This is a genomic window from Eikenella sp., assembly GCF_057315495.1.
Map to the genome: position 1 here is coordinate 57,106 of NZ_DBHKXY010000028.1, position 56,440 is coordinate 113,545.

Sequence of the window (56,440 nt, forward strand, 5' to 3'; positions counted from 1 at the left end):
AATGCATACAGCAAAGCAAGCCAATACCGTATTCAAAAATTAAACTGCACCCAACCCATAATAAAACCCAACTGCCACACCACCATGTCCACCGCCAGCCAAATCGAAGCCCTCCTGCCGCAAACCCAATGCCGCCAATGCGGCTACGACGGCTGCGCCCCCTATGCCCAAGCCATCGCCCAAGGCCAAGCCCCCATCAACCTCTGTCCGCCCGGCGGTGACATCGTGCTGCACGAACTCGCCGAGCTGCTGCACACCCCGCCGCTGCCCCTAGCCCAGCCCGAAAAAGCCGCTGTAAAAGCCCTAGCCTATATCGACGAAGCCGCCTGCATCGGCTGCACCGCCTGCATCAAAGCCTGCCCCGTCGATGCCATCCTCGGTGCCTCCAAACTCATGCACACCGTGCTGACCGACGAATGCACCGGCTGCAGCCTTTGCCTGCCGCCCTGCCCCGTAGACTGCATCGAAATGCAGCCCGTACCCGATACCGTATTGCCCCGCGCCGGCGCCCAAGCCCAACCGGAACAAGCCCGCCGCGCCGCTGCCGCACACGCCAAACAACGCTTCCAACACCGCGAGCAGCGCCAACAGCGTGCTGCTGCCGAACGCCAAGCCCACCTTGCCCAACGAGCCGCCGCCGTGCAAGCAGCCGCCCAAACTCCCCTGCCTACCCAGCCGGCAGCAACCCCTGCCAAACCAAATAATCCCACCACACCCGCCTTCAACCCGGCCGACCTCATCGCCCGCGCCATGGCCGGCGCCCAAGCCCGGCAAAACCAGCGCACCGTGCCCAGCAATCACGACAGCTTCCGCCAGCAACAAATTGCCGCCGCCCAACAACAAGCCGCCCACCGCCGCGCCCTGAAACACATCCGCTACGGCAACGAAGCCGAACAAGCCGCCGCCAAAGACTACCTCCGCCAACTCAAAGCCGAAGAAGAAGCCCAATCTCAAAACTGATCCATTGCAGCCATCAAACAAAAAGGCTACCTGAAAATCTTCAACCGCAATTTTCAGGTAGCCTTTTGTTGCTTTTCAACGCCGGCTTAAGCCGGCCAATTCAGCCGTTTATTTGCCGGCCATCCGATTGATAATCTTCTCGCCGCGCAGCTGGTGCAGCACCGCCATGGCGATGTGCCCGAAGGCCAGCACAAACAGCAGATACGCCAGTTTGCCGTGCGCCGCATTGCCCAGCTGCGTCATCCACTCGATAGGCTGCTCGATTTTATGCATCACCGTGATGCCGAACACTTCCAAATCGCCGCGTGCAGAGCCGTATTGGCGAATCATCGCCACTGTCGGCACCGCCGTCATCAGCACATACAGCGCGGCATGCCCCAGCTTCACCGCCAAGCTGCCGTGCGGGCGATTATGCCAATTAGCCAGTGCCCAAACCAGGCGCAAAGCCACCAAAACCAGCAGCAGGAAGCCCACTGATTTGTGGTAGCCCATCAGGCTGTAGTATTTTTCGTTGATATTCCACATGGCCGCCGTGCACAGCATAAAGGCAAACATGGCCGCCATCAGCCAATGGAAAAAACGGCTGAGGGTGCCGTAGTATTGTGGTGTGTCTTTCATTGTTATTTCCTTTTTTAAAAACCGAAAAGCGGCGGATTATAACGGATTAGATTAACTTTCGATACCAAGCGGCAAGCTGCAGGCAATACACGGCAATTTAACGCACACTGAGCTCTACTTGCTGCACCAAAAAGGCTACCTGAAAGATTTCAGGTAGCCTTTTGATGGTTACAACACCACGCAGCTTACTTACCAAACAACGCCGCCACCATCTCGGCCTGCTCTTCGGTAAACGCGGGTTCGCCGAGGCGGGCGGCTACGGTGTATTCGTTGGCAAACTGCTGTCGGGCGGATACCGCCTGCCATTCTTTCAGGCGGGCGGTTTTGCCCTGTTTGATTTTGGCGGCAACTTGCAGGGCTGCTTGTTTGCGGGTAGGCATAGTGGCAAATATTAGTTTGAATAGCAGGATGGATTGTTCAGGTAGCCTTGATTATGTTTGAGGCTACCTGAAAAGCGGATTACTTGGTGAGCAATTCCAAAGCCTCACGGTATTTGGCCAAGGTTTTTTCAATAACTTCGGCAGGTACGGCAGGGGCGGGAGGCTGTTTGTTCCAGCCGCTTTGTTCGAGCCAGTCGCGGATGAATTGCTTGTCGAACGAAGGCGGGTTGCTGCCGGCTTGGTATTGGTCGGCCGGCCAAAAGCGGCTGGAATCGGGAGTGAGCACTTCGTCCATCAGGGTGAGCGTGCCGTTTTCATCCAGGCCGAATTCGAATTTGGTGTCGCAGATGATGATGCCGCGTGTGCGGGCGTATTCGGCGGCTTCGCTATAGAGGGCAATGGCTTTGCGGCGCACTTCTTCGGCCAGCTCCCGGCCGATGAGGCGGGCGCACTCGTCAAAGCCGATGTTGATATCGTGGTTGCCCACTGCGGCTTTGGTGGACGGGGTGAAGATGATTTCGGGCAGCTGCTCGGCTTCGCGCAGGTTTTCAGGTAGCCTGATGCCGCACACGGCGCCGGTTTGGCGGTATTCTTTCCAGCCGCTGCCGGCCAAATAACCGCGCACGATGGCTTCGATTTTCAGCGGTTCGAGCCGTTTGGCCACCACGGCGCGTTTTTCCAGCGCAGCGGCCACATCATGCGGCAAAACGTCGTATACGGTTTGGCCGGTGAAGTGGTTGGGCATGATGTGCGAGAGCTTGCCAAACCAGAAATTGGAAATCTGAGTGAGGATTTCGCCTTTGCCGGGAATGGGCTCGTTCAAGATCACATCGAAAGCGGAGAGACGGTCGGAGGCAACGATGAGCATGCTGCGGCTGTCGATTTCATACAAATCGCGCACTTTGCCGGAATAGATTTTTTTCAACGGAATGGTGGTCATGATGGATTATTGGGCGGGTGGTTGGAAAGTTGGTATTCTAGTCCAATTGCCGCGCGGAAAAAACGGCAGCGTGGAAATATCATGCGGCAAGGCGGCAAAACAGTTGCCGAACTGCATTTTATGCTTGAGAATGCTGCCCGCATCAGCAGGCTACCTGAAAGCCTAAGCCTCAATGCAGTTAGAGTGAAACCGAAGCGCTTATGTTTCAGGTAGCCTCTCCCTCCATCCCCTCACTTAAGGAAACATCATGAGCAATCTGATTATTGAAGACATCGAAACCGGCAGCGGCAAAACCGCCGAAAAAGGCAAACGGATTTCCGTACACTACAGCGGCTACCTCACCAACGGCAGCAAATTCGACTCCAGCCTCGACCGCGGCCAACCGCTCACCATCATCCTGGGCGTAGGCCAAGTCATCCGAGGCTGGGACGAAGGCTTCGGCGGCATGCGCGAAGGCGGCAAACGCAAGCTCACCATTCCACCGGAAATGGGCTACGGTGCACGCGGCGCCGGCGGCGTGATTCCGCCGAACGCCACTTTGATTTTTGAAGTGGAATTGCTGAAGGTACACGATTAAGCGGCGTCTTTCTGTATAAAGTAAAGGCTACCTGAAAACTGTAATCCAAGTTTTCAGGTAGCCTTTTCCAATTTCTTTGCTGATCGATTTTCAGGTAGCCTCTTACACACAAAAGGCTACCTGAAAATTTCTGCCTCCTACGTCTGCGTTACAGCAAATGCGCCACCGCCGCGCGTTCGTCTTCCAATTCTTTTAGTGTGATGCCGATACGTTCACGGCTGAAGTCGTCGATTGGCAAGTCTTTAATCACGCGGTATTCACCATTTTCGCACACCACGGGCAGGCCGAAGATAAGGCCTTCGGGGATACCGTAGGCACCGTCTGACGGCACGCCCATGGTGACCCAGCGGCCGTTGCTGCCGAGCACCCAGTCGCGGATGTGTTCGATGGCGGCGTTGGCGGCGGAAGCAGCGGAAGAGAGGCCGCGTGCTTCAATGATAGCGGCGCCGCGTTGGGCCACGGTGGGCAGGAAGTGTTCGGGGTTCCATTGTGCATCGTTAATCAGCTCTTGTACGCTTTGGCCGTTTACGGTGGCAAAGCGGTAGTCGGCATACATGCTGGGGCTGTGGTTACCCCATACGCATAATTGGTTGATGTTGTTAACAGAATGGCCGATTTTGAGGGCGATTTGGTTGAGGGCGCGGTTGTGGTCGAGGCGCAGCATGGCGGTGAAATTGCGCGCGGGCAGGTCGGGCGCGGATTTCATGGCGATATAGGCGTTGGTGTTGGCGGGGTTGCCCACCACAAGCACTTTCACGTTGCAGCTGGCCACCTTATTCAACGCGGCGCCTTGCGCGGTGAAGATATTGGCATTGGCATGCAGCAGGTCGGCGCGTTCCATACCTTTGCTGCGCGGGCGGGCGCCAACCAAAATGGCGATTTCCGCATCTTGAAACGCGGCTTCAGGATCGCTGGTGGCAAATGCATCGGCCAACAGCGGGAAGGCGCAGTCGTGCAGTTCCATAATCACGCCCTGCACAGCCTGCTGCGCCTGCGGCAAATCGAGCAGCTGCAAGATAACGGGCTGGTCTGCGCCGAGCATATCGCCGGCGGCAATGCGGAATAATAATGAGTAGGCAATCTGGCCGGCAGCGCCGGTTACGGCTACACGGATGGGGGCTTTAGCTGTGTTGGTGTGGGTCATGGCTTGATGTAGTGGAGAGAGGATGAATATTAAAGTGTGCAATGCTGCCACAGATTTTTCAGGTAGCCTGAGGCAGCGCATAAAAGCACGTTATGATACATTAAAGTTGGCATATTTGTGGCGCTTTTCCGTTATTTTATATTAAGAACAAGGGCAAACGCGCTATCAAACAACCTGATTATTTATCTGACAATTAACTAAAATCCTTTTAGCACACAATCACCCTTTTTGATGTTCGCTATGTTAAGTTGATTTAAAGCAAAGGCTGCTATATGATTTATGGCTGGGTAAGCGCGGCCGGCTTTCGGTTGCCGCGCCCTGCCCGATAAAGGCTACCTGAAAATGTTTTCAAGCATACGCAGGCGGCTTTTGGTTTTGAGTGCCGGCTACGGCCGGCTTGGGATATTGCCAATCTGAGGAAGTTTCGCCATGCGAACGACTAACAGACCGATATTCCTGGACATCATCAGCATCCGGCTGCCGATTCCGGGGATTGTTTCCATTCTGCACCGCATCAGCGGCGTGCTGTTGTTTATCAGCCTGCCGCTTCTGTTGTGGCTGCTTGCCGGCACGCTGGATAATGCCGCCGCCTTTAAATCTTATCGCGCCTTCGTGACCCATCCGCTGGTGAAAATCGGCCTAATCGGGCTGCTGTGGGCTTATCTGCACCACTTCTTTGCCGGTATCCGCTTCCTGTTTTTGGATGCGCACAAAGGCCTGGCGCTGAACACTGCCCGCACCACCGCCAAAACCGTGATGGCGCTGGCTTTGATCTGCACCGCAATTTTGGGAGTATGGCTATGGTAGACCGCAAACTTACCGGCGCGCACTACGGCCTGCGCGATTGGATTATGCAGCGCGCCACCGCTGTACTGATGCTGATTTACACCGTCGCGCTGATTGTATTCCTACTCGCGCTGCCGGGCGATTACGCCGCATGGCAGGCATTTTTTGGCCAAACTTGGGTGAAAGTGTTTACCCAAATCAGCTTCATCGCGCTGTTCCTGCATGCCTGGGTGGGCATCCGCGATTTGTGGATGGACTACATCAAGCCGTTCGGCCTGCGCCTGTTCCTTCAGGTAGCCACCATCGTTTGGCTGGCAGGCTGCATGGTTTACTCGGTTAAAGTGATTTGGGGTTGAACAAGATGACTTATCCTATCCGAAAATTTGATGCCGTTATCGTTGGCGGCGGCGGTGCCGGCCTGCGTGCGGCGCTGCAACTCTCCAAAGCCGGCCTCAACACTGCCGTGCTCTCCAAAGTATTCCCCACCCGCTCCCACACCGTGGCCGCGCAGGGCGGCATTTCCGCCTCGCTGGGCAACGTGCAGGAAGACCGCTGGGATTGGCATATGTACGACACCGTGAAAGGCTCCGACTGGCTCGGCGACCAAGACGCCATCGAATTCATGTGTCGCCGCGCGCCTGAAGCCGTGATTGAGCTGGAACACATGGGTATGCCGTTCGACCGTGTGGAAAGCGGCAAAATCTACCAGCGCCCCTTCGGCGGCCATACTGCCGAGTTCGGCAAACGCGCCGTAGAACGCGCCTGTGCCGTGGCCGACCGCACCGGCCATGCTATGCTGCACACGCTCTATCAGCAAAACGTGCGCGCCAATACCCAATTCTTCGTGGAATGGACCGCGCTCGACCTTATCCGCAATGAGGAAGGCGATGCCGTAGGCATCACGGCCATGGAAATGGAAAGCGGCGATGTGTATATCTTCCACGCAAAAACCATCCTGTTTGCCACCGGCGGCGCCGGCCGCATCTATGCCTCCTCCACCAACGCTTTCATGAATACCGGCGACGGCCTGGGCATCTGCGCCCGTGCCGGTATCCCCCTGGAAGACATGGAATTTTGGCAGTTCCACCCCACCGGCGTAGCCGGTGCGGGCGTGCTGATTACCGAAGGCGTGCGCGGTGAAGGTGGTATTCTGCTCAATGCCGACGGCGAACGCTTCATGGAGCGCTACGCCCCCACCGTGAAAGACCTCGCTTCGCGTGACGTCGTATCCCGCGCCATGTCGCTGGAAATTCTGGAAGGGCGAGGCTGCGGCAAAAACAAAGACCACGTTTTGTTGAAAATCGACCATATCGGTGCAGAAAAAATCATGTCCAAACTGCCCGGTATCCGCGAAATTTCCATCAACTTTGCCGGTGTCGATCCGATTAAAGACCCGATTCCCGTGGTGCCCACCGTGCACTACATGATGGGCGGCATTCCCACCAACTACTTAGGCGAAGTGGTTGCACCGAAAGACGGCAACCCTGAAGCCGTGGTGCCCGGCCTGTATGCTGCCGGCGAATGCGCCTGCGCCTCGGTGCACGGTGCCAACCGCCTCGGTACCAACTCCCTGCTCGACTTGGTGGTGTTCGGCAAATCTGCCGGCGACAGCATGATTGAGTTCATCAAGCAGCACCCCGACATCAAACCGCTGCCCGAAAACGCCGGTGCGCTCACCGAGCAACGCCTGGCACGGCTGAACAGCCAAACCGGCGGTGAAAATGTGGACGTGCTACGCGGCGAACTGCAACGCACGCTGCAGCGCCACGCCGGCGTATTCCGCACCGACGCCATTCTGAAAGAAGGCGTGGATAAAGTACTTGCCCTGGTGGAACGCAACAAACACACCGAAATCGGCGACAAGAGCATGGTGTGGAACACTGCCCGCATCGAAGCGCTGGAGCTCGACAACATGATGGAAGTGGCCAAAGCCACCATGATTGCTGCCGAAGCCCGCAAAGAATCGCGCGGCGCCCACGCCTCCGACGACCACCCCGAGCGCGACGACGAAAACTGGATGAAGCACAGCCTGTTCTACTCCGCCGACAACAGCCTGGCCTACAAGCCCGTGCACACCCAGCCGCTCAGTGTGGAATACATCAAGCCCGCCAAGCGAGTTTACTAGAATAAAAACAACTATCTGGAATTTTCAGGTAGCCCTCCCATGCCGCATTGAGGCTACCTGAAAATACTGCCGCACCCAACCGAAGGAACACCCATGGAAACTATCCGCCTCAAAGTGTACCGCTACAACCCCGATACCGATGCCAAGCCCTATATGCAGGACTACGAGCTCGAAATCGAACCCACCGACGTGAAGCTGCTCGACGCCATCATGAAGCTCAAAGCCAAAGACGACAGCCTCTCTTTCCGCCGCTCCTGCCGCGAAGGCATCTGCGGCTCGGACGGCATGAACATCAACGGCAAAAACGGCCTCGCCTGCCTCACCGATATCCGCAGCCTCAAGCAGCCCATCGTATTGCGCCCCCTGCCCGGCCTGCCCGTCATCCGCGACCTCATCGTGGACATGACTCAATTCTTCAAGCAATATCACTCCATCAAACCCTATGTGGTCAACGACAACCCTGTCGACCCGCAACAGGAGCGCCTGCAAAGCCAGGCCGAGCGTGCCGAGCTGGACGGCCTGTATGAATGCATCCTCTGCGCCTGCTGTTCCACCGCTTGCCCCTCCTTCTGGTGGAACCCCGACAAATTCGTTGGTCCCTCCGGCCTCTTGAATGCCTACCGCTTCATCGCCGACACCCGTGACACCATTACCAACGAACGTTTGGACAACCTCAACGATCCCTACCGCCTGTTCCGCTGCCATACCATCATGAACTGCGTAGACGTTTGCCCCAAACACCTCAACCCTACCCGCGCCATCGGCAAGATCAAAGAAATCATGCTCAAACGTGTGGTATAGCGGATGATCTGCAGCCAGTACGGGCTTGCCTGCCTAGCCGTACTGGCTGTATTGTCTGCAGCCAGTCTCCTTGTCCCCAGTTAAATAATCCGACAGATAAGCCATGCCCACCTTTGACGACACCGCCAAACGCCGCCTGCGCTTCCAAACCCGGCGCGGCCTGCTGGAGCTCGATATTCTGCTGAAGCAGTTTATGGCCGCCGAATTCGACCGCCTAAGCGATGCCGAGCTGGCCGTATTTACCAAGCTGCTCGCCCTGCCCGACCCTGAATTATTCGCCCAACTCAACGGCCAAAACCCTGTTGCCGATGCCGAGAGTGCAGCCTTATTGGATAAAATCCGCAGCAGCCGACGTACTGATTGAACCGCATTCCCTTGAGGCCATCTGAAAGCATAGCTTCAATGAAGTTCAAGCACATAAGGCTACCTGAAAGTACCGCAGAGTTTCTGTGAAGTCAAAGTTTCAGGTAGCCTGTTTCTTTACCACTCGCAGCTGGCACTCAAACACGCCGCAAGCAACTTTAACATTCCGGTTTTCAGGTAGACTCTTCCTTCCATCTTTCCTGTTTTATCAACAGCTCACTATCCCTCCAGCACCCACCTTCTGCCGCCAGCCCACACCCATCCCGCCGAGCCTGCCGCAAAAGGGATTTTTCTTATTGACGTTCCCCATATCGGGTCGTATTATTCAGCGTTATACCGGCGTTTGGCAAACTTCCAGCAACATTTCTGCCGCTGCCTGGTAAACCCCTGAAACTCAACGAAAGGCCGGGCTGATTCCAGAATCTTAGCGACAAAAAGAACAACCTTTTTAGGTAGCGGGCTTCGAGTTTTTAGCATATTCTCCTCCCCGGCCATTCCACCGCGTCAGATTCTCCATTCTCCCCATTTCCAAACAAACAATTTCCTGCGCCAAGCGCAATCAGGCTGCTGGCAAAAGGCTACCTGAAAATGCTTATTCCGAATCGCCATACTCATTTTTAGCCGCCCGTCGTGTGGCGATTCGGAATCGGCATTCGCTGCAGATAGGATAAAGGCTGTCTGCTTAGGCAGGCAGCCCGATAAGCAAGCGTGCTGCTCTTCAAACCTTCACCTTAAATAAGGATCTTGCCATGATGAAAGAACAAAGTAGTTTGTCCTACCTATACGGTACCAACGTCCCGTATATTGAAGATTTGTACGAAGCCTATCTGAGCTCCCCTGATTCCGTGGATAGCCAATGGCGGCAGTATTTCGACCAAGTGGCCGCCATGCCCGGCAACACTCCGAAAGATGTGGCGCACCGCCCGATTCAGGAAGCCTTTGCCAACTTGGCACAGCAACGCGGCGGCGCAGCCGCAGGCGGCGTGGATTTTGCCGCCATACAGAAGCAAGTGGCCGTGTTGAGCCTGATTTCCGCCTACCGCTCCTTGGGCAACCGCGCCGCCGACCTCAACCCGCTCGACCGCACCCATCTCAGACAACTGCCCGAGCTCGATCCCAAAACCTACGGCCTCACTGATGCCGACATGAACACGCCTTTCCATGTCGGCACCGATCTTTCAGGTAGCCCCAAGCTGCCCCTGGCCGAAATCATCCGCCATCTGAAACAAATCTACTGCGGCCCCTTGGCATTGGAATACATGCACATTCCCGACACCGCCGAACGCGAATGGCTGCAGGCACGTTTGGAAGCCAACGGCGCCCGCCCGCAATTTAATGCCGACACCAAACGCCTCATCCTGAAAGAAATCACTGCCGCCGAAACCATGGAGCGCTATCTGCACACCCGCTATGTGGGCCAGAAACGCTTCTCGCTCGAAGGCGGCGAAAGCACCGTGCCCGCACTAAACCACCTAATTCGCGCCTCCACCGCAAAAGGCGTGCAGGAAATCGTAATCGGCATGGCACACCGCGGCCGCTTGAACGTGTTGGTAAACACCATGGGCAAAGCCCCGCAAGCTATTTTCGACGAGTTCGAAGGCAAAGTGGACGCCAAATTCCCCAGCGGCGACGTGAAATATCACATGGGCTTCAGCTCCGACGTGCCCACCCCGCACGGCCCGGTGCATCTGTCTTTGGCCTACAACCCTTCACACTTGGAAATCACTAATCCTGTGATTGAAGGCTCCGTACGCGCCCGCCAAGACCACCGCGGTGCCGAAGGCCGCAAACAGGTGCTGCCCATCCTTACCCACGGCGACTCTGCCTTCATCGGTTTGGGCGTAAACCAAGCCACCTTCAATATGTCGCAAACCCGCGGCTACAGCACCGGCGGCACCATCCACTTCGTGATCAACAACCAAGTGGGCTTCACCACTTCCGACCCGCGCGACACCCGCTCCACCCTGTATTGCACCGACATCGCCAAGATGGTGAGCGCGCCGATTCTGCACGTGAACGGCGACGACCCGGAAGCCGTGTGCCACGCCGCCCAAATCGCGCTGGACTACCGCACCACCTTCCAGAAAGACATCGTGATCGATTTGGTGTGCTACCGCAAACTCGGCCACAACGAAGGCGACGATCCTACGCTGACCCAGCCCCTGATGTACAAACAGGTGGCCGCACACCCCGGCTCCCGCGCCGTGTATGCCGAGCAGCTGATTAAAGAAGGCGTGGTCACCAAGGAAGAAGCCGAAAAACTCATCAGCGACTACCGCGCCGCGATGGATAAAGGCGACCGCATCCAGGAAATCCTGCCCGAACAGAAACGCGAACACGCTGTGGATTGGAGCAAATACCAGCCCATCAGCTGGCGCACTCCGGTGAAAACTGCTCTGCCTGCTGCCGAAATCAAACGCCTGGCCGAGAAATTCACTAATATCCCGGCCGATGTGAAGCTGCACAACACCGTGAGAAAAATCATCGACAACCGCAAAGCCATGGCGGTCGGCGAACAAGCTATCGACTGGGGTATGGCCGAAACCATCGCCTATGCCAGCCTGCTCGAAGCCGGCCACGATATCCGCATTTCCGGCGAAGACTCCGGCCGCGGCACCTTCTCGCACCGCCACGCCGTGCTGCACGACCAAAACCGTGCCGAACGCACCGGCGGCGTGTATATCCCGCTACAACACATCGGTGAAAAACAAGGCCGCTTCAACGTAATCGATTCCATCCTGAACGAAGAAGCCGTAATGGCCTACGAATATGGCTACGCCTCCTCCGCACCGGAAGACCTAGTGATTTGGGAAGCCCAGTTCGGCGACTTCGCCAACGGTGCGCAAATCGCCATCGACCAATTCATCACCTCCGGCGAAACCAAATGGGGACGCTGGTGCGGCCTCACCGTTATTCTGCCGCACGGCTATGACGGCCAAGGCCCGGAACACTCTTCCGCCCGCGTAGAACGCTGGCTGCAACTGTGTGCCGAAGAAAACATCCAAGTGCTGATGATGTCTGAAGCATCGCAGATGTTCCATGCCCTGCGCCGCCAGATTCTGCGCCCCTACCGCAAACCGATGGTGATTTTCATGTCCAAACGCCTGCTGCGCCTCAAAGACGCCTGCAGCCCGCTGGCCAACTTCACCGACGGCGAATTCCGCCTCGTTATCGGCGACACCATACAGGGTCGCGACCAAGATGTGAAACGCGTGATTCTGTGTGCCGGCCAGGTGTACTACGATTTGGCCAAAGCCCGTGCCGACAAAGGCTTGGAAAAAGACATCGCCATCGTTCGCGTTGAGCAGCTCTACCCCTTCCCCTACGAAGAAGTGGCCGCCGAGCTCAAACGCTTCCCGAACGCCACCGAAATCATGTGGGCGCAGGAAGAGCCGAAAAACCAAGGCGCTTGGTACCAAATCCGCCACCGTCTGGAAAAAGTGCTCGGCACCAACCAGCGCCTCACTACTGCCAGCCGCCCGGCCAGCGCCTCACCCGCCGTCGGCTATGCCGTAAAACACAAAGCCGGTTTGGATGGCCTGCTTGAAGACGCGATGAAACTCTAAAGCGCCAACAGGCTACCTGAAACATGCCCAACCGTTTTTAGGTAGCCTCCCCAGAACACGATTTACCTATTTTTCAATTCATTAAAGGATAAAACCATGATTATCGAAATCACCGTACCCCCGCTGCCGGAAAGCGTTACCGAAGCCACCCTGATGAGCTGGCACAAGAAGGTGGGCGACTATGTGAACCGCGACGAAAACCTAATCGACCTCGAAACCGATAAAGTTGTGCTCGAACTGCCCGCCCAGCAGGCCGGTGTGATTGTGGAAATCATCGAACAAGACGGCGCCACCGTTACTGCCGGCCAGCTGTTGGCTAAAATCGACACCGAAGCCAAAGCAGCAGAAGCAGCCCCGGCTGCCGCCCAAGCCCCCGCTGCCGAACCCGCAGGCCACGTGGCAGCTGCAGGCGCACAAGCAGGCGTGGCCATGCCCGCCGCAGCCAAACTGGCTGCCGAAAAAGGCGTGGACGTATCCGGCGTGCAAGGTTCCGGCCGCGACGGCCGTGTGCTGAAAGAAGACGTGGCCGCTATGCCTGCCGCCGCGCCCAAAGCTGCTGCCGCCCCTGCCGTGGCCGTACCGCTGGGCGACCGTGTGGAACAGCGCGTACCGATGAGCCGCCTGCGCCAGCGCGTGGCCGAACGCCTGCTGCAATCTCAGTCGCAAAACGCCATCCTCACCACGTTCAACGAGGTGAATATGAAGCCGATTATGGATTTGCGCGCCAAATACAAAGATAAGTTCGAGAAACAATATGGCGTGAAACTGGGCTTCATGTCCTTCTTCGTGAAAGCCGCCGTGGCTGCGCTGAAGAAATTCCCCGCCGTGAACGCTTCGATTGACGGCAACGACATCGTTTACCACGGCTACTTCGACATTGGTATCGCCGTGGGCAGCCCGCGCGGCCTGGTGGTGCCGATCCTGCGCAACGTGGATCAGATGAGCATTGCCGACATCGAATTGGCCATTGTGGACTACGCCAACAAAGCCAAGAGCGGCAAAATCGCCATCGAAGACCTCACCGGCGGTACCTTCTCCATCACCAATGGCGGTACCTTCGGCTCGATGATGTCCACCCCCATCATCAACCCGCCGCAATCCGCCATCTTGGGCATGCACGCCACCAAAGAGCGCGCCGTGGTGGAAAACGGCCAAGTCGTGGTGCGCCCGATGATGTATCTGGCCCTCTCCTACGACCACCGCATTATCGACGGCCGCGAAGCCGTGCTCACTTTGGTTACCATCAAAGAAGCCCTCGAAGACCCGGCCCGCCTGATTTTGGAAATCTAACGGTTTCTAAAATCTAAACCCTTAGCAACATCAGGCTACCTGAAAAGTTTTTTTTCAGGTAGCCTTACTCTTTTGCCACATCAAACACACCAAAGGCTACCTGAAACTTTCAGGTATAGTGGATTAAATTTAAATCAGGACAAGGCGGCGAGCCGCAGACAGTACAAATAGTACGGCAAGGCGAGCCAACGCTGTACTGGTTTAAATTTAATTCACTATAGCCCCAAGCCAAACACCATGACCAATACCACAACCGTCCACCTCTACACCGACGGCGCCTGCAAAGGCAATCCCGGCCCCGGCGGCTGGGGCGTGCTGCTGCGCTACGGCCGCCATGAAAAAGAACTCTACGGCGGCGAAGCCGATACCACCAACAACCGCATGGAGCTCACCGCCGTTATCCGCGGCCTAGAAGCTCTCAACCGCCCCTGCCAAGTAACCATCCACACCGACTCCCAATACGTGAAAAACGGCATGGAAAGCTGGATACACGGCTGGAAGAAAAACGGCTGGAAAACTTCCGCCAAACAACCCGTGAAAAACGCCGAGCTGTGGCAGCAGCTCGACCAGCAAGTCGCCCGCCACCAAGTATCCTGGCAATGGGTGAAAGGCCATGCCGGCCACCCCGAAAACGAGCGTGCCGACCAACTGGCCAACCAAGGTGCCGCCAAGGTATCCGATGAGCAACAATAAACGCCAATAATCAAATTATTGGCACAACCTTCCCCACCGCCAGCCGTCCTTTCCGGAAGTTGGCGTTCCGCCCGCCATCTGATAGAATGGCAACCCATACAGTCAATCAAAACGCAGCTTCCAACTCTGCGTTTGATTGACTAAAAATTTGAGTTCACAAGCCGCCGGCACCAGGCGGCTTGCATTTTTATGTAAAAACGGCTGCCCCGCAGCCCTTGTGGAGAAAATCATGCAAAAGATTCCATTAACCGTACGCGGCGCCGAACTGCTCAAGCAAGAATTGCAGCATCTTAAAAGCGTTGAACGCCCTGCCATTATCGAAGCAATCGCCGAAGCAAGAACCCACGGCGATTTATCTGAAAATGCCGAATACGAAGCCGCCAAAGAAAAACAAGGCTTCATCGAAGGCCGTATTTCCGAATTGGAAAACAAACTTTCCGTAGCCCACATCATCGACCCCACCGAAATCCATGCCGAAGGCAAAATCGTATTCGGCTGCACCGTCGTGCTGGAAGACTTAGAAAACGAAACCCAAGTACGCTACCAAATCGTTGGCGACGACGAGGCCGATATTAAAGACAACAAAATCTCCATTAGCTCGCCTATTTCCCGCGCCCTTATCGGCAAAGAAGAAGGCGACGTGGCCGAAGTGCAGGCACCTGGCGGCATCAGAGAGTACGAAGTTATCGAAGTGCTGTATATCTAACAGGTAGGGGCAAAATGAACCCGGATTTCAATCCCTACCAGGCTCCGCAAAGCCAAGACTACCTGCCGCAAAGCACTACTGAATGTTGGCGCGAAGGCAAACGCGTCTTCCTACCCGAAGGCGCTGATCTGCCCCACCGCTGCATCCGCTGCGGCGAAGCAGCCGAACCGCAGCGACGGCCGCGCAAATTGTATTGGTATCATCCCGCTTGGAATCTGTTGCTTATCCCACTTTTGTTCGTTTCCTGGCCCATTGCACTAATCATTGCCCTGGTTGTTCGCAAAGCCATTCCTGTCCACCCCGCCTTTTGCCCACAGCACCAAAAGCAGATGCGCTGGCTGTTTCAGGGCATGCCCGCCATCGTGCTAGTATTGCTGTTGCTGCCACTCACTGCACTGTTCATTCCTTCCTTAAGCAACTATTTTTCCTCAACTTTCATAGCTATGTGGTATTTCAGCATCATCTCCTTCTGTCTAATCTTCGCCCTCGCCACTTCGCCCCTGCGCCCGCGAGTGGTGAAAATTACCGAAGAATACAGCATCCTCAAAGGCTTCGGCCGGGGCTTTCTCGACACCCTGCCGGAAGAATATGAACTGAACAGCCGCCGTTAAAACATAATAACCTTTTGGCAACGTATAGCCAATTTTTAGGTAGCCTTTCTCCAGCAGAAGGCTACCTGACATCTAAAAGGCTACCTGAAACTTCAGGTAGCCTTTTCTTCATTCACACCATCAACTCTTATTCAGCCTCGCCTTCCACTTGTGCTTGCGGCTGTGGCTGATTGGCAGAGGCAGCAGGATTGAGGCTTTGCGTGAGGCCGTTGATGTCGCCGCCGCTCAAGCCCAGCTCTTTGAGCAAACCATCCACCAGCGGAGCTTGGGCGCGGTAGCGCAGGGCGCTGTTTACCACTTGGTCGGACAAAGCCGCATTACCTTGGGCGCCAGAGCTAGCTGAAACACCGTCTGCGGCAGCGCCGCTGAATCCGCCCAAGCCGTTCACCTGCAAAATCTTGATATCGTCGATGTTTTCCATCGGGCGCACGGATTCACGGATGATGTCGGGTAGGTGTTTCAACAGGGCGAGGCGCACTTGCATTTCAACTTGCTCCACGCTCAACACGTTAGCGGCTTCGTTCACGGCACGGGTACCTTCGGCATCAACTTTATATTGCTGCTCTTGCGCTTGCGCCAGCAGCACTTTGGCATCGGCTTCACCTTTGGCTTGCAGGCGTTGTTTCTCAGCTTCGGCTTCAGCGGCGATGCGTACGGCTTCGGCGCGGTCTTGCGCGGCCTGTTTCTCGGCTTCGGCGGCGACGGTAAGCGAAATCGCGTCTTTTTGCGCAGCCTCTTCGGCGGCAATCAGCTCAACCGCTTTGGCACGTTCGGCGCGTTCGGTTTCGCGCACGGTAATCACGCTCTCTTCTTCACGCACGGCGGCGGCGCGGGCTTTGTCGGCCTCGGCTTTGGCTTCGGATTCGGCACGCGATTTTTCGGCAACGGCGATGGCGCGGTCTTGCTCGGCCAATTCGATGGCTTTGCGGCGTTCAACCTCTGCCTGCTCAACGGCTTGTGCTTTTCTAATGTCTTCGTTTTTAATGTCGCGTTCGGCGGCGATGCGTTTCAAATCCACTTCGCGTTCAGCGGCAATTTTGGCTTCTTCCGCTTCACGTTTTTTCTGAGATTCTTGTTCGGCAATGCTGGCCTCCTGTTCGGCGCGGCGCACGGCGATTTCGCGTTCTTGTTCGAGTTTGGCGTATTCTTCTTCGCGCGAGATTTTCAGGCGTTGCTGCTCGGCTTCGAGGTTTTTGGTTTTAATCGCCAAATCGGTGTCTTGTTCGATTTCATTGCGTTTTTTGCGGCGGCCTTCGATGGTTTCGGTCAGTTTGGTCAAGCCTTCCGCGTCAAACGCGTTTTGCGGGTTGAAAAATTCGAAGCTGGTCTGGTCCAGGCCGGTCAGGGAAACGGTTTCGAGTTCGAGGCCGTTTTTAAACAAATCTTCGCTCACGACTTGTTGCACTTTCTGAACGAAATCAACACGTTTTTCGTGCAGCTCTTCCATCGCCATTTCGGCGGCCACGGCGCGCAAGGCATCGACGAATTTACCTTCGACGAGGTCTTTCAATTCGTCGGGCGACATGGTTTTCATACCCAGCGTTTGCGCGGCGGTGGCGATGCTCTCGGCGCTGGGTTTGACGCGGACGTAAAATTCCGCCATCACATCCACGCGCATCCGGTCGCGGGTAATCAACGCCTGCTGCGCCGCGCGGCGCACTTCGAGGCGCAATGTGTTCATGTTGACGGGGATGATTTCGTGCAGCACGGGCAGCACCATCGCTCCGCCGTTCATGATGACTTTTTCGCCGCCGAAACCGGTACGGACGAAGGAGACTTCTTTGCTGGCGCGGCGGTACAGGCGGGTGAGGATGAGGCCGAGTACAAACAGCGCGACGAGTATGATGCCAGCGATGATGCCGATGGAAACTAAGTTCATGGGTTTTCCTTTCTTGGAGAAGGTTTTTTTCAGACGGCTTCCTGCTGCCTGAAACAGGTTTGGAGAAAATCAAACAAATACAGTGGATTAAAATAGAAATACCTGCATTGTCATTCCCGCGCAAGTGGGAATCCAGACTTCGGGATTCCAAGGCAATATTCAAAGATTACCACAATTCTAAACCTCTGGATTCCTGCCTGCGCGGGAATGACGGTATGGGTATTTTTATTTGGATTTACATTAAGGCGGCCTATATTTTCAGACGGCCTAAGGACGGCTGAAACGCAGTTCGCGGGCAAACAGGCTGCGGCGTACATAGACCGTTTCGCCGTCGGGCGTTTCAAAACTGCCTTCGCACCAACTGCCGTCAAAATCGCGATGACTTTCGGGCAGGCAGACGGCAAGCTGCCGCCGGCGGCCATAGCGTCCGCAGCGTCCTTCAACGGTCATTTCCACCGCCACACGCTCGAACGGTTTACCCCACAGGCTGGCCGCGCCCGACAGCGAAGCCAACGACCACACGCACAACGCGCCTATGGCCAGCCAGAACAGGGCGGTTTTGCCACCCGTGGTTAAAAAAACCCTGATGCGGCCGATTGCCGTTTGCCGCAGATAATGGTTGGACGGCAGGCCGAATACGGTTTCTCCGACCAGCACCTTGCGGCTCATCCAAGCCAAAGGCAGCAGCCATGCGGCGGTCAGCGCGGCGGCGGCCTGCCAGGCAAGGGGCGACAAGAGCATGTTGCCGAATATTTGCCGCACGCACGCCAACAGCACCGTTGCCGACACCAGCCCTATCAGTATCCGCCAGCCGCGCCTTTTTCTTTTGTCCAAATTGTCGAACAACTCCATAAAGCCGTTTTGCATCGCAACCGACATTTCCCAGCCCCGATCTACCGCGCCCAACTCTGCAATCAAAGCGGCGGTATTGCGGCACAAGGAGGTGGAAAAGCAGCGGCTATGTCCGTCGGGCGAGATGGTGCGAAAAGAGAAGATGCGGCACCGCACACTGCACAGATAATCGAACCGCCAATCGGTCGGACAGCGGAAACGCGTGCGGCCGAATGCACCGTACAGCACCAATTCCCCGCCGCCGATGGAGGCAAAACGGCGGCAGGTCAGGCCGAACCACCAGCCTTCCGAGCGTTTCAGGCCGTAGAGCAAAAACACACACGCCGCCGCTTTTGCCGCCCAATCGTGCACCGTCGGCAAAAATCCGCTGACGGCAAGGAAAACCAACAATGCGATAAAGACCAATAGCAACCCTGTTACCAAAGGCATAAACAGCGTGCCCCAAAAAGAGGTGGCAAATACCGTCCGTCTGCCTTCGCGCCGCACTCCTGCCTGCGGTTGCCTGCCGAGGCCGGCCCAAGATACCGAATCGAATCGCTGTCTGTTGCGGTTTTGGCGGTAGCGCGATTTTTTACGTTGTTTGCCCATTATTGTTTGCCTTTTGTTTTTCAGACGGCCTTTTCGGATGGTTCGATATATTCCAGCAGCGGCAGCCCCGTGGCACGGCTGATTTGTTTAGCCGTTATCTCCGCCGCCTGCCGGTTGTTGCGCAACAGAAAATTAGCCTCCAGCAGCCGCACGTTTTTGCCGCCCGCCTTGCCCGCCAGCCAGATTTCGCTCAAGTCCACGCCCACGCCGTTGCACCGCACGCGGCTGTAAATACCGCAAAACTCCGATAGCGCATAGCGTTTTTCAGGTAGCCACTTGAAACTGTGCAGGCGGTACACAATCAATTCGTCTCCCAGCACGCTGTAACGTACTTTGCGCAAGGTATGCCAACGGTGCGCCAGCCGCCCGGCGATAAACAGCAGCGCCACCAGCCAAAACAGCCGCCAGCCGACCCCTCCCTCAATCCACACCATCCCAAATGCAAACAGCAGGAACATTAGGCGCGAGAGCAAAGTGCCGACCGAATACACAGCAAATTCCGCCCCATCCGCAAGCTTCGGCGCGGCACGTTCCGGCAGCTTCGGCTGCGGCTCATGTTCCGCCTGCCGTGCTGCCGCCAGCGCGGCTTTAATTTCTGAGGGCTGCCGCCAAGCAGTTTGTGTTTGCGCCGTTTTCCGGCCGCGCCACGCACGAAACACCCCGCGCACTTCCGACACCACTACCGCCAGCAACCCGAGCGCCAACAGCCCCGCGCCGAAATACAGCGGCTTGGGCAGGCTGCCGCTTTGCCAATCCGCCGCGAAACGCAGCAACCGGACCGCCAGCCAAGTCCACAACCCGGCCGCTGCCAGATTCACCGCCTGCCGCCACGCAGGAAGCGTTTTCGCTTGCAAAGGCTGCAACTGTGCCGGATTGGCCGCCGTCTCCTCCGCCGCACGGATTATTGTGTTGATTACCGGCCGTTTGGCCAAACCCGTTGCCTGCGCGATATGGTTCTGAATTCTGTCTAATTCGTTCAGCGAACCCTTATGCGGCAGGAAATTTTCCTCCAGCACCAAATCGTTCCGCCCATCCGCCGATTCCAGCCACAAGCGCCCGTAGTAGCCACGGTAATCATTCTGCACCTTCTCCGCCACCACTGCCACAAACATCGAGAGCGGGTATTCCCGCTGCACCTGCCAGCCCCAGCGCCAGCGACCGTGCAGCAGTATCCCTCGCACTGTGTCCAGCCGCAGGAAGTTTTTGCCAATTAGTTTATGCCACCAGTCATACAGCAGCTCGCCAGCCAGTATCATGATTAAGCCAACCACCAGCACCCGCAACACCACTAACACAAATTCAAACCAAAATCCGTTACCCAACCAGCCGCCAGTCGTATCTATCAGCACATACATTGTCCACAATAAGAACCCCCACACAAAAGCCGTCTGCCAGGCCAGCATTTGTCCAGAATACGGATACAGCATCACGATTTTGCTTTTATTCTGTTGCATGGTTTCCTCTTTAGATACGGCAGGCTACCTGAAAATGTTGTGACATCTGTTTTGGGCACTGCAGAAATTCGGCTGCTATTTTCAGGTAGCCTCACCGGATTCCAACACAGGCAGCCCGGTGGCTTGGCTCAAATCTGCCAAACCGGCCGCAAAGCGTTTCTGCAGCGCGCCCGTGCCTAAAAATATCCTGTCTAGCAGCACATCCTGCCCGCCATTTTTGCCTGCCAACCACACTTCGGCAATCGAGCCCTTGCCGCCGCGATACAACCCGGCAAATCCGTCCAACGGATAACGAGCTACCAACCGCCAACCGCTCAGCGACACGGCATATACCAGCAGGCAATCCTCCGCTGCGCGATAACGGATTTTGCGCTGCCGCTGCCAAAACCGGCTCAAGAAAAAACCGCTCAGCAGCAAACTGCTAATCTGTTGCAGCCGCAGCGCGGTATCCGCCGATCCCGTCAGACAAGACAGGGCAATCAGCAGCCACACCAACGATGCCGCCGTCAGCAATCCCAACTGCCGGAACACCAGCTCCGTATTGTGCCGGCTGGAAGGCTCGGCTCTGGGCAGCAATTTTTTGATTTCATTTGACATAGTTTTCTCTCCATCCAGCTATAGCCCAACTTCTTCTATCCGATGTGACCAACTGTTTTGTCTTATCCCAAATATTTTCAGGTAGCCCCTATCGCTCCAATATCGGCAAACCCGTTGCTTTGCCAAACTCATCCATCATTTGCAAAAGCTGCTGCTTCAGCTGTTTGGAATTGCCGCTCCAGCCAATCATCACATTCCCTCTGTCATCTTTCCCCTTCAGCCACACTTCCCCGCCGCTCAATCCGCCGCTCGCATATATCCCGCAAAAATTCGCCACAGCATACACACCCACCGCCTGCCAACCGAAACGCCACCTATACACCGCCAGCCGCTGCTTCTCCTCGCTATAGCGAACCTTGCGCAAACCGCACCAGCCGCTCCACAAACGGTGCAGTCCACACACCGTGGGAATCATCCATAGTAATCCATCTCTCAATGAACCATATTCCGAAAACAAATTCATTACTGCCAGCCCACTAAACGGCAACCAAACCGCACTCAACAGCAGCCACTCCCCCGGCTTCTCCAACACAAATTCCCACCCTTCCAAGCCATCCGCTTCCTCCTGTAAGCGCAATCGGCTTCCTGCATCCATCCATTTCATCTCTATTCCCACTTTCAGGCAATCTAATCCACCAGGCTCCCGCTCGGATTCAAAATCGCCTTAAACGTGTTCCCCTCCAGCGACACCAAAAGCACCGCCTCGCCCTGTTTCAGCACGCCTTCGCCGTCGGGCTCGGCCATCACATAATGCTGCTGGCCGTAGCCGTCTTTCACCCGCACCTGCGCCGAGCTGCCAGGCCGCGCCTCGCCCAGCACCACCGTCCCCACGCGCCCGATCAGGCTGGCTTGCGAAACGGCGGTGGTTTCGTCTTTGGGCATGATTTTGTAGAGCCCGACCGCTGTGAGGCGCACCAGGGGCAGCGTGAGAAACAGCACCGCAGCAGCCGCCAACCAAGCATTCAGGTAGCCGCCAAACAGCCCGGCGCACACGGATTGCAGCATATAGCCCGCAAGCCCGAACACGGCGAGGAACACCACCAGCAACATCATCAGCGGCACGCGCCCCACATACAGCCAATCCAAAAAGCGCACCAATGCGCCCGCCCCTTCGATGCCGCCGTGCAAATCACCATCCAAATCCGCCTCCACCAGGCTGTCGGGCAACAGATTATCGAGCCAGTCGGTGAAGCCGCCGGCCAAAAGTGAGAGCAGCTCGAGCAGGCCGAGCATCAGCATCAGGGCGATGGCGATGCCGAAAATTTCGGTTTCGGGGGCGTTGATTAAATTCCACATGGTGGGGTCTTTCGCGGGTTGTCGGTTAATCGGATGTTTAGCTTCGCAGGAACTCGCTTTGCGGGTTTCTGCGAAGCCAATGCGTAGCTCAAAGATAGGCATAAGCGCAAAGGAACAGCCACAGGCCGAGCGCGGGCAGCAGGATTTTCGGCCACGACGGGCTGGGCTTGCCGAGCAGGGTTTGCACAAACGACACCAACGAATACACGGCAGCGAGAATCGTCCAGAAGACGGTGAACATGGCCACGCGGGCGATGCCGTAAGACATGGTGCCGCCGGCGTTGCCCATGGCCGTCCACAGCGCGGGAATCAGCAGCCAGGTGGCGGCGAGGATGCCGATGTATTTGAGTTTGGCTTGAGGATCCAACTTATCGTATGCCTGCTTCATCTTGTTTCCTTTATGGTTTCGGGCTACCTGAAAACTGTGTTCGCCCATTAGCTGAAGTTGGCATAAACCAGCACACCAACCAGCCCACTGATACCCAGCCACAGCGCGAGTTTGGTTTCCGCCCAATTGTCTTCCCAAAATTTGCCCAGCAACAGGCTGATGATGTCGGGGGTGAAATAGAATTTCACGCATTCGGCAAATTCTTCCCAGTCTTCAAACAGCAGGGTGTAAAGCAGCGCGGCGGTAACGAGCGCGGAGGCGATGGCGTATATCATGAGCTCTCCTTGGTGGGAATAAGCGGTGTTTTTCAAACAGCCTGCTTAGCAGGAAATTTCTCTTTCAGGTAGCCTTCTCGAGGCATTAGGAAGGCTACCTGAAATTTATGCTCACTCTTTGCTGTTGGCCTTTAGCGCTGCCAGCCTTTCGGCAATGCGGTTGTTGCGGCTCAAATCTTCCAATTCTTTTAGTTTGGCCAGCTGGGCGGCATCGGTGCTGCTGTGGATAGCGTTTTGCCGCCCCATCACTCGGTCGAAGGCGTTGCCGCTTTTTTCGGCATCACGGGCGATGCGGCTCATGTCGCTGCCGCCGGCTGCTTTGCCTGCGCCTGCGTTTTGCTGTGCGGTGCGCCAGTCTTGCAACTGCTGCTGCATCTCGCGTTTTTTCGCCTGCAGGGCGGCGATAAAGCCTTCCAGTTCTTTTTCCTGTGCGGCGCAGTCGGCGATGGTGTTTTCCAACACGGGCAATCGCGCTTCGATATCCATCTGCTCGGCAATGCCCGCCTCGGCCAAGTCGTCACGCCCGGCTGCCACCGCAGCTTGCAGGTTGGCGTCGATGGCTTCGTGGCGGTTGCTCTCATCGGCCATTTTCTTAGAAGCAAGATGCTTCTGCGCCAGCACTTTGCCCAGCTCGGCACGCACTTCGTCCACCGCGCGTTCGATTTCGCGGATGCTCTCGTTCATCACCGCCTCGGGCGCCAGGTTTTCCGCTGCATCAATCAAGGCATGAAAACCGCCGCTCACCAAACGGCCTACTCTACGGGATAGGGTTTCGCTCATTTTTTATTTCCTTTCCATAAAATGGGTTTAAGCCAAGTTCGTATGGGATAGATGTCAAACATCACCCGCCTGCTGCACAATCTTCGCCAGTTTCAAAGTATTTTCAAGCTGTTGCAATACAGTATCGTCGTAGGCTGCGCCTTTTCCGGTAACAGCCAACTGCAGGATGCTGTCGGTAAGGCGCACGATGCGACGCATCAGTTCGCACTCGTATCGTTTCAAATCGGCTGCCTGCGCGTTTTCCGGCAGGTCAGCGGCCAACGTGGCGGCGAAATCGGGTAGCTGCTCAAACAGCCGCGCCACAATGTGCGAATGGATACCCCATTCTTTCTCGGCGTGCAGCACGTCGCGGCGGGCTACCTGAAAAAACTGCTCCTGTGCAGCCAGCGCGGTGCTGTAATCATGGGTTTGACTGTGGGCAAGCCGCGCCTGTGTAAGCAGCTCGCGGATTTTTTCCGAAGGCGTATTCGCACCTTCTATTTTTAATTCAGCAATAAAATCTGCATCTTCCTGCGATATTCGCACGCTAATCGGAATTCGGTTGGCAGCGGCCATATGCAATTACCTCTTTTTGTATTCATTTGCATTCAAATATAACCAAGATGGATTATACGTGCAATATATTTCGTACAAACATACAATAAAATCCAATCAATATGCTGATTATATGTAGAAAAATATTCAGCATACATTCGCATACACACAACATTCAAACCCAGTCGCTTCCATTAGCCGCCTTCCCGGCCTTTGGTATAAAATAGCCGCTTAAACACGGAGGCAACCATGGCAGGCAAAAATTCACACAACGAACACCACATGCGGCTCGACAAATGGTTGTGGGCAGCACGTTTCTTCAAAACGCGCGGCATGGCGCAGAAACATATCGAGCTCGGGCGCGTGCTGGTGAACGGCGCGAAAGTGAAGAACAGCAAAAATATCGAGCCGGGCGACACCATCGACCTCACGCTCAACTCCCTGCCCTACAAAATCACCGTGCTCGCGCTCAACCATCAGCGCCGCCCCGCCCCCGAAGCACGCGCCCTCTACGCCGAAGACAGCGCCACCGCTGCCAAACGCGAAGCGCAAAAAGCACTCGACCAGGCCAGTCGCATCAGCGCCGCCTACCCCGACGGCCGCCCCACCAAACGCGACCGCCGGGAGCTGGACAAACTCAAACGCGGCTGGCAGGAATAGCATCAAAGGCTACCTGAAAATCCGTCTATCCCTTTTCAGGTAGCCTCCGCCGGCTCTCTTCCACCAAGCGCAAAGGAAAGCATCATGTCCACAGAAAAAGCCCTCTCCGGCAGCGTTAAAGCCCTCGGTGCACTGCTCGCCATCGGCCTCGTGGCCGCCGCCTTCGTGTTGGGCGGCCAGTTTAAAAATTTCCGCCAGCCCGGCACAATCACCGTAAAAGGCCTGGCCGAACAAACCTTCCAGTCTGACCATGCCCGCTGGAACACCGCCGTGAGCGTACACGGTGCCAGTTATCAGGAAGTGCTCGACCGCCTGAACCAGCAACGCCCCAAACTCGAACAATTCCTACGCAGCCAAGGCTTTGATGCAGCCGAGATCCAAACCGCCGCTCCCGAAATCAGCCCGGCCTTCTTGGTGGAACACGATGCCCACGGCAACGAAATCCGTACCCCCAACGGCTACGACGGCAAGCAGCAGCTCACCGTGGCCAGCAGCAAGCTCGACCGCATCCAAAGCGCCCACCAAAACATCCTCGCTCTGCGCGCCGGCAACGACGCCATCGATTTCGAAGCCCCGCAATACCTACTCGGCAACCTCGAAACCATCAAACACAGCCTGATTAAACAGGCCACCGAAGACGCCCGCCGCCGCGCCAACGAATTCGCCTCCACCAGCGGCGGCAAAGTCGGCGCCATGCGCTCTGCTTCGCAAGGCTCGTTCAACATCTACGCCGATAGCGGCAGCAGCGGCGACGATGAATACGGCGGCAGCTACGACAAAACCACCGTCGGCAAACAAGTGCGATTAGTCGTAACCATCGAATACGACATCGAATAAACCCCTGCCGCACACGCCAAGGCTACCTGAAAGCACCGGCTTCAACGAAGCTAAAACCAGCGAAGTAAGTTTCGGCCAAGCCAAAATCTCCGCATGCTTTTCAGGTAGCCTGTTATATAATCCGCCCAACCACACCAACCCAAGGAATTCCAATATGAAACTCGACAATCAACGCAGCAGCAGCAACATCGAAGACCGCCGCAGCCTTGGCGGAGGCAGAGGTGGCGGAGGCGGCGGCAAAATGGGCCTTGCCGGCCTGATTATCGTGCTCATCGGCGCCTATTACGGCGTGGATTTAAGCGGCCTCACCGGCGGCGGCATGCAGATGCCGCAGATGCAACAGCAGCAGCAACGCACCATCAGCCCCGAAGAAGAGCAGTTGGCGCAGTTCTCTTCGCAAATCCTCGCCACCACCGAAGACGCTTGGGGCGAGTATTTCCGCAGCCAAGGCCGGCAATATGTGCAGCCGAAAATGGTGCTCTACCGCGGCAGCACCCCCACCGCCTGCGGCACCGGCCAATCCGCGATGGGCCCGTTCTACTGCCCGGCCGACCAAAAGGTTTACCTCGATCTCTCGTTCTACGACGACATGAAAAACCAGCTCGGCGCAGCGGGCGATGCGGCTTTTGCCTATGTGATTGCCCACGAAGTCGGCCACCACGTGCAAAACCTCGACGGCACCATGGAGCGCGTAAACCGTGCCCGCGCCCGCATGAGCGAGCGCGATGCCAACCGCCTCTCAGTTATGGTGGAACTGCAGGCCGACTGCCTGGCCGGCGTGTGGGCCAACCGTGCGCAAGCACGCCAGCTGTTTGAACAGGGCGACTTGGAAGAAGCCTTCAACGCCGCCGAAGCCGTGGGCGACGACCGCCTGCAACAGCGCAGCCGCGGCTACGCCGTGCCCGACAGCTTCACCCACGGCACCTCCGCCCAACGCCTGCAATGGTTCCGCCGCGGCCTGCAAAGCGGCGACCCGGCACAATGCGACACCTTCTCCTCCCTGTAAGCGCCAGTCTGATACCAAAAGGCTACCTGAAACGGTGTATTCCGATTTTCAGGTAGCCTTTTGCATCAAGGGTGATGCGCTGAATACCGAAGCTTCTGGCGCTGCTTTCCATTGAGTGCTTATCCCTTACCAAGCCTTCTCCTAAGCATTCATCAGAGCAATCCACCCCGCTTAACGCAATTTGCTATTTAATTCCAAACCTACGCCCCAATCCCGCAAGCAGGCTACCTGAAAACCCGTCTGCGGGGCGTAAGCGCCTTGATGGCGGGTTTGCTTTTCGCAGAAACCGTTTTTCAGGTAGCCTGATTGGATGCAATTTTTGACACAAAAGGCTTGTCAAATGCTTTGCTTCAAGAGTATCTTTGACACCTTAGCACAAATCACAAGGAAATATCATGGCAAAAGCAGTTCCTGCCGTTTTCGGCAGCGTTTTCCACCGCGAGATGCCGGTGCTGGTTTTTTCCGATGGCGCATGGCAGCCGGTGCGCTGGCAGTCTTCCGATTCGCTCTCCCTGCCGCCGGGCGCGCACAGCCTGCATTACGGCAGTGAGTGTTTTGAAGGGCTGAAGGCCTTCCGCCAGCAAAACGGACGCATCGTCATCTTCCGCCCCCAAGCAAACATCGCCCGTATGCAGCAGAGCGCAAAACTGTTGGAGCTGCCCGTGCCGGATGCGCAGGTTTTCCTTTCCACCATGCTGGAATTGGTGGCGCGCGCGGCCGACGAAGTGCCGGATGCGCCCGCCGCCATGTATCTGCGCCCCACCCTTATCGGCACCGACCCGGTAATCGGCAAGGCCGGCGTAGGTTCATCCACAGCCATGCTGTATATTTTGGCTTCGCCGGTGGGCGACTACTTCAAAGTGGGTTCGCCGATGAAGCTGTTGGTGGAAACCGAACACATCCGCTGTGCGCCGCACATGGGCCGGGTGAAATGCGGCGGCAACTACGCCTCCGCCCTGCAAACCGTGGTGCGCGCCCGCGAGCAATACGGCGCCAACCAGGTGCTGTTCTGCCCGAACGGCGACGTGCAGGAAACCGGCGCTTCCAACTTCGCGCTGATTAACGGCAACGAAATCATTACCAAGCCGCTCACCGAAGAATTCCTGCACGGCGTAACCCGCGATTCCGTATTGCGCGTGGCCGCCGATTTGGGCTATAAAGTGAGCGAGCGCAATTTCACCGTGGCCGAATTGCAGGCTGCAGCAGAAAATGACGCGGAAGCCATCCTCACCGGCACGGCGGCCGTGGTGTCGCCGGTGACTTCTTTGGTAATCAACGGCCAGGAAATCGTGCTGCAAAGCCAAGAGCGCGGCACAGCCATCCGCAAGGCGATTACCGACATCCAATACGGCCTGGCCGAAGACCGCTACGGTTGGCTGGTGCCGGTGCCCGAGCGCTGATTGGCCGTTTGTTTCACCCGCTGCCGCATGGTTAGGCGGAGCAAAATATGTTTTCAGGTAGCCTTATCTTTTTTATGGTTCAAAGAGTTTGAGGCTACCTGAAAATTTTTCAGATTAGCCACGGTGGAAATAACGATTCCTTCCTACCAGGCGGCGAGCCGCAGGCAGTGCAAGTCGAGCCAACGCAGCAGAAAGGAATCAGTATTTCAGCCATCAAGCCATTACCCCCATTGCGCCGGTAATGGCTTCGGCTATCGGGGCGGACGTTTCAGGTAGCCTGACGCCCCTTTTGAGCCGCAGCCGCTTTGCCGGCTGCTTCCCACTAACCGTCCTTTGTTTTTCCCGCAGTTTCGCGGCGTTTGCGCCAGATGGCCGGCAAACGCGCAGGCTGCCAGTTTCCAACCCCCTTCTCTTGCGAGGTTCCGACTATGGAAAAAATATTGTCCGACCTGGTAAGCACGATTAATTTCGTGCTGTGGGACTACCTGCTGATCTACTCCCTGCTCGGCATCGGCCTCTTTTTCAGCATCTACTTGGGCGTGCCGCAGCTTACCAAGCTCGGCGCAGCGTTCAAATCGGTATTCGGCGGGCTCTTTGCCAAGAAAGATGCCGCCGACAAAGACCACAAATCGCTGTCGCAATTTCAAGCGCTGGCGGTGGCCGTGTCCGCCCAAATCGGCACCGGCAACGTGGCCGGCGTGGCCACGGCGATTACTGCCGGCGGGCCGGGCGCAATCTTCTGGATGTGGTTTTCTGCCATTTTGGGCATGTCCACCATCTTCGCCGAAGCCCTGCTGGCGCAGAAATACCGCGTGGTCAGCCACGGCAAATACATCGGCGGCCCGGCGTTTTACATCACGCACGGGCTCACGCCGAAAATCGGCCGCAGTGCGGCGCGTTTCCTCTCCGGCAGCTTTTCGATTGCGCTGATTATCGCGCTGGGCCTCATCGGCAATGCCACCCAATCCAACTCCATCTCTTCGGCGGTAACCGTGGCCTTCAACATACCGCCTTTGGCAGTGGGCTTCGGCTTGGCGGTACTGGCCGGGCTGATTATCGTGGGCGGAGTGGACCGTATTGCCAAAATCACGCAGTTTGTGGTGCCGTTTATGGCCATCATCTACATCATCTGCGCGATTGTGATCCTGTTCAAATTCTCCAGCCACATTGCGCCGATGTTCGACCACATCTTCACCGCGGCGTTTAACCCGCAGGCGGTGTTGGGCGGCGCGGCCGGCATCGGTATGCGAGAAGCAGTACGCTTCGGCGTGGCACGCGGCCTGTTTTCCAACGAGGCCGGCATGGGCTCCACCCCGCACGCCCACGCTACGGCAGACGTGCAGCACCCCGTGCAGCAAGGCATGGCGGCGTTTGTGGGCGTGTTTATCGACACGCTGCTGGTGTGCACCGCCACCGCGCTGATCATCCTGCTCACCGATGCCGACAAATTGGGTTTGCAGGGCGCGGCGGTAACGCAGCAGGCCTTCGTGATTGCCTTCGGCAGCGGCGGCGCGCAGCTGTTGGCGGTGTGCCTCACCTTCTTCGCCTTCACCACCATCATCGGCTGGTACTACTTCGGCGAATCCAATATCCGCTTCCTGTTCCATGGCCGCCATTTGGCCATCTACCGCACGCTGGTGCTGCTGGCCATCGTGCTGGGCACGCTGGGCAAAGTGGACGTGGTGTGGAGCTTGTCGGACATGTTCAACGGCTTTATGGTGATTCCCAACTTAATCGCCCTCTTCCTGCTGCGCAAGGAAATCCGCGCGGTGTACGACGATTACCTAGCGCAGAAAAAAGCCGGCGGCGCGCTGTCGTATCACTACGAATTTCATGAGTATCACGAGCAGCAGTAAGCGCGGCAAATGGGCTACCTGAAAACAGAAAGGCTACCTGAAACTATTTTTCAGGTAGCCTTTTTATCGTTAAGCCGCCGTTTCCACCTGCCCCACCACTTCTCTATGCCGATACACCGGATCGGCAGCGGCGGTAAACACCACATCAGTGGAAGAATTAAGCAGCGTACCGCATGGGTCTTGTACCACGCTGATAATCAGCCCGATGGTAACCATCTGCATCGCCACATCGTTGCTGATATTAAACAAGCTGCATGCCATCGGCACCAACGGCAGCGCCCCGCCAGGAATGCCGGAAGCCCCGCATGCGCCGATAACGGCAATAATCACCAGTAAAAAAGCCGTGATGAAATCCACATGGATGCCCAATGTATGCACTGCTGCCAGCGTCAGGATAGTGATGGTAATCGATGCGCCTTCCATATTCATGGTGGCACCCAGCGGGATGGTTACCGCATAGGTTTCCTCATCCAGCCCCAGCTTTTTGCACAAATTCAGGTTGACCGGAATATTGGCCACCGAGCTGCGGATAACGAAAGCAATCAGCCCGCTCTCTTTCAGGCAAGTCCACACCAGCGGATACGGATTTTTGCGGATTGCAAAAAACACAATCAGCGGATTCAGCACCAGCGCCATAAACGCCATCGCGCCCACAATCGCCAGCAGCACATGCAGATAGGCCGCCAGATTTTCCAAGCCGGTGCTCACAAACGCATGCAGCGTCAGCCCGAAAATGCCGATGGGGGCAAGGCGGATAATCCAATACATCACCTTGTTTACCGCATCGGAAATGTTTTGCAGAAAATTGCGCGTAGGCTCGTCGGCAGCGCGCAAAGCCAAGCCCAACACCAAGGCCCAAGCCAAAATGCCGATGTAGTTGGCATCTGCCAAGGCTTGTACCGGATTGATAACGATTTTGAGCAGCAGGTTTTGCAGCACCTCGCCAAACCCGTTCGGAATCGGCTTATCCGCCACATCCACCCCGTTGAGCGGCACAAAAGACGGAAATGCAAAGCTTACCGCCACCGCCAGCAATGCCGCCACCGCCATGCCCACCACATACAGCACAATCACCGGCCGGATATTCGAATTTATGCCCTTGCGGTGTCGCGCCACGGCCGACACCACCAGCGTGAACACCAGCAGCGGCGCAATCGCCTTGAGCGCACCCACAAACAGCGAGCCCAACAGATTGCCTGCCGACGCCACCACACTGCTGCCGCCGGCAAAACGCACCAGCAAACCCAGCGCAACGGCGCCGAAAAAAGCAAAGGTAATTTGCGAAGCCAAGCCCCATTTGGGCAAAAGCCGTTTCAGTTCTAAAGACATTTTTCTCTCCTTCCATTTGCGTAAGGGCAGTGAGCCCTAAATTTCTTTCGTATGATAGAAGAAGAGGAAAGCTGCCAGAAATACTTTTTGTTACTGTTTATATAATCAAAAATTCTATGGTTAGGAATAAGCAGGCTACCTGAAAACAGTTTCAGGTAGCCTTTCTCCGCTTGCAGCGTGCAGCATCAACTTTCCGCCTGCGCCGCCACAATATTGTGTTCAAAACCCTTCAAGCGCTTGTAAATCGACATCAGCTCCACAATCGTCGACCATGAGCGCACCAGAAACTGGAACGCCTCCAGCACCTGCCCGAACGCCCGCACGATCTGCTGCATCACGCCCAACGCCACCACCCCTGCCACCAAGGCCGGCCCCATGGCCAAATAAGGCAGCGCCACCGAAAACTGCAAATACGAATAGCGCGCCACATCGAAATAAAGATAATGCCAATACAGGCGGAAATAATTACGGCGCACGTTTTTGAACAGCTCGGTTAAAGTGAGCGCATCCGCCCGCGCCGCATCATCCTCGCCCAGCACCAATTCCTTGCGGTAGGCCGCCTCCACCTTTTGGTTGTCGAACTCCAGCCCCGGCAGCTTGCAGCCCACCCCCATCAGCACCACCGTGCCCAAGAGCGCCGCCAAAATAGCCACATACACCAGCGAATGGCCCACATGCCCCACCAGCGGCAATTCCGTAATCGGCTCGCTCAGCTTCCACAAAATCGGCAGAAACGCCACCAGCGTGAGCACCGCCCGCAGGCCGCTTTCGCCCAGCGACTCCATAATCGTGGCAAAGCGCATGGTGTCTTCCTGAATCCGCTGCGCCGCGCCCTCAATCCCGCGCAAAAGCGGCCAGTGGCGCATGTAGTATTCCGTCATCGCCGAGCGCCAGCGGAACACATAATGCTTATTAACGAAGCCGCTAATCACCACCACCAGAATATACACCGCCGCAATGCGGGCAAACGTGAACACCTGGCGGTTGAACTCATCCAGGCTCACCGAGCCCGGCTTTTCCAGCATTTTTTGCACCGAATCGTAAAATGTGCCGAACCAATCGTTAATCTGCACATTCAGCTGTACCCGATACCAAGTGGCCGCCAAAATCAGTAGCGAACCGGCCAAAGACCAGCGCAGCCAGCGCCGGTTGAGGAAAAAACTGCGGAACATCGCCCGCCTCCCTTTATTCGCAAACAAAGCCGCGATTATATAGTGGATTAAAATAAAAATGAGACAAGGCGGCAACGCCTGCCGTGTACGGGTAGTACATAAGGGCGTTGGCAACGCCGTATCATTGCAATTTTAATCCACTATAGCCTTGTTTGGATGATAATGAAGCGATTTTAGGTAGCCTGAGTTGCTGGGATAAAGGCTACCTGAAAGCGAGGGCGGCGACCAAGTTCAAGATCCCGATCCATTTTTCAGGTAGCCCAAACCCCAGCCATCAAAACGCGTATAATCCGCCCGTTCATATCTTGCCTATTCCAGTCATGCCCTATTTCGCCCTGTTTGACGATGCCGTGAGCGGCCGCGCAAAACTCTATCAAAATCATGTGGAAAGCCGCCTTTTCCATCATAACGAACTGGATTCGCTGGACGATACGCTGCAAAAGGGCTGGCAAAAAGGGCTGCATGCTGTGTTGTTTGCAGACTACGAATTCGGTTTGCCGCTGATGGGGATTGAGTCCGAACGCGGCGGCAATCTTGCCCTGCACTGGTTTGCCGACTGCGCCGACATCGATGCCGAAAGCTGGCTTGCCCAAAATTCAGACGACCTCCCCGCCGGCATTTCCACGCCGCAATCCTCCGTATCCGAAGCCGATTACCTCGACCACATCCGCCAAATCCACGAAGCCATCCGGCGCGGCGACACCTATCAAATCAATTACACCACCCGCCTGCACCTGCAAGCCTACGGCAATCCCGTCAGCCTCTACCGCCGCCTGCGCCAGCCCGTCCCCTATGCCGTCTTGTCCCACCTGCCCGATGCGGAAGGGCAATCCGCGTGGACGCTGTGTTTCTCGCCCGAACTCTTCCTCAAAATCGGTTCGGACGGCACCATCAGTACCGAACCGATGAAAGGCACCGCGCCGATTTTGGGCGACGGGCAAGACGAACGCCGCGCCGCCGAGTTGCAAAACGACCCGAAAAACCGCGCCGAAAACGTGATGATTGTCGATTTGCTGCGCAACGACCTCGGCAAAATCGCCCAAACCGGTAAAGTATGCGTGCCAGAGCCGTTTAAAGTATCGCGTTTCGGCAGCGTCTGGCAGATGACCAGCACCATCCAAGCCCAAGCCCTGCCGCACATTACCGCCGCCGACATCCTCCGCGCCGCCTTCCCCTGCGGCAGCATCACCGGCGCACCCAAACGCATGAGCATGCAGATTATCGAATCGCTCGAAGCCGAACCGCGCGGCCTGTACACCGGCAGCATCGGCTACCTGAAACCCTGCGCGGGCGGGCTGGGGTTTGAAGGCATATTCAACGTCGTCATCCGCACCCTGTCGCTCAAACCCGTTTCTAACTCAGTTTCAGACGACCTAGATAGTGGATTAACAAATCAGGACAAGGCGACGAAGCCGCAGACAGTACAGATAGTACGGCAAGGCGAGGCAACGCCGTACTGGTTTAAAGTTAATCCACTATATCAAGGGGTGTACGGCGTCGGTTCCGGCATCGTCATCGACAGCGACCACGCCGCCGAATATCGGGAATGCGGCTGGAAAGCCCGTTTCCTCAACGAATTGCGCCCCACCTTCGGCATCTTCGAAACTATACGCGTGAAAAACAGGCAATGCAGCCTGCTCGACCTGCATTTAGGCCGTCTGAAAACCTCCGCCCAAGCCCTCAACCTGCCCCTGTCCGACGATGGCGAAACCCGAATCCGGCAATACATCGCCGACTTGCCAGAAGGCCTCTTCCGCCTGAAAGCCGAGCTCGTTTCAGACGACCTCATCCTCAGCCATGCCGCCACCGCCGAGCTGTCCGCCCCGCAGCGCGTCATCCCCGCCCCGCAACCCCTCCCGCGCCGCGACTACCTGCGCCGCTTCAAAACCACCCGCCGCACCCTGTACGACCAAGCATGGCAAACCGCCGAAACACAAGGCGCGTTCGACAGCCTGTTTTTCAATTCAGACGACCTCCTGCTCGAAGGCGGCAGAAGCAACGTATTCATCAAATACCAAGGGCAATGGCTTACCCCGTCTCTGGATTTGGACATCCTCAACGGCGTCATGCGCCAAGCCGTGTTGCAGCAGCCGCAAACCTACTTGGGCGCAGACGCAGTCATCGAAACGCACATCACCCGCGACATGCTGGAACACGCCGAAGAAATCCGCCTCTCCAACGCCTTAAGGGGCGTGTTTGAGGCGGATTTGGCACAATAAACAAACGGCTTGGAATCTTGCTCCAAGCCGTTTGTTTTAGCACATCGAGTTTCAGTTAGCCTTTCAGTCATATAGGCAAAGGCTACCTGAAACATCGATTTCAACCAAGCCAAAGCTTTTCAGGTAGCCTGTTGCACACAGCCAAGCTGTCTGCTTACTTCCCACACTCTGCGCGCATCGCCCAATGGTTTACCGGCCCGTGGCCGTGGCCGATATTGATGGGCTGAGAGATGGCGGCGGTGATGCACTGTTTGGCGGTGCGGATGGCCGCTTCTACCGCTGCGCCTTTGGCCAGCTCGGCGGTGAGGCAGGCGGAGAAGGTGCAGCCGGTGCCGTGAGTGTGCGGCGTGGGGAAGCGCGGGCTTTCCAGCGTAAACTGCCCATCCAGCATAAACACCCAATCGCGGCAGATTTCGCTTTGCGATTCGCCGCTGTGGCCGCCTTTAATCACCACGGTTTGCACACCGGCTTCCTGCAAGATGCGGGCGGCGCGTTCGGCGTCGGCATCGGTTTGGATGTCGATGCCGGTGAGCGCTTCGGCTTCGGGCAGATTGGGCGTGAGCACATCGGCCAGCGGCAGCAAATGCCGTTTGAGCGCGGAGACGGCGTTTTGCTGCAACAGCGGCGCGCCGCCCTTGGCCACCATCACCGGATCGAGCACCAGCCGGCCAAACGGTTTGCCTGCCAGTTTTTCCGCTACGCATTCAATCACTTCAGCTGTACCAAGCATACCGATTTTAAAAGCGGCTACCTGAAAATCGGCGGCGATGGAATCGATTTGTGCGCGGATAATATCGAGCGGCACGCCGTGGATGGCCTGCACGCCGAGCGTGTTTTGCGCGGTTACCGCTGCCAGCACGCTCATGCCGTACACGCCGCGCATTTGAAAGGTTTTCAAATCGGCCTGAATGCCTGCACCGCCGCCGCTGTCGGAGCCGGCGATGGTGAGGGCTTGTGCAATTTGCGTCATCTGTTTTCTCCTGATTTAAGCTGTTAAATCCATTCCACTTTCGCGCGTGCCGCCACTTCCTGCGCCGATATGGCGGCCAGGCTGTCGATCAGTTTCCATGCGAACGAGCCGCTCTGCGCAGGCTGCAAGCCCTGCGCCGCCAATTCACCGGCCACGGCATACACTGTGCAGGCTTCGGCCACGGCGTGCAGATAGTCTTCCGGCGCGGCCACAGCGGCAAATGCACCCACTACCGTGCTCAACAGGCAGCCGGACGCGGTTACTTTGGGGAACAGCGGCGTGCCGTTATTCAGCTTGGCAGTGCGGCTGCCGTTGGAAACATAGTCGGTTTCGCCGCTGATGGCGGCAACGCAGCCGTATTGCTGCGCAATGCGTTGGGCGATGCTGTGCAAATCGGCCGCGCCGCTGCCCGCATCCACACCTTTAGCATGCCATTCCACCCCTGCAATGTGCGCCATTTCGCCCGCATTACCGCGCACGGCGGAGAAGCGGATTTCTGCCAGCAGCTGCGCCGTGGTTTCGCGCCGCAGCCCGGTAAAACCTGCACCCACCGGATCAAGCACCACCGGCACGCCCGCGCGGTTGGCCGATTTGCCCGCTACCAGCATGGCTTCCACCTTTTGCTTGTTCAACGTGCCGATGTTCAATACCACTGCCGAGCTAACTGCCGCCAGCTCCGCCATTTCGTCCACGCTGTCGGCCATAATCGGCGAGGCGCCGATAGCCAGCAGGCCGTTGGCCGAGAAATTGGCCGCCACGATATTGGTGATGTTGTGCACCAGCGGGTTACGGGCGCGGACTTGATCCAGATATTTGATTTCCATATTGCTTTATTCCTAGTGGTTGGCGGAACGGGCAAGAAAAACGCCCGCTGTTGGATCGGGCGAGAAGTGGTGTTGTATCAAGAGAATATGGCGGGCTCTTCAGCTGTGCTTTCAGGTAGCCTCAACTGTAGTGTTTGATGCCTAGCCGCCTACATAGTTTCCTACGCCAGTATTGGGGCTGTTGGCAATTACTTTTCCAAGCGGATTTTTTGTTCCCAAGGCGGTAGATTCAAGGTGGAAACCGCAGCAAGGTAGACCCCTTGCGAGGATTGCCAACGCGGAAGATGCTACTTTGGGAGCGAAAAGATGCGGAAATAGTAATTGCCGGCAGCCCCTAGCTGTATCAGGTACAACGGGTATTTTCTCAGCCGCCTCTGCGGCACCCCGACTAATGGCGGCAGATTATAGCCTGCAACATGGTGAAAGGCTACCTGAAACTATCCCTTCATTCCGTTGCAGGCCGCCTGCTAAATTCCAGCTAGCCTGTAACCTTGTAGGAATGAGTTTTATACCTGTCGGCACGCCATCCAAGCATGGCCGTCATCTCTGCACCAAGCCGGCTAAAACGGATATTGTTTAAGCATGGCAACACCGCTTTTCGGCAATATAAGGCTACCTGAAAATTTTCAGGTAGCCTTATATATTTCGCGCCGTCGGGGGCTAGTCCTGACGGTATCTTTGCCAAACAGGCATTATCTACATTGTAAGGCTGGACTAGCTCTCTTTGATTAAGCTAATTCAAAGGGGCTTTTTTCATGTCTTATCAACTTCCTACCTATCCAAATATTACCGCAAGCATAGGCCGTCCGGAAGAAGGCTTGTTCTGTGAACTTACGGTTTCTTTAAATATAACGCCTGATCGGAGTTATATCCTCTTTGCCGAAATTATCAATCAAGATGAGCCGGCAGATCGCCTGCAAAAGCTTTTAGATATTTACGGACAATTTATTTTTGATTCCGTGGAACTTGAAGTTCCATTCTTTCCCCATACGATATATCTGCCCCCTACTCTATCTTCACATAAGCTACAGACAAAACTTCGATTTCTTCCCTGCCTTCCGGCCCGTGGAACACAATTTCATCGCCTTCGCGGGCTTTGAGCAAGGCGCGGGCGAGCGGGGAGGTCCAGGAAATTTTGCGGCGGGCGGTGTCGATTTCGTCCACGCCCACGATGCGCACGGTTTGCTCTTCGCCGTTGCCGCGCAGCAGTTCCACGGTGGCGCCGAAGAAGATTTGGTCGGTGGCTTCGCGGGTTTCGGGATCGACCACTTGCGCCGCTTCCAGCCGTTTGGTGAGGAAGCGGATGCAGCGGTCGATTTCGCGCATGCGGCGCTTGCCGTAGAGATAGTCGCCGTTTTCGCTGCGGTCGCCGTTGGAGGCGGCCCAGTTGACGATTTGCACGATTTCGGGGCGCTCTTTGTTCACCAGCCGGTAGAGCTCGTCTTTCAATGCCTGCCAGCCGACTGGGGTAATGTAGTTGGGGGTGGTGTTGCTCATGATGGCTTTCAAATCTGTTCAAATGTGCGGATGAAGGTTTCAGGTAGCCTTGCGGTTTAAATGCCCGCCGTCGCCGGCATGCAGTTTGGCCAGCAGCCACAGCAGCACCAGGCCGAAGGCGGCCAGCGATAGGTAGGTGTAGCTGAAGGCCTGTTCCAGCAGTGAGCCGGTTTCGCCCACGGCGGCGCGGTATGCGCCCAAAATCACGGCGGCCACGGCAATGCCGATGCCGATACCCACCTGCTGCACCACGCTGAGCATGGTCGAACCCGCGCTGGCTTCTTCGTTCGACAAATCACCGATAGTAAGGGTGTTGATGGCAGTAAACATCAGGGATTGGCACAGGCCGAAGCAGGTGGCCAGCAGCATATAAAACGTTATCGAGCTGCGCGAATCGAGCAGCGACAGCGCGGCCACCACGGCCGACATGGCCACGGCCACGCCCAAGAGCGTGCCTTTATAGCCGAAGCGCACCAGAATCGGCGCAGTAAACGGTTTCATCAAAATCGAGCTCAACGCCACCGGCGCGAGCATCCAACCCGCCATTTCGGCATTGTAACCAAAGGCTACCTGAAGCATCAGCGGCACCAGGAAGGGAATGCCGGAAGAGAGCACGCGGAACATCAGGTTCGCTGCCAGCCCGATGCTAAAAGTATGCACCCGGAACAGAGAAAGCGGCAGCAGTGGATTTTTAGCACGCCGTGCATATGCGGCATACAACCACATGGCCGCCGCGCCCAGCCCGATTATCAATAAGGAGCGGCTGCCGTTGCGCAGGTTTTCCGCTGCCAGCTCCAGCCCGTAGGTAATCCCCACTAGGCCGCCGGCAAACAGCAAGAATCCTTGCCAATCTAATGGTTGCGTATCGGTGCGCACATTGGGCATATAGCGGCCGGCAACAGCAATGCCAAGCAGGCCGATGGGGATATTGATAAAGAAAATCCAGTGCCAAGACAGGTTTACCGCCATCCAACCACCCAAAATCGGCCCAACGATGGGGCCGATGAGGCCAGTCATCGACATCAAATTCCATGCCGCTACCAATTCCGATTTGGGCACGGTGCGGATAATCGCCAACCGCGCCACCGGCATCATCAGCGCGCCACCCACACCCTGCAAAATCCGCGCCAGCACCAGCCAGTTTAAAGTGGGAGAAGCGGCGCAGGCCACCGAACCGAGCACAAACACCGCTACCGCCAGCCGGAACACGTTGAGCGTACCCAGCCGGTCGGCCAGCCAGCCCGAGAGTGGAATCAGCGCGGCCACAGTGAGCGCATAGCTGATGATGGCCAGCTCCATTTGCAGCGGCGATTCGTGCAGGCTTACCGACATCACCGGCAGCGCGGTATTCAAAATGGTGGCGTCCAGCGACTGCATAAACAGCGCCATCGCTGCCGTCCAGGCCAGGCCTTTTTGTTGCGGGGTCATCATGATAAGAAAGGGTGTTTGGAATGGCGTTTGATTGGCCGGTAGATTGCAGGAGGCTACCTGAAAAATAAACGGAATGGATTTTCAGGTAGCCTCTGGCTGACTGGGCATCATCCCGGCGAATAGCCAGAAACATGCCAAAACCCTGTATCCTGTTTCAGATAACCGCCAATTTTACATGAAAATACAAGTTTTCCTTTATTTATCCCGCCATCTGTATTTACAATGAACTGTTTTTAGCAAAACTGCAAAAAAATTTACTGAAAAGGGAGTTTCAAACGCCATGCAGATTACCGACCTACTCGCGTTCAGCGTGAAAAACAAAGCATCCGACTTGCACCTCTCTGCCGGCCTGCCGCCGATGATCCGCGTGCACGGCGACGTGCGCCGCATCAACCTGCCGGAAATGAGCGCCGAAGAAGTGGGCAACATGATCGCTTCCATCATGAATGACCACCAGCGTAAAGACTACCAACAACGGCTGGAAACCGACTTTTCCTTCGAATTGCCCAACATCGCCCGTTTCCGTGTGAACGCATTCAACACCGAACGCGGCCCGGCTGCCGTGTTCCGTACCATTCCCAGCAAAGTGCTCACGCTGGAAGAGTTGAACGCGCCCAAAGTGTTCCAAAAAATTTCCGACCAACCGCGCGGCCTGGTGCTGGTAACCGGCCCTACCGGTTCCGGTAAATCCACCACCCTGGCGGCAATGATCAACTACATCAACGAAAACCATCATCACCACATCCTCACCATCGAAGACCCGATCGAGTTTGTGCACGAAAGTAAGCAGTGTCTGGTAAACCAACGCGAACTGCACCAACACACCCACAGCTTCGCCAACGCCCTGCGCTCCGCATTGCGTGAAGACCCGGATATCATCCTGGTGGGTGAGATGCGTGACCCGGAAACCATCGGCTTGGCGCTCACCGCCGCCGAAACCGGCCACTTGGTATTCGCCACCTTGCATACCACCGGTGCCGCCAAAACCGTGGACCGTATTATCGACGTGTTCCCCGCCGGCGAAAAAGAGATGGTGCGCTCCATGCTTTCCGAATCACTGCGCGCCGTGATTTCACAAACCCTGCTCAAAACCAAAGACGGTAAAGGCCGCGTGGCCGCGCACGAAATCCTGATTTCTACCGCCGCCGTGCGTAACCTGATCCGCGAAAACAAAATCGCCCAAATCGGTTCTGCCCTGCAAACTGGTCAGGCGCATGGTATGCAGACGCTCGACCAATCCCTGCAGGCACTACTCAAACGTGGCATCATCAGCATCGATGCCGCCCGTGCCAAAGCTCAGAACCCCGACCAACTCGTCTAAACCGACAATCGTACAAGGGAAAACATCATGTCAAACGATCAGCACAAACAAAACTTGGCCGAGCTGCTCTCCGAAATGGCCAACCAGGGTGGCGATATGCCGCCTGAGCCTACCCCCGTTTCCTCTGCCATGATGCCGAATGGCGATTTAGCCGCCGTGGAAAGCCAGCTGGCTGCCGGCACGCTCGAGATTCCGCCGCTGCCCGATTTGCCCAAAAGCGTATTCGGCGAACCAGAATTGATTGAGCCTGGTTTCGTGGCGCAGCCCATTACGCCGCCTGCCCAGCCCGCTCAACCGGTGCAACAACAAGCAGCACAGCCGCAGCCGCAACTCAAATCCAAATACGCCGCGGCTCTCGCACCCAATGCTGCCCAGCCGATGCAGGCTCCGGCCAAACCGGCTCAGCCTGCCCCGCAGCAAACCGCACCGGCACAAGCGCAACCCCAACCGCAGCCCGCTCCACAACCCCAAGCAGACCCGCAACAGCCTGCTGCCAGACCCGCACCAGCTACGCCTAATCATCCGCCGCTGCATGCCGCGCCGGCACAGCCTGTCGGCCATGGGCCGAACCAGCACTTAACCCGTGAGCGTGCCAAACTGCACCCGCTGCTGGAAAAAATGGCTGATGAATCGCTCAAACGCAACGCTTCCGATATCTTCATCAGCAGCAATTTCCCGCCTTCGTTCAAAATCGACGGCACGCTGGTGCCGATTCCGGTAAAACCGCTCACCGAAGACGAAGCCGCACAAATCGTTTACTCCACCTTCAACGACGAACAAAAAGCCAAATTCCCGATAGAGTGGGAGCTGAACTACTCCCTGCAATCGCAAAACGGCATCCGTTTCCGTGTGAACGCCTATCACGAGCAAGGCCGTATTGGCTTGGTAATGCGCCGCATTACCACCAACATCCTCACCGTCGACGATTTGCGCCTGCCGCAAGTACTCAAAGAGCTCTCCATGCGCAAGCGCGGCCTGATTATTCTGGCCGGCCCCACTGGTTCCGGTAAATCCACTTCGCAGGCCGCGATGCTCGACTGGCGTAACAAACACTCTGCCGGCCACATCGTAACCATCGAAGACCCGATCGAGTATATCCACAGTCCGATCAAGAGCATCATCACCCAACGCGAAGTCGGCCTTGATACCCACAGCTGGGGTGCGGCCGTACAAAGCGCCATGCGTCAGGCGCCAGACGTAGTCTGCGTGGGTGAGGTTCGTAACGAACACTCCATGGAATATGCCCTGCAACTGGCGCAAACCGGTCACTTGTGCTTCTTCACCATCCACGCCACCAACGCCAGCCAAACCGTTGAGCGTATTATGAACTTGTATCCGGAAGAGCGGCATCCGCAGATTCTGATGGACTTGGCATTGAACTTGGTGGCCATTATCGGCCAGCGTTTGGTGCTGAAAAAAGGCGGCAAAGGCCGAAACGCCATCATCGACTTGCTGATCAACACTCCCGCTATGCAGGACCACGTGTTCAAAAACCAGCTGCTTGAAGCTCGCGAGCTGATGGAACGCGCCGAAGACGACGGCATGCAAACCTTCGACCAAGACTTGTTCCGCCTCTACATCAACGGCGAAATCGACTACGACGAAGCCCTGCGCCAGGCCGAATCTGCCAACGACTTGCGTCTGCGCATCAAGCTCTACGAAGAAGGCCGCGAAAGCACGCATATCTTCGAACGCGTAAACGATTTGAACCTGATGTAAGCAGCCCAAACCAAAGGCTGATAGAGGCTACCTGAAAAACACCCGATGGATTTTCAGGTAGCCTCTACCGTTTTCATATCAACAGGCAGACTGTCTTAATACCTTGCATTTTCTCGCTAAATACCTACTATTTCATACCAGATGGCGAGTTGATGAGTACAAATAGCACAGCAGCGTGCACCCATACTGAAAAAATACAATCATTTAACTACGCCCACCCTTTTAACGAAAACTTTCAGGTAGCCCCTACACCATCCGCCAACACATCATGAATACCACCCACTCCACCGAATACCGCCGCGGCCTCTACTGCGTCATCGGCTGCTACCTGATTTGGGGCTTTTTTCCGCTCTACTGGCTGCCCCTGGTCGGTCAGCCCATCAGCGCTGGGCAACTGATGGCACACCGTATCGTATGGGCATCGCTGCTCGCTATCGGCACGGTAGCCTGCTCACCTTCCGCCCGCACCCAGCTCGTACAAGCCGTCAAAAGCCGCCAAATCCTTACCGCCTTCGCCATCTGTTCCACCTTATTGGCAACAAACTGGCTGCTCTATTTGGCCGCCATCACCCAACGGCAGGTATTGCAAGCCAGCCTAGGCTACTTCATCGCACCACTCGCCAGTATCTTCTGCGGCCGCCTGTTTCTGCGTGAAGCCCTGCGCCCGCTGCAAATCGGCGCGATTCTTTTGGCCATCGTGGGCGTGGTATGGCTTTCCGCATGGGGCGGGCAGATGCCTTGGATTGCACTGGGCCTCGGCGTGAGCTGGAGCATCTACGGCCTGTTGCGCAAGCTCGCCCCACTACCCGCCCTGCCCGGCTTCACGCTGGAAACCCTGATGCTGCTGCCCTTTGCCCTCCTGTATCTGGGCTGGCACTATCGGCACGGCAGCCTGGTGTTCGCCCAACTGCCACCCCTGCCCCTGGCTATCGTCATCGGCAGCGGTGCCGCCACCATGATTCCGCTGTTGCTGTTTGCCGCCGCCGCACAACGCATCCGCCTCACCACCATCGGCATATTGCAATACCTCTCACCCAGTCTGCAATTCCTACTCGGACTCACCGCCTTCCACGAGCCGTTCAGCCGTATGCAGTTTGCCGGTTATCTGTGGGTATGGGCAGGCGTGGCGCTATTTGTGTGGGGCGCACGCAGAAAGCAGGCTACCTGAAAGCTGATCAATACGGTAAGGCAAGCCAACACTGGCTTGCTTTGATATCCACCCACTATAAAAAGGCTACCTGAAATCTTTCAGGTAGCCTTTCAGCTTAACCAATTATCCTCACTCTGCCTTACTTTCCTCCAAACAATCCGCCCTGGCTGCCGCTGTGCCGTTTTTGCAGGCATCTTGAGCCGAAGTAGTCAAGCCTTCTTGTACCCCTGATTCTAACCCCGCTTCTTTCGACAAGGCAGCCAGCACCCAGGCATATTCGGGCGATTGGCGCATCAGCACGCGGGCGGCTTCTTTCAGATTGTTGATGTCTTCACGCGGCAGGTAAAAGCTGGTGGAAATATTGAGCACGTTTTTGCGCAGGGTAGAATCGGGCAAATCGCGCAGGCTGAGGCTCACGAAATGCAGGCTGATAGGTCGGCCTTGTCGGCTGTTGGCCTGGCTATTCCATTGGTCGGCCACAGCGCGGATGCGGCGTAGCGACTCTTGCGAATTTTGGTCGATGGGCACGTTGATGATGGCGCCCAACACATCGTAGAGGCCGGGCACTTTGGCGCTCTGATCGATGGTGCTGTCGAGCTGGTTTTGCGCGTTCACGCTAATCACAATGATTTTGCGCACGTTTTGGTTGGCCAGCTGGCGGTGCAGAATTTGGCTGGGATAGATTTCAGTGGCTTCCAATAGGCCGCGTAAGCCGAGGTTGTCGGTGAGTCCGCCATCGAGCAAATGGACATAAGGACGGTTTTTGCTGTCTTGATATAGCGCCAACTCTTGGCCGAACTCGCGGCGGGTTCGGGCTTGCTGCTGCTCGTCGCTGCCATGCTCCAGCACGTTTTGCAGGCGCGGCGGCAGGGTGTAGCCGCAGTTGCCGCCGTTGTTGTTAATCGTAATCGGGCTAAACACCACCGGTACGGCGCTGGAGGCGGCCACGGCGCGCGCTAGGCGCAAATCGGAAAGGTTGAGGCACATCATGTCGAAAAATTCTTGCGTGAAATCAAAGCGCCTACCTATCGACATATCGGTGGCCGACACCACGGCAAACGGGCCTTTGCGCCGGCTGGCCAAATCGCCGAAAGTAGCGTGGCCGAATAAAGTGGCTTCAAACTGCTCCTGCAGCAAATCGCCGCGCCCGAATTCAGGCGAGGTCAGGCGCGGCAGGTTGGCCAGCGAAAACACTTGCCGGCCCACCAGTTTTTGGAAATTCTGCTTCAAGAATTGCTGTTCAAATGCGGGGATGGTATCGCGCCCGTGCAGCGAATAATAAGTGGCCAATACCGAGCCGCCGGACACGCCGTACACCAAGTCCACGCTATCGAGCAGCGGTTTCTCCCGCCCTTCGATATACACCGGCTGCTTGGCCAGCTCTTCGAGTACACCATAGCCCAAAGCCGCCGCACGCGTACCGCCGCCGGAAAACAGCAGCACCACGAATACATCGTCGTTTTGCTGAGCAATGCTCTGCTCCAGCCGGTAGCCCTGCGTGGTATCTACTTTCGAAATAGTAGCTACCGGCCGATAGTTCACCAGCGAGCAGGCTCCAAGCAGCGCTAACAACCCCGCTGCCGCACTACGTTTCAGCACAACATTGCACGCACGAATCCGCATAAACCAACCTTTCACATTCAATCTAAACCATAACGCAGGCTACCTGAAACATAGAAAACCGATTTTCAGGTAGCCTCAAGCGCATTATAGCAAAGCCGCCTCCCCTAAAGGCTAGCTGGAATGCCGCAGCATAATGACACACTAGGCGCCGCAAGGTAAGATACACGCTTTCCATCCGACACAAACAATATGACCATCCCCGCTAATATGCTGGCCGCGGTAGACCTTGGCTCCAACAGTTTCCGCCTGCAAATCTGCACCAACCTCAACGGGCAGCTGCAAATCGTTGACTCCATCAAAGACATGGTGCGCTTCGCCGCCGGGCTGGACGAACACAAACAGCTCGACCAAGCCGCCCAAGAGCGCGCGTTGGCCTGCCTGGCCAAATTCCACGAGCGTCTGCGCGGCTTCCCGCCCGAGCAGGTGCGCGCCGTGGCCACCAACACCTTCCGCGTGGCCAAAAATATTGCTCCCTTCATGCCCCGTGCTGAAGCCGCTTTGGGCTTTCCCATCGAAATCATCGCCGGGCGCGAAGAAGCCCGCCTCATCTACACCGGCGTCATCCACACCCTGCCGCCCGGCAGCGGGCAGATGCTGGTGGTCGATATTGGCGGCGGCTCTACCGAATTCGTAATCGGCAGCCGCCTGCAGCCCGACATCACCGAAAGCCTCAACCTCGGCTGCGTGAGCTACAGCTTGCGTTTCTTCCCCAAAGGCAAAGTGTCCGCCGAATCCTTCAAGCTCGCCGTCAACACCGCCCGCAGCGAAATCCAGCGCATTGCCAAGCTGTTAAAAAGCACCGGCTGGCAGTTGGCCGTGGGCACTTCCGGCACCGCCCGCACCCTGCGCGACCTCATCGCTGCCGCCAATCCCGAAGACAACCGCATCACCCCAGCCTCCCTGCAAAAAATTGCCGCCCGCCTGATTGAAGCCGGCAGCGCCAAAAAAGCTAAATTCGAAGGCATGAAAGCCGACCGCATCGAAGTATTCGCCGGTGGGCTGGCCGTGATGAGCGCCGTATTCGCCGAGCTCGATATCGACAGCATGACCGTAACCGACGCAGCCCTGCGCGACGGCGTGTTCTACGACCTCATCGGCCGCCAGCTCAACGAAGACATGCGCGAGCAAACTATCGACCATTTCCAACAGCGCTACCACGTCAGCCAAAACCAAGCCCAGCGCGTGGCCGCCCTCGCCGCCCAATTCTTCGAGATGCTCGCCGAACGCGAACCCGAAAAAGAGTGCCACTATTGGCAACAATACCTGCGCTGGGCCGCCCTCGTGCACGAAATCGGCACCGATATCGCCTACACCGCCTACCACAAGCATTCCGCCTACATACTCGAGCAAGCCGATATGCCCGGATTTTCCCGCCAAGAGCAGCAAATCCTCGCCACTTTGGTGCTTGGTCAGCGCGGCGATTTAAAAAAAATGGCCGAATTGCCCATCAGCTCCACCATGTGGCTTGCCGTGGCCGCCCTACGCCTGGCCGTACTATTCTGCCGCGCCCGCCTGCCGCACACCCTGCCCGCAGGCACCCGACTGAGCTACGAAAACAAAAACTACACCCTCGCCATCAGCCGTCAATGGCCGGAAGACAATCCCCTCACCGCCGGCGCGCTGGCTGATGATGCCGCCCAATGGCGCAAAATCGGTATCCGCTTCGGGCTGCTGCTGCAATAGCAATGGTATGACGCAAACTTTCAGATAGCCTGCAAGCCCACACCAAGCACAGGCTACCTGAAAATCGAACCATCTTTTTCAGGTAGCCTCCCCAGCCATCGAAAGGCTACCTGAAAAACTACGGCCCCCACGATAGCCAAGCAATGCTTCCTTCTCCCAAGTGTCGGACTACCAACAGCATGCGTGGTGAGCCACTGCCGCAGGAAGTAAACTCTTTAGCTGTAAAAGCAAAATTTCCCGCCACGGCTCGCCACGGCGGGTTAGAATACTGTTATCCATTTCCTAATCAAGGAATCCAAATATGAAACCCCTGATTAAACCCATCCTCGCCCTTCTGATTGCTGCCTCAATGGCCGCCTGTGGCAAAGAAGAAGCCAAACCGGCCGCCCTCAGCTGCCAAGCGCCCGAAGCCATCGGGCAGCTTACCGACCAAATCCAGGCCGCCGTATCGCCCGCCCAAGAAAGCGGCCTGCCCTACTTCGAATCCGGCGCATCCGAAGTGCAGGCCGCCTTCGGGCAACTCGGCTTCGAAATCACTGACATCCGCACCACCCAAGCCGCCTCCGAAGGCAGCAAAACGCTCTCCTGCGAAGCCACCCTACGCCTCGCCCCTAAGCCCGAAGCCCAAACCCGCATCAAACAAAGCATCGAGAGCTACCTTGAAATCAACGAAACCGACGGCATCGACTACAACGGCCTGATGAGCGCGGGCGATATGCTCAAGCCCGACGGCAAAGGCGGCTTCATCGCCCCCTTCAGCTACACCGTCAGCCAAACCGACAACGGTGACAAACTCGTCGTGAACGTGGCCAGTAAAGAAATTGCTGCTGGCCTACTCTATCCCGCCGCCTTCTACCTCGCCGCCCCCGATTTAGCCAAACAAGTAGCCGAAATCCGCCAGAAATCTGCTGCTGAGGAAACCCGCCAGCAAGAACTGAACACGCTCGACCAAAACCGCCTGCAAGCCCGTATTGAGCTCTTGCGTACCCAAAACAAACAGGCACACGATGAACTCAATAAAGCCTGGCAAGCTCTGCCTGCCGCCGCCCGCACCCAGCTCAAAGATGCTCAAAACCAGTGGAGCCGCCTGCGCGAGAGCCAATGTGCCTACCAAAGCAAGGCCGACTCCACCGAACCGCTGGAGCAGGAAGCCTTGCGTATCGAATGCGACACCCGCGAGGTGCAGCAGCGCATACCCGCACTCAAGCAAGAAGCCGAAACTTTCACCGGCAACCAGCTCACTGAAGCCACCCAGCGCGCCCAAGCCGCTCAACAGGAATTGCGCAACGTGTGGCAGAGCGTTCCGGCCGATGTGAAAGACATTATCGGCCAAGACTACCAATCCTGGGCCGCCAGCAGCGCCGCCAAATGTGCTCAAGCCGCCCAACAGGCCGGCGGCGGCAACAACGGTCAGCTCGCCCGCCTCGAATGTACCGCCACCGAGGCTCGTAACAAGGCCAAAGAACTGCGCGGCTACGTTTCCCAATAATCTGCTTCCATAGAAAGGCTACCTGAAAATTTCAGGTAGCCTCACCATACTGCAATGAACCTCACCGAAACCCAACTTTCTTCCGAGCCGATTTTCGACGGCAAATTCGTTACCATCGCCCGCGACACCGTACGCCTGCCCAACGGCAACCCAAGCTACCGCATCGTTATCCGCCACCCCGGCGCCGCCTGCGTGCTGGCCGTTACCGAAGCAGACGAAGTGGTGCTGGTGCGCCAATGGCGCTACGCCACCGGCCAAGCCCTGCTCGAGCTGCCTGCCGGTAAGCTTGATGCCGGCGAAGACCCAGCCGTGTGCGCCGCGCGCGAACTGGAAGAAGAAACCCCCTACCGCGCCCAATCCGTGCGCCTGCTGCATACCTTCTACACTGCCCCCGGCTTCTGCGATGAGAAAATGTATCTCTACCTCGCCGAAGGCATCACGCCCACCAGCACCCGTAAGCCCGACCAAGACGAATTTATCGAAACCGTATTGCTCTCGCGCCAAGCCGTGCAGGAAGCCATTGCCGCCAACCAAATTCAAGACGGCAAAACCCTGGTCGGCCTGCAATATTGGCTGCTCAACAGCAAATAACACACAACTAAGGCTACCTGAAACAAAAGGCTACCTGAAAATGCGCCAATTCACCCTCAGCACACCCAACGGCACCCTGCTCGGTTTCCTCGTGCTCATCGCCGACAACGATGACGAACCCGTCTCCGGCAGCGCCATGATCCAGGCGCACGCCGCCGCGCTACCGCCGGAAGATGCCGCATCCGCCCGCGCATTGGAAGCCCTGGCCGGCCAGCTGCTGGTTTGGCAGCCGCATGGCGACGGTATCGCCCTGTATGATGCGGAAGGCGGTCTGGCGGCCGATGTCCGCCAGCAATACCTGCGCCTCGGCGGCCACACCCTGCTGCTCACCGATTTGGAAGGAAACCTTTGATGGACAGCGTGTTTATCCTGATTCCCATCAGCATCGTGCTGGCCTTCGTTATCGGTTATTTCTTCTGGTGGTCCGGCCACAACGGCCAGTTTGACGATTTGGAAGGCCCCGCCCACCGCATTCTGATGGACGACGATTCCGTGCATCCCGACTCCCCACCCCCGCAGGACAAACCATGAATCCAGGCTTCAAATTTGCCGTATCGCGCCGCTTTGCCCCGCTGTTCGGCACCCAATTCCTCGGTGCGCTCAACGATAACTTATTCAAAATCGCGCTGGCCACCATGATCAGCTTTTATGGTTTGGGCAAAAACGGCGTCATTGAGCCGGCGCAGATGATTAACGTGAGCGCACTTCTGTTTGTGCTGCCCTTTTTCCTGTTTTCCGCCCTCTCCGGCCAGCTGTGCAACAAATTCGACCGCAGCCGCATGGCAGTGGCGGTGAAAGTGGCCGAAGTGCTGATTATGCTGCTGGCCACGGTGGGCTTTCTCAAGCAATCATTGCTGTTGCTGCTGCTCTGCATCTTCCTGATGGGCTTGCATTCCACCCTGTTCGGCCCGCTGAAATACGCCGTGTTGCCCGATTATTTGGACGAACACGAGCTGATTGTGGGCAACAGCCTGGTGGAAGGCGGCACGTTTCTCGCCATCCTGTTCGGCCAGATTTTGGGCACCATTCTGGCCGGCATCGGCGGCACCACGGTATCCGTTTTCCTGCTCATCATTGCTGCCGGCGGCCTCGCCTCCAGCCTGTTTATGCCGCGCGTGGCGCCGAAAACCCCCGAAGCAAAAATCGACTGGCACATTGTGCGCAACTCCAAAACCATTCTGAAACAGGCCTTTGCCAACCGCGAAATCTACGCCGCCATCATCGGCATTTCCTGGTTTTGGTTTATCGGCGCGGTGTACACCACCCAGCTGCCCACCTTCACCAAGCTGCACTTGGGCGGCAACGATAATGTGTTCAACCTGATGCTTACCCTGTTTTCCATTGGCATCGGCAGCGGTTCGGTGCTGTGCGCCAAACTCAGCCACCGCCGGCTCAACCTCGGCTGGGTGGCCGTGGGCACGGTGGGCATGGCCATATTCGGCCTGCTACTCGTTTCCCTCGTACACGGCACGCACTACCACGAATACAGCGGCATCGGCAGCTTCCTGTTGCGCGGCGACGCCTATGCCGTGATGCTCTGCATCGTGTTGCTCGGCTTCTGCGGCGGTTTCTTCTCCGTGCCGCTCTACACCTGGCTGCAAACCGCCAGCAGCGAAGAATTCCGCGCCCATGCCATCGCCGCCAACAACATCATCAACGGCCTCTTCATGGTGGCCGCCGCCCTGCTCTCCGCCATCCTTCTATGGCTGTTCGACAGCATCAACCTGCTTTACCTTATCGTGGCAGCAGGCAATATCGTGGTGTTGGTATACCTGCTGAAAATCGCCCCGCCAATCCGCGAAGGCTGGCAACGCTGGTTTGGCAAAGAGGAAGAATAAGCTTCGGCCTGCAAACTGCAAAAAGGCTACCTGAAAAACAAAAAAGCAGTTTCAGGTAGCCTTTACCAGTCCTCCAAATAAACCACACCCGCTTCGCATCCGCCCCGCCCTGGGCTATACTGCCGCCCTTTAATCGGCCACACCGAACCCATGCTGAAAAAAACCCTCTATTCCCTGCTTGCCATTATCCTGCTGGCTGCCGCCCTATTTGCCGGCCTCCTCTTCGCCCCCAAAGACACCCACAGCCAACGCCTGCGCGTGGAGCGCGGCAGCGGCATCGGCAGCGTGAGCCGCACGCTGGCTGCCAACGACGCCATCTACAGCCGCTGGGTGTTCGTGGCCGCCGCCTACCTCACCGGCACCCACAAACAGCTCCTGCCCGGCCACTACCGCCTCCAACCCCGCGCCTCCTCCTGGCAAATCCTGCGCCACCTGAAAAACGGCCGCCCCGACACCATCACCGTGCGCATTATCGAAGGCATGCGTTTTGCCCAAATGCGCCGCCTCATCAACCAAACCGCCGACATCCGCCACGACACTGCATCTTGGAGCGACCGCCAACTCCTCGCTGCCATCGCCTCCGATGCCGATATCCAGCATCCCGAAGGCCGCTTCTTCCCCGACAGCTACGAAATCGACTACGACAGCAGCGATTTGCAAATCTACCGCCTTGCCTACCGCCGCATGCAAAGCCAGCTGCAATCCGCCTGGAGCGACCGTGCCGGCAATTTGCCGTATCAAAACCCCTACGAGCTGCTCACCATGGCCAGCATCATCGAAAAAGAAACCGCGCACGAAGAAGACCGCGCCAACGTGGCCGCCGTATTCGTCAACCGCCTCAACCAAGGCATGCGCCTGCAAACCGACCCCACCGTGATTTACGGCATGGGCAGCGCCTACAACGGCCGCATCCGCCGTGCCGACCTCCAGCGCGACACCCCCTACAATACCTACACCCGCGACGGCCTGCCCCCCACCCCCATCGCCCTGCCCGGCGAAGCCGCCCTCCAGGCCGCCGCTCATCCCAGCGGTGCCGACTACCTCTATTTCGTCTCCCGCATGGACAACACCGGCAAAAGCGAATTCAGCCGCACATTAGACGAACACAACGCCAACGTCCGCCGCTATATTTTGAAAAGACCGTAACATGACCGCCCTGCTCGACCTCCTCCCCCTCATCGCCTTTTTCATCGCCTCCAAAAAATTCGGCCTCTTGGCCGGCGCTGCTGCCGTATTGGCTGCCACCCTGGTTGTGTACGGTATCCACCTCGTGCGGCAAAAATGGCGGCTCACCAAACAGCAATGGGTGGTGCTCGTGCTCACCATCCTCTTCTGCGGCGCCACCATCCTCCTGCGCGACGACCTCTACCTGCGCTGGAAAACCCCCATCATCAACCTCAGCTTCGCCTTAGCCCTAGCCATAAGCGCCCTCATCGGCAAGCCCCTGATGCAGCCCGTAGCCAAAGACGTATTCCGATTCAGCCAGCAAGGCTGGCAGCGCCTCACCTACGCCTGGGCCGCCTTCTTCCTCCTGCTCGCCGCCCTGCACTACTGGTTTGGCCTCTACCACTACGACGCCTCCGAGCAGGCCAAAAACCTGTTTATCCACTTCAAAAGCTACGGCCAGCTCATCCTGATGGGCATCTTCCTCGCCGCCCAAGCCTTCGTATTGCGCAAACACCTTAATATCGAAAGCGCCACCACCCCTGTAAACGAAGCGAGCGAACAGCCAAGCCAACAGCAGCACTGAAACTGTAGGCTACCTGAAATCCATCCATACATTTTTCAGGTAGCCCCATCCGCCAGCCGCCACAGGAGCTTTATCATGCAAACCTTCAAAGGCATCCAAACACTCATCGCCGCCGTCGGCAGCCTGCCCGACTACGGCTTCCTTTACATAACCGGCAATTCCGACACCGACACCCCGGCCGGACTACAAAGCTGCACTTTCCTCCTGCCCGATACCGAAGAAGACGAGTTATTCATTGAAGACAATTCCGACTACAACTCTTGGCTCGAAGCACCTACCTTCTCCGACATCATCGAAAACTATACCAGCAAACATCCTAACGCCTCAGAAGCAGATCCCATCCGCGCCGTTCTGCACTATTGGGAAAAAGATGATTTTCTCGACTAAGCCACCAACACCTTTTTAGGTAGCCTCAAACTGAAAAAAGGCTACCTGAAACGCAAATTCAACGCAGCAAACAATGTTTTGCAAAGCAAGTCTGGGTTTCTGCAAAGCTGAAATATAAGCCTCAACGGAGTTAAAAATGACTGCCCATTTCATCACCCTCGACGGCATCGACGGCGCCGGCAAAACCACCCAGCTGGCCGTGATCCGAGAATGGTTTGCCGCACAAGGGCGCCCCGTCTTGTTCACCCGCGAGCCAGGCGGTACGCCCTTGGGCGAAGCCTTGCGCCGCCTGCTGCTCAACCCGAAAACCCAAGCCGGGCTGCGTGCCGAAACCTTGCTCATGTTTGCCGCCCGCGCCCAGCATATCGACAGCGTTATCCTGCCCGCACTGGAGGACGGCGTATCCGTGGTGTCCGACCGTTTCACCGATGCCACCTTCGCCTACCAGGGCGGCGGCCGCGGCTTGCCTGAGGCCGATATTGCCCAGCTCGAACAATGGGTGCAAGGCAACCTGCGCCCCAGCCTCACCATCTTGCTCGACGTGCCGTTGGAAGTTTCCCTGGCGCGCATCGAACGCGGCCGCAACAAAGACCGCTTCGAGCAGGAGGAAGCCGATTTCTTCACCCGCGTGCGCCAAAGCTACCTCGAACGCGCCGCCGCAGCGCCCGAACGCTACACGGTAATCAACAGCAACCGCGGCAAAACCGTGGTGCGTCGCGATATTGAAGCCGCACTGGAAAAACTGTTCGCCTGATGTTTTGAACGACACGGCCAAAAGTGCGATAATTTGCGCCGTTTTGCGGCATTCGTTCACAAACAAACCGACACTCCTAAAAACACACCATGCAACCAGCCTTCCACAACAAAGCAAACTGCCTTTTCTCCGCCATCACAAACGATCCGCGCTGGGATATAAACGACGAACTGCTGTTTCAAGTGGCGGGCTTCACCTTCTACGGCTACTGCTTCGGCTTCGGTCGGCTGGTGTGCCTGATGGATACCGACAACATTGATGCCTATGTGGCCGGCAAACTCACCGGCCTCGGCGCGGGCGCGAAATACGTGCAAGGCATGATAGCGCGCGCGCAGCAGGGTTTTGTTACCGGTGAAGATGCCGAACCCGTCGATACGGACGACCCTTTAAGCCGGTTAATCGGCATCGGCCATGCCTATTTCTCCACCGATGACTTTACCCCGCTTGTCGAATCCGTTTACGAAAATTACGCCCTGTTAAGCGGCGAATAACCTACTGTCTTTTTCAGGTAGCCTCATTACCCTTTAACCAAACCATTAGGAAACACCATGCCCTCCCAACTTGCCAACGCCATCCGCTTCCTCTCCGCCGACGCCATCCAAAAAGCCAACTCCGGCCACCCCGGCGCGCCCATGGGCATGGCGGAAATGGCGGAAGTATTGTGGACGAAATTCCTGCACCACAACCCCGCCAACCCCAAATTCTACAACCGCGACCGCTTCATCCTCTCCAACGGCCACGCGTCCATGCTGTTGTACAGCCTGCTGCACCTGACCGGCTACAACCTGAGCATTGAAGATCTGAAAAACTTCCGCCAACTGCACAGCAAAACCCCCGGCCACCCCGAATACGGCTACACCGACGGTGTGGAAACCACGACAGGCCCGTTGGGTCAAGGCATTGCCAACGCAGTGGGCATGGCATTGGCGGAAAAAATCCTTGCCGCCGAGTTCAATAAAGACGGTTTGAACATCGTCGATCACTACACCTACGTCTTCATGGGCGACGGCTGCCTGATGGAAGGCGTATCCCACGAAGCCTGCTCACTAGCTGGCACTTTGGGCTTGGGCAAACTGATTGTTTTGTATGATGACAACAATATTTCCATCGACGGCAAAGTGGACGGCTGGTTTACCGAAAACATCCCGCAACGCTTTGAAAGCTACGGCTGGCATGTGATTCCAAATGTAAACGGTCATGATACCGATGCCATTCAGACGGCCATTGAAGCGGCCAAAGCTGAAACCGGCAAACCGTCCCTTATCTGCTGCAAAACCTTAATCGGCAAAGGCAGCGCCAACAAAGAAGGCAGCCACAAAACCCACGGCGCACCTTTGGGCGCGGACGAAATCGAAGCCACGCGCAAACATCTGGGCTGGACTTACCCCGCCTTTGAAATCCCGCAAGAAATTTACGACGCATGGAGCGCGAAAGAACAAGGCACAAAACTGGAAGCCGAATGGAACGAACTGTTCGCACAATACCAAGCCAAATATCCTGCAGAAGCCGCAGAATTCGTGCGCCGTATGGAACACAGGCTACCTGAAAACTTCGACGCCTATATTCAGACGGCCTTGCAAGAAGTGTGCGCCAAAGCCGAAACCATCGCCACCCGCAAAGCCAGCCAAAACAGCATCGAAATCCTCGCCAAAGCGCTGCCCGAACTGGTAGGCGGTTCTGCCGACCTGACCCCGTCCAATCTGACCGACTGGTCAAACAGCGTCTCCGTTACCCGCGAAAAAGGCGGCAACTACATCCACTACGGCGTACGCGAGTTCGGCATGGGTGCCATCATGAACGGCCTTACCCTGCACGGCGGCGTTAAACCCTTCGGCGCGACCTTCCTGATGTTCAGCGAATACGAACGCAACTCCCTGCGCATGGCGGCACTGATGAAAATCAACCCCGTCTTCGTCTTCACCCACGATTCCATCGGCCTCGGCGAAGACGGCCCGACCCACCAACCGATCGAGCAAACCGCCACCCTGCGCCTGATTCCGAATATGGACGTATGGCGTCCGTGCGACACTGCCGAATCCTTGGTCGCATGGGCGGAAGCGGCAAAAGCCGAAGACCATCCGTCCTGCCTGATTTTCAGCCGTCAAAACCTGAAATTCCAAGCGCGCAACGAACAACAACTGAACGACATCAAACGCGGCGGCTACGTCATCAGCGAAGCCCAAGGCAACGCCCAAGCAGTCGTCATTGCCACCGGTTCCGAAGTCGAGCTGGCCTTGGAAGCGCAAAAAGCCCTCGCCGCGCAAAACATCGCCGTACGCATCGTTTCCATGCCGTCCACCAACGTCTTCGACCGCCAAGACGCCGCCTATAAAGCCGCCGTCCTGCCCGAAGGCCTGCCGCGCATCGCCGTAGAAGCCGGACACGCCGACGGCTGGTACAAATACGTCGGACTGAACGGCGCAGTCGTCGGCATCAACCGCTTCGGCGAATCCGCCCCTGCCGATCTGCTGTTCAAAGAATTCGGCTTTACCGTGGAAAATGTGGTTGATACAGTTAAATCCGTGTTGTAGAACAATTTGATGCCGCATTTAGAGAGGCTACCTGAAAGCTTTCAGGTAGCCTTTTCCGCTTGTACCGATATGCTTTTAGCTAGCTCTCATCCCTCACTTCTACACCCGATCTACCTATATCTGCTGCCATCTCTGCGCAACTCCAGCATAAGTAACAAAAAAGGTGCTAAAGCCCCCCCGCAAGCCTTATCCTGCAAGGC

Annotated in this window: 55 protein-coding genes and 1 pseudogene; 35 read left to right on the forward strand and 21 right to left on the reverse strand. The window is 56.8% G+C overall.

Translation table 11 applies throughout. The features are described from left to right. The first annotated feature begins 84 nt into the window (after positions 1-84). Positions 85-960, forward strand: a complete 876-nt coding sequence (locus ACO6EE_RS04535) for an RnfABCDGE type electron transport complex subunit B (protein ID WP_485959546.1) — start codon at positions 85-87, stop codon at positions 958-960. A gap of 108 nt (positions 961-1,068) precedes the next feature. Here ACO6EE_RS04535 and ACO6EE_RS04540 read toward each other — a convergent pair whose 3' ends face one another. The 3 genes from ACO6EE_RS04540 to ACO6EE_RS04550 form a co-directional block, all read right to left on the reverse strand. Then, positions 1,069-1,578 (reverse strand): cytochrome b, encoded by a 510-nt coding sequence (locus ACO6EE_RS04540; protein ID WP_485959548.1) that lies wholly within the window; start codon positions 1,576-1,578, stop codon positions 1,069-1,071. 185 nt (positions 1,579-1,763) lie between these two features. After that, positions 1,764-1,958, reverse strand: coding sequence for a cyanate hydratase (locus ACO6EE_RS04545; protein ID WP_485959550.1), 195 nt, complete (start codon positions 1,956-1,958; stop codon positions 1,764-1,766). A 79-nt stretch (positions 1,959-2,037) separates the two neighbouring features. Beyond that, positions 2,038-2,898 (reverse strand): phosphoribosylaminoimidazolesuccinocarboxamide synthase, encoded by an 861-nt coding sequence (locus tag ACO6EE_RS04550; RefSeq protein WP_485959552.1) that lies wholly within the window; start codon positions 2,896-2,898, stop codon positions 2,038-2,040. On the opposite strand from ACO6EE_RS04550, the gene ACO6EE_RS04555 reads away from it, so the two are divergent. Together ACO6EE_RS04555 and ACO6EE_RS04560 are read left to right on the forward strand one after the other, a co-directional pair. Then, positions 2,897-3,064 (forward strand): hypothetical protein, encoded by a 168-nt coding sequence (locus ACO6EE_RS04555; protein ID WP_485959554.1) that lies wholly within the window; start codon positions 2,897-2,899, stop codon positions 3,062-3,064. The two genes, ACO6EE_RS04550 and ACO6EE_RS04555, sit on opposite strands and share 2 nt — an antisense overlap. 81 nt (positions 3,065-3,145) lie before the next feature. Beyond that, on the forward strand, positions 3,146-3,475 hold the full coding sequence (locus ACO6EE_RS04560; RefSeq protein WP_003822774.1) for an FKBP-type peptidyl-prolyl cis-trans isomerase: 330 nt from the start codon (positions 3,146-3,148) through the stop codon (positions 3,473-3,475). Positions 3,476-3,623: 148 nt separating this feature from the next. On the opposite strand, the gene ACO6EE_RS04565 is transcribed toward ACO6EE_RS04560, so the two are convergent. Further along, positions 3,624-4,619: a malate dehydrogenase gene (locus ACO6EE_RS04565; RefSeq protein WP_485959556.1), complete on the reverse strand. Its 996-nt coding sequence runs from the start codon at positions 4,617-4,619 to the stop codon at positions 3,624-3,626. A 429-nt stretch (positions 4,620-5,048) separates the two neighbouring features. Between ACO6EE_RS04565 and sdhC the strand changes: the two genes are divergently transcribed. The 11 genes and pseudogenes from sdhC to ACO6EE_RS04620 all read left to right on the forward strand — a co-directional run bounded on the left by sdhC (position 5,049) and on the right by ACO6EE_RS04620 (position 15,560). Continuing rightward, positions 5,049-5,426 (forward strand): succinate dehydrogenase, cytochrome b556 subunit, encoded by a 378-nt coding sequence (gene sdhC, locus ACO6EE_RS04570; RefSeq protein WP_485959557.1) that lies wholly within the window; start codon positions 5,049-5,051, stop codon positions 5,424-5,426. Beyond that, positions 5,420-5,761: a succinate dehydrogenase, hydrophobic membrane anchor protein gene (sdhD, locus tag ACO6EE_RS04575; RefSeq protein WP_064084755.1), complete on the forward strand. Its 342-nt coding sequence runs from the start codon at positions 5,420-5,422 to the stop codon at positions 5,759-5,761. Before sdhC ends, sdhD begins: the two co-directional genes overlap by 7 nt. A 5-nt stretch (positions 5,762-5,766) precedes the next feature. Then, a complete protein-coding gene (gene sdhA / locus ACO6EE_RS04580) occupies positions 5,767-7,530 on the forward strand; it encodes a succinate dehydrogenase flavoprotein subunit (protein WP_379975234.1) in 1,764 nt (587 codons plus the stop codon). A 93-nt stretch (positions 7,531-7,623) separates the two neighbouring features. Then, positions 7,624-8,331 (forward strand): succinate dehydrogenase iron-sulfur subunit, encoded by a 708-nt coding sequence (locus ACO6EE_RS04585; protein WP_003822780.1) that lies wholly within the window; start codon positions 7,624-7,626, stop codon positions 8,329-8,331. Positions 8,332-8,434: 103 nt separating this feature from the next. Then, entirely contained in the window at positions 8,435-8,695 is a 261-nt protein-coding gene (locus ACO6EE_RS04590) for an FAD assembly factor SdhE (protein ID WP_485959559.1), read from the forward strand. A gap of 748 nt (positions 8,696-9,443) precedes the next feature. Continuing rightward, positions 9,444-12,260 carry a 2-oxoglutarate dehydrogenase E1 component gene (locus ACO6EE_RS04595; RefSeq protein WP_485959560.1) on the forward strand — a complete coding sequence of 939 codons (2,817 nt, stop codon included), beginning with the start codon at positions 9,444-9,446 and terminating at the stop codon, positions 12,258-12,260. A gap of 96 nt (positions 12,261-12,356) precedes the next feature. After that, the gene (gene odhB, locus ACO6EE_RS04600; RefSeq protein WP_067438775.1) at positions 12,357-13,550 is read left to right on the forward strand and encodes a 2-oxoglutarate dehydrogenase complex dihydrolipoyllysine-residue succinyltransferase; all 1,194 of its coding nucleotides are present in this window, start codon (positions 12,357-12,359) and stop codon (positions 13,548-13,550) included. Between the two features lie 111 nt (positions 13,551-13,661). After that, positions 13,662-13,768 (forward strand): annotated as a pseudogene (locus ACO6EE_RS04605) (IS5/IS1182 family transposase); the annotation flags it as partial. Positions 13,769-13,787: 19 nt separating this feature from the next. Further along, positions 13,788-14,243: a ribonuclease HI gene (gene rnhA, locus ACO6EE_RS04610; protein WP_485959562.1), complete on the forward strand. Its 456-nt coding sequence runs from the start codon at positions 13,788-13,790 to the stop codon at positions 14,241-14,243. Between the two features lie 229 nt (positions 14,244-14,472). Further along, positions 14,473-14,949: a transcription elongation factor GreA gene (gene greA / locus ACO6EE_RS04615; RefSeq protein ID WP_485959563.1), complete on the forward strand. Its 477-nt coding sequence runs from the start codon at positions 14,473-14,475 to the stop codon at positions 14,947-14,949. Positions 14,950-14,963: 14 nt separating this feature from the next. Continuing rightward, complete coding sequence (locus ACO6EE_RS04620; protein WP_485959565.1) at positions 14,964-15,560, forward strand: hypothetical protein; 597 nt, start codon at positions 14,964-14,966, stop codon at positions 15,558-15,560. A 127-nt stretch (positions 15,561-15,687) separates the two neighbouring features. Here ACO6EE_RS04620 and ACO6EE_RS04625 read toward each other — a convergent pair whose 3' ends face one another. The 10 genes from ACO6EE_RS04625 to ACO6EE_RS04670 all read right to left on the reverse strand — a co-directional run bounded on the left by ACO6EE_RS04625 (position 15,688) and on the right by ACO6EE_RS04670 (position 24,224). Beyond that, positions 15,688-17,439, reverse strand: a complete 1,752-nt coding sequence (locus ACO6EE_RS04625) for a flotillin family protein (RefSeq protein WP_485959567.1) — start codon at positions 17,437-17,439, stop codon at positions 15,688-15,690. A gap of 267 nt (positions 17,440-17,706) precedes the next feature. Continuing rightward, the gene (locus tag ACO6EE_RS04630) at positions 17,707-18,879 is read right to left on the reverse strand and encodes a hypothetical protein (RefSeq protein WP_485959569.1); all 1,173 of its coding nucleotides are present in this window, start codon (positions 18,877-18,879) and stop codon (positions 17,707-17,709) included. Between the two features lie 20 nt (positions 18,880-18,899). Then, a complete protein-coding gene (locus ACO6EE_RS04635) occupies positions 18,900-20,333 on the reverse strand; it encodes a hypothetical protein (RefSeq protein ID WP_485959571.1) in 1,434 nt (477 codons plus the stop codon). An 81-nt stretch (positions 20,334-20,414) separates the two neighbouring features. Next, complete coding sequence (locus tag ACO6EE_RS04640; protein ID WP_485959572.1) at positions 20,415-20,930, reverse strand: hypothetical protein; 516 nt, start codon at positions 20,928-20,930, stop codon at positions 20,415-20,417. A gap of 88 nt (positions 20,931-21,018) precedes the next feature. Beyond that, entirely contained in the window at positions 21,019-21,534 is a 516-nt protein-coding gene (locus ACO6EE_RS04645) for a hypothetical protein (protein WP_485959574.1), read from the reverse strand. Between the two features lie 23 nt (positions 21,535-21,557). Continuing rightward, positions 21,558-22,226: a YqiJ family protein gene (locus ACO6EE_RS04650; RefSeq protein ID WP_485959576.1), complete on the reverse strand. Its 669-nt coding sequence runs from the start codon at positions 22,224-22,226 to the stop codon at positions 21,558-21,560. Between the two features lie 88 nt (positions 22,227-22,314). Beyond that, positions 22,315-22,614 carry a hypothetical protein gene (locus ACO6EE_RS04655; protein WP_485959577.1) on the reverse strand — a complete coding sequence of 100 codons (300 nt, stop codon included), beginning with the start codon at positions 22,612-22,614 and terminating at the stop codon, positions 22,315-22,317. A 47-nt stretch (positions 22,615-22,661) separates the two neighbouring features. Then, positions 22,662-22,889, reverse strand: coding sequence for a hypothetical protein (locus ACO6EE_RS04660; protein ID WP_485959579.1), 228 nt, complete (start codon positions 22,887-22,889; stop codon positions 22,662-22,664). Between the two features lie 111 nt (positions 22,890-23,000). Beyond that, complete coding sequence (locus ACO6EE_RS04665) at positions 23,001-23,669, reverse strand: PspA/IM30 family protein (RefSeq protein WP_485959581.1); 669 nt, start codon at positions 23,667-23,669, stop codon at positions 23,001-23,003. Between the two features lie 54 nt (positions 23,670-23,723). Continuing rightward, positions 23,724-24,224 carry a hypothetical protein gene (locus ACO6EE_RS04670; RefSeq protein ID WP_485959582.1) on the reverse strand — a complete coding sequence of 167 codons (501 nt, stop codon included), beginning with the start codon at positions 24,222-24,224 and terminating at the stop codon, positions 23,724-23,726. 228 nt (positions 24,225-24,452) lie between these two features. Between ACO6EE_RS04670 and ACO6EE_RS04675 the strand changes: the two genes are divergently transcribed. The 5 genes from ACO6EE_RS04675 (at position 24,453) to ACO6EE_RS04695 (ending at position 29,962) form a co-directional block, all read left to right on the forward strand. After that, entirely contained in the window at positions 24,453-24,863 is a 411-nt protein-coding gene (locus tag ACO6EE_RS04675) for an RNA-binding S4 domain-containing protein (RefSeq protein ID WP_485959583.1), read from the forward strand. A gap of 84 nt (positions 24,864-24,947) precedes the next feature. Beyond that, positions 24,948-25,700: an SIMPL domain-containing protein gene (locus tag ACO6EE_RS04680; protein ID WP_485959585.1), complete on the forward strand. Its 753-nt coding sequence runs from the start codon at positions 24,948-24,950 to the stop codon at positions 25,698-25,700. Between the two features lie 154 nt (positions 25,701-25,854). Then, complete coding sequence (gene ypfJ, locus ACO6EE_RS04685; RefSeq protein ID WP_023886610.1) at positions 25,855-26,706, forward strand: KPN_02809 family neutral zinc metallopeptidase; 852 nt, start codon at positions 25,855-25,857, stop codon at positions 26,704-26,706. 395 nt (positions 26,707-27,101) lie between these two features. Then, the gene (gene ilvE / locus ACO6EE_RS04690) at positions 27,102-28,106 is read left to right on the forward strand and encodes a branched-chain-amino-acid transaminase (protein WP_485959588.1); all 1,005 of its coding nucleotides are present in this window, start codon (positions 27,102-27,104) and stop codon (positions 28,104-28,106) included. 428 nt (positions 28,107-28,534) lie between these two features. Further along, the gene (locus ACO6EE_RS04695; protein ID WP_485959590.1) at positions 28,535-29,962 is read left to right on the forward strand and encodes an alanine/glycine:cation symporter family protein; all 1,428 of its coding nucleotides are present in this window, start codon (positions 28,535-28,537) and stop codon (positions 29,960-29,962) included. A 69-nt stretch (positions 29,963-30,031) separates the two neighbouring features. Here ACO6EE_RS04695 and sstT read toward each other — a convergent pair whose 3' ends face one another. Both sstT and ACO6EE_RS04705 read right to left on the reverse strand, forming a co-directional pair. After that, the gene (gene sstT / locus ACO6EE_RS04700; protein WP_485959592.1) at positions 30,032-31,291 is read right to left on the reverse strand and encodes a serine/threonine transporter SstT; all 1,260 of its coding nucleotides are present in this window, start codon (positions 31,289-31,291) and stop codon (positions 30,032-30,034) included. 185 nt (positions 31,292-31,476) lie between these two features. Beyond that, positions 31,477-32,463: a putative transporter gene (locus tag ACO6EE_RS04705; RefSeq protein ID WP_485959594.1), complete on the reverse strand. Its 987-nt coding sequence runs from the start codon at positions 32,461-32,463 to the stop codon at positions 31,477-31,479. Between the two features lie 320 nt (positions 32,464-32,783). On the opposite strand from ACO6EE_RS04705, the gene ACO6EE_RS04710 reads away from it, so the two are divergent. After that, positions 32,784-34,682: a bifunctional chorismate-binding protein/class IV aminotransferase gene (locus tag ACO6EE_RS04710; RefSeq protein ID WP_485959595.1), complete on the forward strand. Its 1,899-nt coding sequence runs from the start codon at positions 32,784-32,786 to the stop codon at positions 34,680-34,682. Between the two features lie 154 nt (positions 34,683-34,836). Here ACO6EE_RS04710 and thiD read toward each other — a convergent pair whose 3' ends face one another. The 4 genes from thiD to ACO6EE_RS04730 all read right to left on the reverse strand — a co-directional run bounded on the left by thiD (position 34,837) and on the right by ACO6EE_RS04730 (position 39,404). Further along, entirely contained in the window at positions 34,837-35,652 is an 816-nt protein-coding gene (gene thiD / locus ACO6EE_RS04715) for a bifunctional hydroxymethylpyrimidine kinase/phosphomethylpyrimidine kinase (RefSeq protein WP_485959596.1), read from the reverse strand. A 23-nt stretch (positions 35,653-35,675) separates the two neighbouring features. Continuing rightward, the gene (gene thiM / locus ACO6EE_RS04720; protein WP_485959597.1) at positions 35,676-36,476 is read right to left on the reverse strand and encodes a hydroxyethylthiazole kinase; all 801 of its coding nucleotides are present in this window, start codon (positions 36,474-36,476) and stop codon (positions 35,676-35,678) included. Positions 36,477-37,481: 1,005 nt separating this feature from the next. Further along, on the reverse strand, positions 37,482-37,973 hold the full coding sequence (gene greB / locus ACO6EE_RS04725) for a transcription elongation factor GreB (protein ID WP_485959599.1): 492 nt from the start codon (positions 37,971-37,973) through the stop codon (positions 37,482-37,484). A gap of 39 nt (positions 37,974-38,012) precedes the next feature. Further along, on the reverse strand, positions 38,013-39,404 hold the full coding sequence (locus tag ACO6EE_RS04730) for a DHA2 family efflux MFS transporter permease subunit (RefSeq protein ID WP_485959601.1): 1,392 nt from the start codon (positions 39,402-39,404) through the stop codon (positions 38,013-38,015). 280 nt (positions 39,405-39,684) lie between these two features. Here ACO6EE_RS04730 and ACO6EE_RS04735 point away from each other — a divergent pair, with 280 nt between their 5' ends. The 3 genes from ACO6EE_RS04735 to rarD all read left to right on the forward strand — a co-directional run bounded on the left by ACO6EE_RS04735 (position 39,685) and on the right by rarD (position 43,612). Further along, positions 39,685-40,725: a type IV pilus twitching motility protein PilT gene (locus ACO6EE_RS04735; RefSeq protein ID WP_070632868.1), complete on the forward strand. Its 1,041-nt coding sequence runs from the start codon at positions 39,685-39,687 to the stop codon at positions 40,723-40,725. A gap of 528 nt (positions 40,726-41,253) precedes the next feature. Further along, a complete protein-coding gene (locus tag ACO6EE_RS04740; RefSeq protein WP_485959631.1) occupies positions 41,254-42,444 on the forward strand; it encodes a PilT/PilU family type 4a pilus ATPase in 1,191 nt (396 codons plus the stop codon). A gap of 268 nt (positions 42,445-42,712) precedes the next feature. Continuing rightward, a complete protein-coding gene (gene rarD, locus ACO6EE_RS04745; protein WP_485959603.1) occupies positions 42,713-43,612 on the forward strand; it encodes an EamA family transporter RarD in 900 nt (299 codons plus the stop codon). A 111-nt stretch (positions 43,613-43,723) separates the two neighbouring features. Here rarD and ACO6EE_RS04750 read toward each other — a convergent pair whose 3' ends face one another. Next, on the reverse strand, positions 43,724-45,217 hold the full coding sequence (locus ACO6EE_RS04750; protein ID WP_485959604.1) for a patatin-like phospholipase family protein: 1,494 nt from the start codon (positions 45,215-45,217) through the stop codon (positions 43,724-43,726). Between the two features lie 189 nt (positions 45,218-45,406). Here ACO6EE_RS04750 and ppx point away from each other — a divergent pair, with 189 nt between their 5' ends. The 12 genes from ppx (at position 45,407) to tkt (ending at position 56,240) form a co-directional block, all read left to right on the forward strand. Next, positions 45,407-46,900: an exopolyphosphatase gene (gene ppx / locus ACO6EE_RS04755; protein ID WP_485959606.1), complete on the forward strand. Its 1,494-nt coding sequence runs from the start codon at positions 45,407-45,409 to the stop codon at positions 46,898-46,900. Positions 46,901-47,201: 301 nt separating this feature from the next. After that, complete coding sequence (locus ACO6EE_RS04760; RefSeq protein ID WP_485959608.1) at positions 47,202-48,389, forward strand: lysozyme inhibitor LprI family protein; 1,188 nt, start codon at positions 47,202-47,204, stop codon at positions 48,387-48,389. A gap of 54 nt (positions 48,390-48,443) precedes the next feature. Further along, positions 48,444-48,980, forward strand: coding sequence for an NUDIX hydrolase (locus ACO6EE_RS04765; RefSeq protein ID WP_485959610.1), 537 nt, complete (start codon positions 48,444-48,446; stop codon positions 48,978-48,980). Between the two features lie 40 nt (positions 48,981-49,020). Continuing rightward, positions 49,021-49,332: an HLGFF motif protein gene (locus tag ACO6EE_RS04770; RefSeq protein WP_485959611.1), complete on the forward strand. Its 312-nt coding sequence runs from the start codon at positions 49,021-49,023 to the stop codon at positions 49,330-49,332. Then, the gene (ccoS, locus tag ACO6EE_RS04775; protein WP_003822854.1) at positions 49,332-49,511 is read left to right on the forward strand and encodes a cbb3-type cytochrome oxidase assembly protein CcoS; all 180 of its coding nucleotides are present in this window, start codon (positions 49,332-49,334) and stop codon (positions 49,509-49,511) included. Before ACO6EE_RS04770 ends, ccoS begins: the two co-directional genes overlap by 1 nt. After that, a complete protein-coding gene (locus ACO6EE_RS04780; RefSeq protein ID WP_485959614.1) occupies positions 49,508-50,818 on the forward strand; it encodes an MFS transporter in 1,311 nt (436 codons plus the stop codon). Before ccoS ends, ACO6EE_RS04780 begins: the two co-directional genes overlap by 4 nt. A gap of 150 nt (positions 50,819-50,968) precedes the next feature. Then, complete coding sequence (mltG, locus tag ACO6EE_RS04785; RefSeq protein WP_485959616.1) at positions 50,969-51,964, forward strand: endolytic transglycosylase MltG; 996 nt, start codon at positions 50,969-50,971, stop codon at positions 51,962-51,964. 1 nt (position 51,965) lies between these two features. Continuing rightward, entirely contained in the window at positions 51,966-52,568 is a 603-nt protein-coding gene (locus ACO6EE_RS04790) for an inner membrane-spanning protein YciB (RefSeq protein WP_485959618.1), read from the forward strand. Between the two features lie 75 nt (positions 52,569-52,643). After that, complete coding sequence (locus ACO6EE_RS04795) at positions 52,644-52,955, forward strand: DUF7716 domain-containing protein (RefSeq protein ID WP_485959619.1); 312 nt, start codon at positions 52,644-52,646, stop codon at positions 52,953-52,955. 136 nt (positions 52,956-53,091) lie between these two features. Beyond that, positions 53,092-53,709, forward strand: a complete 618-nt coding sequence (gene tmk / locus ACO6EE_RS04800; protein ID WP_485959620.1) for a dTMP kinase — start codon at positions 53,092-53,094, stop codon at positions 53,707-53,709. 89 nt (positions 53,710-53,798) lie between these two features. Further along, positions 53,799-54,200 carry a hypothetical protein gene (locus ACO6EE_RS04805; protein WP_485959622.1) on the forward strand — a complete coding sequence of 134 codons (402 nt, stop codon included), beginning with the start codon at positions 53,799-53,801 and terminating at the stop codon, positions 54,198-54,200. A gap of 57 nt (positions 54,201-54,257) precedes the next feature. Next, positions 54,258-56,240, forward strand: a complete 1,983-nt coding sequence (gene tkt / locus ACO6EE_RS04810) for a transketolase (RefSeq protein WP_485959623.1) — start codon at positions 54,258-54,260, stop codon at positions 56,238-56,240. Positions 56,241-56,440: the final 200 nt, after the last annotated feature.

Excerpts from the sequence above, each read along its gene's own strand:
- ACO6EE_RS04640 (WP_485959572.1), bottom strand. The coding sequence starts at position 20,930 with ATGTCAAATGAAATCAAAAAATTGCTGCCCAGAGCCGAGCCTTCCAGC.
- ACO6EE_RS04675 (WP_485959583.1), top strand. The coding sequence starts at position 24,453 with ATGGCAGGCAAAAATTCACACAACGAACACCACATGCGGCTCGACAAA.
- ACO6EE_RS04665 (WP_485959581.1), bottom strand. The coding sequence starts at position 23,669 with ATGAGCGAAACCCTATCCCGTAGAGTAGGCCGTTTGGTGAGCGGCGGT.
- ACO6EE_RS04540 (WP_485959548.1), bottom strand. The coding sequence starts at position 1,578 with ATGAAAGACACACCACAATACTACGGCACCCTCAGCCGTTTTTTCCAT.
- ACO6EE_RS04760 (WP_485959608.1), top strand. The coding sequence starts at position 47,202 with ATGAAACCCCTGATTAAACCCATCCTCGCCCTTCTGATTGCTGCCTCA.
- ACO6EE_RS04560 (WP_003822774.1), top strand. The coding sequence starts at position 3,146 with ATGAGCAATCTGATTATTGAAGACATCGAAACCGGCAGCGGCAAAACC.
- ACO6EE_RS04620 (WP_485959565.1), top strand. The coding sequence starts at position 14,964 with ATGAACCCGGATTTCAATCCCTACCAGGCTCCGCAAAGCCAAGACTAC.
- mltG (WP_485959616.1), top strand. The coding sequence starts at position 50,969 with ATGCTGAAAAAAACCCTCTATTCCCTGCTTGCCATTATCCTGCTGGCT.
- ACO6EE_RS04545 (WP_485959550.1), bottom strand. The coding sequence starts at position 1,958 with ATGCCTACCCGCAAACAAGCAGCCCTGCAAGTTGCCGCCAAAATCAAA.
- thiM (WP_485959597.1), bottom strand. The coding sequence starts at position 36,476 with ATGGAAATCAAATATCTGGATCAAGTCCGCGCCCGTAACCCGCTGGTG.
- ilvE (WP_485959588.1), top strand. The coding sequence starts at position 27,102 with ATGGCAAAAGCAGTTCCTGCCGTTTTCGGCAGCGTTTTCCACCGCGAG.
- greA (WP_485959563.1), top strand. The coding sequence starts at position 14,473 with ATGCAAAAGATTCCATTAACCGTACGCGGCGCCGAACTGCTCAAGCAA.
- ACO6EE_RS04565 (WP_485959556.1), bottom strand. The coding sequence starts at position 4,619 with ATGACCCACACCAACACAGCTAAAGCCCCCATCCGTGTAGCCGTAACC.
- ccoS (WP_003822854.1), top strand. The coding sequence starts at position 49,332 with ATGGACAGCGTGTTTATCCTGATTCCCATCAGCATCGTGCTGGCCTTC.
- thiD (WP_485959596.1), bottom strand. The coding sequence starts at position 35,652 with ATGACGCAAATTGCACAAGCCCTCACCATCGCCGGCTCCGACAGCGGC.
- ACO6EE_RS04645 (WP_485959574.1), bottom strand. The coding sequence starts at position 21,534 with ATGAAATGGATGGATGCAGGAAGCCGATTGCGCTTACAGGAGGAAGCG.
- ACO6EE_RS04750 (WP_485959604.1), bottom strand. The coding sequence starts at position 45,217 with ATGCGGATTCGTGCGTGCAATGTTGTGCTGAAACGTAGTGCGGCAGCG.
- sstT (WP_485959592.1), bottom strand. The coding sequence starts at position 31,291 with ATGTCTTTAGAACTGAAACGGCTTTTGCCCAAATGGGGCTTGGCTTCG.
- greB (WP_485959599.1), bottom strand. The coding sequence starts at position 37,973 with ATGAGCAACACCACCCCCAACTACATTACCCCAGTCGGCTGGCAGGCA.
- tmk (WP_485959620.1), top strand. The coding sequence starts at position 53,092 with ATGACTGCCCATTTCATCACCCTCGACGGCATCGACGGCGCCGGCAAA.
- ACO6EE_RS04595 (WP_485959560.1), top strand. The coding sequence starts at position 9,444 with ATGATGAAAGAACAAAGTAGTTTGTCCTACCTATACGGTACCAACGTC.
- ACO6EE_RS04795 (WP_485959619.1), top strand. The coding sequence starts at position 52,644 with ATGCAAACCTTCAAAGGCATCCAAACACTCATCGCCGCCGTCGGCAGC.
- ACO6EE_RS04765 (WP_485959610.1), top strand. The coding sequence starts at position 48,444 with ATGAACCTCACCGAAACCCAACTTTCTTCCGAGCCGATTTTCGACGGC.
- ACO6EE_RS04710 (WP_485959595.1), top strand. The coding sequence starts at position 32,784 with ATGCCCTATTTCGCCCTGTTTGACGATGCCGTGAGCGGCCGCGCAAAA.
- rnhA (WP_485959562.1), top strand. The coding sequence starts at position 13,788 with ATGACCAATACCACAACCGTCCACCTCTACACCGACGGCGCCTGCAAA.
- ACO6EE_RS04805 (WP_485959622.1), top strand. The coding sequence starts at position 53,799 with ATGCAACCAGCCTTCCACAACAAAGCAAACTGCCTTTTCTCCGCCATC.
- rarD (WP_485959603.1), top strand. The coding sequence starts at position 42,713 with ATGAATACCACCCACTCCACCGAATACCGCCGCGGCCTCTACTGCGTC.
- ACO6EE_RS04695 (WP_485959590.1), top strand. The coding sequence starts at position 28,535 with ATGGAAAAAATATTGTCCGACCTGGTAAGCACGATTAATTTCGTGCTG.
- ACO6EE_RS04535 (WP_485959546.1), top strand. The coding sequence starts at position 85 with ATGTCCACCGCCAGCCAAATCGAAGCCCTCCTGCCGCAAACCCAATGC.
- sdhC (WP_485959557.1), top strand. The coding sequence starts at position 5,049 with ATGCGAACGACTAACAGACCGATATTCCTGGACATCATCAGCATCCGG.
- ACO6EE_RS04730 (WP_485959601.1), bottom strand. The coding sequence starts at position 39,404 with ATGATGACCCCGCAACAAAAAGGCCTGGCCTGGACGGCAGCGATGGCG.
- ACO6EE_RS04735 (WP_070632868.1), top strand. The coding sequence starts at position 39,685 with ATGCAGATTACCGACCTACTCGCGTTCAGCGTGAAAAACAAAGCATCC.
- ypfJ (WP_023886610.1), top strand. The coding sequence starts at position 25,855 with ATGAAACTCGACAATCAACGCAGCAGCAGCAACATCGAAGACCGCCGC.
- ACO6EE_RS04630 (WP_485959569.1), bottom strand. The coding sequence starts at position 18,879 with ATGGGCAAACAACGTAAAAAATCGCGCTACCGCCAAAACCGCAACAGA.
- ACO6EE_RS04555 (WP_485959554.1), top strand. The coding sequence starts at position 2,897 with ATGATGGATTATTGGGCGGGTGGTTGGAAAGTTGGTATTCTAGTCCAA.
- ACO6EE_RS04660 (WP_485959579.1), bottom strand. The coding sequence starts at position 22,889 with ATGATATACGCCATCGCCTCCGCGCTCGTTACCGCCGCGCTGCTTTAC.
- ACO6EE_RS04680 (WP_485959585.1), top strand. The coding sequence starts at position 24,948 with ATGTCCACAGAAAAAGCCCTCTCCGGCAGCGTTAAAGCCCTCGGTGCA.
- sdhD (WP_064084755.1), top strand. The coding sequence starts at position 5,420 with ATGGTAGACCGCAAACTTACCGGCGCGCACTACGGCCTGCGCGATTGG.
- ACO6EE_RS04770 (WP_485959611.1), top strand. The coding sequence starts at position 49,021 with ATGCGCCAATTCACCCTCAGCACACCCAACGGCACCCTGCTCGGTTTC.
- ACO6EE_RS04625 (WP_485959567.1), bottom strand. The coding sequence starts at position 17,439 with ATGAACTTAGTTTCCATCGGCATCATCGCTGGCATCATACTCGTCGCG.
- ppx (WP_485959606.1), top strand. The coding sequence starts at position 45,407 with ATGACCATCCCCGCTAATATGCTGGCCGCGGTAGACCTTGGCTCCAAC.
- ACO6EE_RS04550 (WP_485959552.1), bottom strand. The coding sequence starts at position 2,898 with ATGACCACCATTCCGTTGAAAAAAATCTATTCCGGCAAAGTGCGCGAT.
- ACO6EE_RS04780 (WP_485959614.1), top strand. The coding sequence starts at position 49,508 with ATGAATCCAGGCTTCAAATTTGCCGTATCGCGCCGCTTTGCCCCGCTG.
- ACO6EE_RS04670 (WP_485959582.1), bottom strand. The coding sequence starts at position 24,224 with ATGGCCGCTGCCAACCGAATTCCGATTAGCGTGCGAATATCGCAGGAA.
- ACO6EE_RS04635 (WP_485959571.1), bottom strand. The coding sequence starts at position 20,333 with ATGCAACAGAATAAAAGCAAAATCGTGATGCTGTATCCGTATTCTGGA.
- ACO6EE_RS04585 (WP_003822780.1), top strand. The coding sequence starts at position 7,624 with ATGGAAACTATCCGCCTCAAAGTGTACCGCTACAACCCCGATACCGAT.
- ACO6EE_RS04790 (WP_485959618.1), top strand. The coding sequence starts at position 51,966 with ATGACCGCCCTGCTCGACCTCCTCCCCCTCATCGCCTTTTTCATCGCC.
- odhB (WP_067438775.1), top strand. The coding sequence starts at position 12,357 with ATGATTATCGAAATCACCGTACCCCCGCTGCCGGAAAGCGTTACCGAA.
- ACO6EE_RS04655 (WP_485959577.1), bottom strand. The coding sequence starts at position 22,614 with ATGAAGCAGGCATACGATAAGTTGGATCCTCAAGCCAAACTCAAATAC.
- sdhA (WP_379975234.1), top strand. The coding sequence starts at position 5,767 with ATGACTTATCCTATCCGAAAATTTGATGCCGTTATCGTTGGCGGCGGC.
- ACO6EE_RS04590 (WP_485959559.1), top strand. The coding sequence starts at position 8,435 with ATGCCCACCTTTGACGACACCGCCAAACGCCGCCTGCGCTTCCAAACC.
- ACO6EE_RS04705 (WP_485959594.1), bottom strand. The coding sequence starts at position 32,463 with ATGTTCCGCAGTTTTTTCCTCAACCGGCGCTGGCTGCGCTGGTCTTTG.
- tkt (WP_485959623.1), top strand. The coding sequence starts at position 54,258 with ATGCCCTCCCAACTTGCCAACGCCATCCGCTTCCTCTCCGCCGACGCC.
- ACO6EE_RS04650 (WP_485959576.1), bottom strand. The coding sequence starts at position 22,226 with ATGTGGAATTTAATCAACGCCCCCGAAACCGAAATTTTCGGCATCGCC.